This is a genomic window from Variovorax sp. YR634 (genome assembly GCF_900106655.1).
Taxonomy (GTDB): Bacteria; Pseudomonadota; Gammaproteobacteria; order Burkholderiales; family Burkholderiaceae_C; genus Variovorax.
Map to the genome: position 1 here is coordinate 1 of NZ_FNOL01000031.1, position 56,581 is coordinate 56,581.

Below are 56,581 nucleotides of genomic sequence, written 5' to 3' on the forward strand. Positions count from 1 at the left end.
ATGATAGTGCGGGTTCCCGTGTGAAAGTAGGTCATCGTCAGGCTCTTACAGCCCAGAAACCCCCAGTCAGAAATGACTGGGGGTTTTTGCTTTGGAGGAGGCTTTTGGAACTTGCAAATATCCAAATGCACAGCAACAAAAAAGCCCGATGAGTCCATCGGGCTTTTTTTATTAACGCAGCCAGTGTGATTAGGCGGCCAGGCGCTGCTCAATAGCAGCCTTGGTTTCCGGCAATTCCGTCGGCAGATGGTGCTCCAGCTGCTTGAACAGTTCCGCGTGCAGCTTCAACTCCGCTTGCCAGGCTGCCTTGTCAATACTGGTCACCGTGGCGAATTGCTCGGCGCTGAAGTTCAGGCCCGTCCAGTTCAGATCCTCATAGCGCGGGCTCACACCGGTGATGTGCTCCACGCCCTCCGTCTTGTTACCTTCGACGCGATCGATCATCCACTTCAGCACGCGCATGTTCTCGCCGTAGCCTGGCCAGACAAACTTGCCGTCGGCACCCTTGCGGAACCAGTTGGTCGTGTAGATCTTCGGCAGCTTGGCGCCCGAGGCTTCCAGCTTCTTGCCGAGATTGAGCCAGTGCTGGAAATAGTCGCTCATGTTGTAGCCCATGAACGGCAGCATCGCGAACGGATCGCGGCGCACCACGCCTTGCTGGCCGGCGGCGGCGGCAGTGGTCTCTGAACCCATGGTCGCAGCCATATAGACGCCTTCAACCCAATTGCGGGCTTCGGTCACCAGCGGCACGGTGGTCGAGCGCCGACCGCCGAAGATGAAGGCGTCGATTGCCACGCCCTTCGGGTCGTCCCAAGCGTCGTCGAGCGCGGGGTTGTTCGTGGCCGCCACGGTAAAACGCGAGTTCGGGTGGGCTGCCTTGGCGCCAGTCTCCTTGGCGATCTGCGGCGTCCAGTCATTGCCTTGCCAGTCGATCAAATGCTCGGGTAGCGTCTTGGTGTCCTGCTCCATCCCTTCCCACCAGACGTCGCCGTCATCGGTCAGTGCCACGTTCGTGAAGATCACGTCGTGGTGCAGGCTGTCCATGCAGTTCGGATTGGTCAGCATGTTGGTGCCCGGCGCCACGCCGAAGTAACCCGCTTCAGGATTGATGGCGTACAGGCGGCCGTCCTTGCCGGGCTTGATCCAGGCGATGTCGTCGCCGATGGTCGTGACCTTCCAGCCTTCGAAGCCGGCAGGCGGCACCAGCATCGAGAAGTTGGTCTTGCCGCAAGCGCTGGGGAACGCAGCCGCCACGTGGTACTTCTTGCCTTCGGGACTCGTCACGCCCAGGATGAGCATGTGCTCGGCCAGCCAGCCTTCGTCGCGGCCCATGTTGGAAGCGATGCGAAGCGCGAAGCACTTCTTGCCCAGCAGTGCGTTGCCGCCGTAGCCGGAGCCATAACTCCAGATCTCGCGCGTCTCGGGGTAGTGAACGATGTACTTGGTCTTGTTGCAGGGCCAGACCACGTCTTTCTGGCCGGCTTCGAGCGGCGCGCCCACGGTGTGCACGCAAGGCACGAAGTCGCCGTCAGCGCCCAGCACCTCGTACACGGCCTTGCCCATGCGAGTCATGATGCGCATGTTGACGGCCACATAAGGCGAGTCGGACAGTTCGATGCCAATGTGGGCAATCGGCGAGCCCAGCGGGCCCATGCTGAACGGCACGACGTACATCGTGCGGCCCTTCATGCAGCCGTCGAACAGGGGCTGCAGCGTCGCCCGCATTTCAGCCGGTGCCATCCAGTTGTTGGTGGGGCCGGCGTTTTCCTTTTCTGCGGAGCAGATGAAGGTACGGTCTTCGACGCGCGCCACGTCGCTCGGGTCGGACACCGCGAGGAACGAATTGGGGCGCTTGGCGGGGTTGAGCTTCTTGAAGGTGCCGGCGTCGACCAGTTGCTGGCAGAGGCGGTCGTATTCTTCCTTGCTCCCGTCGCACCAGTGGATGGCTTCGGGTTTGCACAGCGCGGCCATGTCGGCCACCCAGGCAATCAGTTTCGCGTTCTTGACGTATGAGGGCGCCTGAATGTTGAGGCCCTGCATCGTGGGTGCGTTCATCGGAAAATCTCCTAAGTTGAAAAATCGTCTTTCCGAACGGGGCGCTGTGCCTGCTCAGGCACGGAGGTCCGTTTGAGAAAACGTTTCGCTTCGGGAGATTGCGTCAGTGCGGGCCGCACCGCCCGCAGACAAAGGCGACAGTGCCTGTCAGCGTCAGGCCAAGAAGACCGCGATCGATGCCAGAAGCAGCATCAGCACGCCGCCGGCCAGCGGAAGCACCAATGGCATCAGGTGAACGACCGATTCGACGGCGTCTTTTTCGGCAGCGGCAGCGTGGCTCGGCTCTACGGGAGTAGGGTTGGACATCGGGAAATTCCTCGAAGGCTCAATTGACAAACTGATGGCATTTTACCGGCGGGTAGCCCAGGGCCGGTCTAGGGGGATGCGAGCCCCTGAATCAGGCTTGCCGGGGTTGATCTTGCGGCTCAATGCTGCTCTTCAGCTTCGAAGCCCGCGTCCTTCAACGCGGCCAGCACGCTGGCCAGATGGGCCCGCCCGCGCGTCTGCAGCACCAGCTCGACGTCGACGTTCTGCGCCGCCAGCATCGTGAAGGCACGTTGATGGTGAACTTCATCGACGTTAGCGCCCGCTTCGGCCACAGTGGCCGTAATCTGGGCCAGCGAGCCCGGCACATCGCGCGCGCTGACACGCACTCGGGCCAGCCGCCCAGCCCGCACCATGCCCCGCTCGATGATGGCCGCTAGCAGCAGTGGATCGATGTTGCCGCCCGACAGAACCAGCCCCACGCGCTTGCCCTTGAAGCGTTCGGGGTGCCGGATCAGCGCCGCCAGCCCCGCCGCGCCCGCGCCTTCGACCAGCGTCTTTTCGATTTCGAGCAGCATCAGCACGCCTTGCTCGATGTCGCCTTCGTCCACCAGCAGCAGGTCGTCGACCTTGCTCGCGATGATTTCCTGCGTCAGCACGCCGGGCGTGCCGACCGCAATGCCTTCGGCGATCGTGCTCTTGCCCTGCACGTGGTGCGTGCCCTTGATGGCGTTGACCATCGCCGGAAAGCGCGTGGTCTGCACACCGACGATCTCGATGCCCGGCTTGCGCTCGCGCGCGGCGACCGCCATGCCCGCGATCAGCCCGCCGCCGCCCACCGCTACCACCAGCGTGTCCAGGTCGGGTACGGCGTCGAGCATCTCGAGCGCCACCGTGCCCTGGCCCGCGATGATTGCCTCGTCGTCGTAGGGATGCACGAAGGTCAGCCCTTCGCGCTGTGCAAGCTCAAAAGCGTGGGTCCGCGCCGCCTCCAGCGTGTCGCCGTGCAGCACCACCTCGGCGCCGAAGCCGCGCGTGCGTTCGATCTTCACACCAGGGGTGAAGCGCGGCATCACGATCAGGGCGCGCAATCCGAGGCGCTGCGCGTGATAGGCCACACCCTGCGCATGGTTGCCGGCAGACATGGCGATCACTCCGCGTGTACCGTTCTGAGAAAGATCGACCAGCTTGTTGCACGCCCCCCGCTCCTTGAACGAGGATGTGAACTGCAGGTTCTCGAATTTCAGGAACACCTGAGCGCCGACGATTTCCGACAGGGTGCGTGACTCGACACACGGCGTGTTGAGCACCTGGCCTTGCAGGCGCGCCGCGGCGCGCTCGATTTCCTGGATTCCGATCATGGCGCGCATTGTGGCTGGAATCGCACCATCAGGGTTTTTCCCGTTTACTGGCCTTCCCGAAGCTAAAAGTCTGCGTTATGGTCGCTCCGAGATTGAGATTGTCCTCGTTGGAGGTTGCCTGATGGCCAAGCGTGCGGGTGTCGATGTAGTGGCTGCTGCAGTACGCGGGCAGGCATTGCCGTCGCCCGGCCTCAAGGAGGCGCCGGTGCTCGAGCTCATGTGCTCGCACTTCGTGCTCACGCTCGCGGCCAAGCAGGGGCCGCGCTTCAATGTGCGGCGCGATATCAACGGTCTCCTGTCGCTCACGGGGCGGCACCTGGTGTGGCCCGCGGCGGTACTGCAGCGGCTGCGCGAATTCCTCGGACGCCGCTGCGCGGGCAACGAAGCATGGAAGGGCGTCGAAGACTTCGACGGCCGCACGCTGCTGGAGCGCCACGGCGTGTGGCGCGGCCCGTATGAAGAGGGCACGCTCTTCTTCTACCTCGACGAATACGCCAAGGACCAGCCGAAGGACCTGCTCTCGGTGCTGGCCGTCACGCGCGACTGGCTCACGCATGCGCTGCGCAAGCAGTCGACGCTGGTCGAGAAGAACATCGATGCGCTCGCAGGCCTGCTGCAGCTCAACAAGGCCGAGCGCGCGCTGCTGCTCTACGGCACGCTTGCGCGCTACCAGCGTGACCTGCGCTCGCTGCTGGTCGAGTTCAAGGTCAACAACGCACCCGAGGCCTATGCCGCCATCGCCGACATCGCGGGCGTGAATGCAAGCGAAGTGGGCGAGGCGCTGCGCGCGGGCTCGCGGCTCGAACGCATCGGGCTCGTCGAGAACCTCATCTCCGAGCACAACATCACCGACCTTGCAGACCTCATGAAGGTCAGCGAGAAGCTGCCACCGGTGCTCATGCGCGAGTACCGCGACCACAACGAGTTGATGGCCGTGTTCACGCGGCCTTCAGCCAAGAGCGCGCTCACGCCGCACGATTTTTCCTTCGTGCAGGAAGACGCGCAGATGCTCGTCACGCTGCTGCGCGCGGCGGTCGCGCGCAAGGAGCCCGGCGTCAACGTGCTGCTCTACGGCCCGCCCGGCACCGGCAAGACCGAACTCGCGAAAGTCGTTGCGCAGGCCGCCGGACTCGAGCTCTTCGAAGTCGAATACGCAGACCGCGATGGCAACTCGCTGAGCGGCCGCGACCGCTACCGCTCGCTGCAGATCGCGCAGGTGTTCCTCAAGGGCAGCGCGCAGGCCGCGCTGCTGTTCGACGAAGTCGAAGACGTCTTCCCGCCCATCAGCACAGAAGCCGCGCAATTCATGGCGCGCGCCGAGCAGATTCCGGCGCCCACCAGTGGCAGCGTCAGCGGCAAGGCCTGGGTCAACCAGATCCTCGAGGCCAACCCCGTGCCCACGCTGTGGGTCACCAACCGCATCGAGCAGATCGACCCGGCCTTCCGCCGCCGCTTCGCCTATCACCTCGAGCTCAAGTCGCCGCCGCCCGGCGCGCGAGAGCAGCTCGTGAAGAAGACGCTCGAAGGCGTGGTCGTGTCCGAGGCCTTCACTGCCAAGCTGGCCGAGCGCAAGGGTCTCACGCCCGCGCAGATCCGCACGGCAGTGCGTTTCGCAGGGCTCGCGCGAACCGACGACGCATCGATGGAAGCGCTCATAGAGCGCCAGCTGCGCAACGCCGACCTGGCACTGGGTACGCTCGACAGCGGCCGCGGCGAGCGCCGTAGCGTCACCACCTACGACCTCGACATGCTCAACGTCGAGACCCGCTTCGAGATCCCGCGCATCGTCGAGGCACTGAAGGCACGCGGCCACGGCACGCTGTGCTTCTACGGCGCACCAGGCACCGGCAAGACCGCGCTGGCCGAACACATCGCCAAGGCCGTGGGCCGCCCGCTCATCGTCAAGCAGGCCAGCGACCTGATGAGCAAGTACGTCGGCGAAACCGAGCAGAACATGGCCGCCATGTTCCGCGAGGCCGAGAATGAAAAGGCCGTGCTGCTGCTCGACGAGGCCGACAGCTTCCTGCAGGACCGGCGCGGCGCGCAGCGCACCTACGAGGTCACCGAGGTCAACGAGATGCTGCAGGGCATGGAGCGCTTCAACGGCGTCTTCATCTGCACCACCAACCTGCTCGACCGGCTCGACCAGGCTGCGCTGCGGCGCTTCACCTTCAAGATCAAGTTCATGCCGCTCACCGCCACGCAGCGGGAGCGCATGTTCATCACCGAGGCGCTCGCCGGCGACGCCGCACTCATGACGAGCGCCATGCGCTCGCGGCTGGCACCGCTGACGCAGCTGTGCCCGGGGGATTTCGCGGCGGTGAAACGACAGGTCGATATCCTCGCGGCGGAGTTTTCCGCGACCGAGTTTCTCGACCAGCTCGAAGCCGAGCACCGCATCAAGCCTGAAGTGCGCGAATCGCGCGGCATGGGCTTCCTGCAGTAGCCGGCTTCAATGGCAGCAGCCGGACGAAGAAGACGGTGCTGTGAGGAAGAACAAGGAGGAACACATGGGCTCTCGCAAGGTCGATGACGCGCGGCAACTGCCGCCTCCTGGCACATGGGCTGCAGCAGCAAGCGCTGCGCTCGCCGTGGCCTGCCTGCTGGCGGGCTGTGGAGGCGGCGGTGGTGGAGGCGGGGGCGGTGGTTTGCCGATCGGCCTGGTGCCCGGCACCACCACACCGCCGCCCGCCAGCGGCGGCGACGGCGACGGCGGCAGCGGCATCGTCGCCTCGGCCACGGTCGCCGGCCTGTGCGCCGCGCCGCGCAGCGGCATCAACCCCGACACCGGCACGGCCTACCCCGACCACAGCGGCACGCTCGACAACGAGAAAAGCTGGGTGCGCGGCTGGATCGACGAAACCTACCTCTGGTACGGCGAGGTGCCGACCACCCTCAAGGCGGCCGACTACGCCACGCCGATCACCTGGTTCAACGTGCTCAAGACCACGGCCACCACGAACTCGGGCCGCGCCAAGGACCGCTTTCACTTCACGTACGACACCGAGGTGTACCGCCAGCTGTCGCAGGGCGGCGTGTCGGCCGGCTACGGCATGGAAACGGCGTCGGTGCGCAGCTCGCCGCCGCGCGACATCCGCATCGCCTTCGTCGAGCCGAATTCGCCCGCCACCACGGCGGGCCTGCAGCGCGGCGCGAAGATCCTCACGATCGACGGTATCAACGTCGTCAGCAGCACAGGCACCGCCAACGTCAACGCGATCAACGCGGCCCTGTCGCCCAAGGCCATTGGCGAATCGCACACCTTCACCTTCGAGGTGGGCGGCACGGCGCAGCCTGCCGTGCAGCTGACGGCGGCCAAGATCACCAGCACGCCGGTGCAGAACGTCCAGGTCATCGACACCGGCAGCGGCCGCGTCGGCTACCTGCTGTTCAACGACCACATCACGACCTCCGAGGCGCAGCTCATCTCCGCGGTGAACACCTTTAAGCAGGGCGCCGGCATCCAGGACCTCGTGCTCGACATGCGCTACAACGGCGGCGGCCAGCTGCTCATTGCCAGCCGGCTGGCCTACATGATCTCGTCGCCGTCAGTGACCGCGGGCAAGACCTTCGAGCAACTTGCCTTCAACGACAAGAACCCCTTCCACCTGACAGTCGCGCAGACTCTCACGCCCTTCACCGCCACCAGCCGCAGCGGTCAGGCCCTGCCTACGCTCGGCCTCTCGCGCGTCACCGTGCTGACCGGCCCAGACACCTGCTCGGCGAGCGAGTCTGTCGTCAACAGCCTTCGGGGCGTGGGCGTCACCGTCAACCTTGTCGGCGGCACCACCTGCGGCAAGCCCTACGGCTTCTACCCGCAGGACAACTGCGGCACCACCTACTTCGCGATCCAGTTCAAGGGCGTGAACCAGCAGGGCTACGGCGACTACGGCGACGGCTTCACGCCCAACCCCGGCTGCACCGTGGCCGACGACTTCAGCCATCAGCTTGGCGATAAAGACGAGGCGCGGCTGTCCGCGGCGCTCACGCTGCGCAGCACCGGCGCCTGCCCGGCCGGGTCGGCCAAGTCCGCCGCCTCGGGCCTGGAGAAGACAGAGCAGGCCGACGTGGAGCAACCCTATATGCCGGGCCGCTCGCCGCTGCGCGAGAACCGCTTGATCGACCCCCAGCCCAACCCGGGCTGACCCTTCTCTCCGTTCCCGCGGAAAACCCCTAGGCCATGGTGCTTGCCACACCCGTGGCTCGCCATTTAGAGTCAGCAAACGTTTGCGCAAAGCTTTGCGCAAACGTTTGTATTTCAGTGGTATTCGGTGTCGAAGCCTGAAAACCAAATTCCTAGTTTCAGGAGAAGAAGATGCGCAAATGGATCGGGGCGATGTTCTTCGCCGTCATCACGGTGTTGGCGGGCTGCGGCGGAGGTGGCGATGGAGGCGGCGGCATCGGCCTCGGTCCGGGCTTCGGTGGCGGCGGATCGGGCGGCTCCACCAGCGCGCAGAAGATCATCATCGACAGCGACTACAACACCATGAGCGACGACGGCCAGCTCGGCGTCATGGCCGCGCAGCTGCAGGCCACGGGCCAGGTACAGGTCATGGGCATCAGCGTGGTCTCGGGCAACCAGTGGCTCAAGCAGGGCGTGTCCGACGCGCTGATGTCGGTGGAGCGGCTCGGGGTGGGCGGCAACATCGGCATCTACGTGGGTGCGAACTACGCGCTCAACCACACCTTCGCCGACGTGGAAGCCGAAATGGCCGCCGGCGCTGGCGGCGACGGCTACCTCGGCGCCTGGGGCGGCCCTGAACCCAAGACCGACGCCGACCTCAAGCCCTCGCCCGACGGCTTCGCCCAGCACACCGTGGTGCAGCGCAAGAGCGCGGTCGACTTCATCGTCGACACCGTGAAGGCCAACCCGAACGAGATCACCATCCTGGCCATCGGCCCGCTCACCAACATCGCGCTCGCGGTGAAGCAGAACCCAGAGATCGTCCCGCTCATCAAGAAGATCATCTACATGGGCGGCGCCATCGACGTGCCGGGCAACACCACCAAGGCTGCCGAGTTCAACTGGTGGTTCGACCCCGACGCCGCGCAGTTCGTGGTGCGGCTGCCGATCCCGCAGGTGGTGGTGCCGCTGGACGTGACCGACACCGTGTTCCTCACCAAGCCCATCTACGACCGCATCGCGCACGCCGCCAAGCCCACGGCCGTGACCGACGTGTTCCAGAAGCTCAACGGCTACGGCTTCGACGGCAAGAACGGCTTCGAGACCAACCCGAACTACACGCAGAACATCTGGGACACCCTCACGCTGGCCTACCTGATCGACCCGAGCTACGCCACGCAGACCGTGGACCGCTACGTCGACGTGATCGCCAAGCCCGGTGCCGCCAACAACGGCCAATCCATCGGCTACACCTCGCAGCCGGCGGGGGCGACGCTTCAGAAGATGACGGTGGTGAAGAAGTTCGACAACGCGCGCTTCTTCGAGCTGTACGTCGACCTGCTGACGCGGCCGGTGCCGATCACGCTGCCCCCGACAGCGAACTGAGCGCCATAAGCCGCGCTTATCCAAACGCAACCGGGAGACACGTTCCCAACAGGCATTGCTCTTCGGATACTCGCCCACGTCCGCAACCCCGCGGACACACAACGAATCCGACAGAGACAACGCAGTGCCCTTCTCCGCCATCACCGCTATCGACAGCCACGCCCATGTGTTCGTGCGCGGCCTGCCCCTGGCGGAGATGCGCCGGCATGCGCCCGACTACGACGCCACGCTGGCTGAGTACCTCGCCTTGCTCGATGCGCACGGCGTCTCGCACGGCGTGCTGGTGCAGCCCAGCTTCCTCGGTACCGACAACCGTTTCCTGATTGATGCGCTGCGCGCCAGCCCCGCTCGCCTGCGCGGTGTTGCGGTGGTCGATCCGCGGGTGGACGACGCCACGCTGCAGGCGATGGCCGACGCCGGCGTCGTCGGCATCCGCCTCAACATCGTGGGCATGCCGCTGCCCGACTTCTTGCGGCCGGACTGGCAGCGGCTTTTCGCCCGCGTGCATGCGCTGGGCTGGCATGTGGAGCTGCATCGCGAATCGCGCGACCTGCCGCTGGCCGCACGGGCCGTGCTCGACGCCGGATGCGCGCTGGTCGTGGACCACTTCGGCCGCCCCGCGTCGGCGCCGGCCATCGCTGACGAAGGCTTCGCCTGGCTGCTTGCCGCCGCGGCCTGCGAACGCATCTGGGTCAAGCTGTCGGCCGCCTACCGGAGCTGGCCCGTGGCCACCGCAGCCACGGCCGCGCACGACGCCGCACAGGCACTGCTGAAGTCCTTCGGCCCCGAACGCCTCGTGTGGGGCAGCGACTGGCCGCACACGCAGCACCGCGAGATCGCCGATTTCGCCACCGCACACGCGGCTCTGGCCGACTGGGTGCCCGACGCCGCTGTGCGCCGCCGCATCCTGGTCGACACGCCGGCCCGCTTGTTCAAGTTCAATACAGGAGACATCGACCAATGACCAACGAAATCTCTCGCGCGCGCCTGCTGCGCGCCGTTCCCCTTGCCCTCGTGGGCGCGGCCCTGCTGATGGGCGGCGTCAGCGCGCAGGCCCAGGCGTGGCCGGCCAAGCCCGTGCGGCTGGTCGTGAGCTATCCGCCCGGCGGCACGGTCGACGCCGTGGCGCGCATCGTTGCGCCCAAGCTGTCGGCGAAGCTGGGTCAGCCGGTGGTGATCGACAACCGCGGCGGTGCCGGCGGCGCCATCGGAGGCGACCTGGTCGCCAAGAGTTCGCCCGACGGCTACACCGTGCTGCTCGACGCCTCCAATCACGCGCAGAACCCCGCGCTGCGCAAGATGCCCTTCGACACGCTGCGCGAACTGGCGCCGGTGTCCCTGCTGGTGAAGGTGCCCAACGTGCTGGTGGTGAATCCGTCGGCACCGATGAAGAACGTGGCCGACCTGATCGCGCAGGCCAAGGCGAAGCCGGGCGGCATCAACTACGCCTCGTCGGGCAACGGCTCGGCGCAGCATCTGGCGGGCGAACTGTTCGCCTCGATGGCTGGCGTCCAGATGACGCACGTGGCCTACAAGGGCGGCGGCCCCGCGCTAACCGACGTGATGTCGGGGCACGTGCCTGTGTTCTTTGCCAGCATGGCTTCGAGCCTGCCCTTCATCCAGGGCGGCAAGCTGCGCGCGCTGGCGGTGACCGGCAAGGCGCATGCGCCCGCCTTGCCTCAGTTGCCCACGGTGGCGCAGGCCGGCCTGCCCGGCTACGAGGTCTACGAATGGAATGCGGTGTTCGTGCCGGCCGGCACGCCCGCGCCGGTGGTGGAGCGGCTTTCGAAGGAACTCGCGGCCACGCTCAAGGACCCGGAGGTGCGCGGCCGGCTCGAAGCATTGGGCGCCGAGGTGATCGGCTCCAGCCCCGCCGAGCTCGACGGCTTCCGCCGTGCCGAGATCACCAAGTGGACCAAGCTCGCCAAGGACAACAAGATCCAGATGGATTGATCGGGGCCGTGCCTCAGCCGCGCAGCATGGCGGCGAAGGTGTCCGCGAAGGTCGGCCGCGAGCGCGCCAGCCACAGAGCCGAAAGCTCGAAGGCCGGCAGCCCCGCGCCATCGCGCACTTCGGCATAGCGCACGCCCTCGTGCTGCAGTGCGCGCACCGAGCGCGGCAGCAGCGACCAGCCCAGCCCCGCAGCCACGCAGGCCAGCACCGTCAGCGTGCGGTTGGCGTCCTGCACCACGCGCGTCTCGTGGCCGGCGCGGCGCAGCGCGCCCAGCAGCTGCGCGCGCAGGGCGGGTATCTGCTGCTCCGGAAACCACACCAGCCCGTGCCGCGCGATGTCGGCGAGCGACACGCAGCCGTCGTCGTCCAGTGGCCAGGCGGCGGGCAGCGCGGCGATCATCGGCTCCTCGCCCAGCCGCAGCTCGTGCACCCGGGCCGTGACTGACACCGGCGGATGCAGCAGCGCGATGTCGATGCGCCCGCCTTCCAGCGCCGCCACCTGCTCGGCATTGCTCATCTCGCGCAGCACCACGTCGAGCTGCGGATGCTCGACGCGCAGCCGGCGCAGCGCGTTCGGCAGCACCTGGTAGACCGCATGCGTCACGAAGCCGATCGTGAGCCGGCCTGCGCGTCCGGCGCCTATCGCGCGGGCGCGCTCTGCGGCCGTGTCGCCATAGGCAAGGCTGGCGCGCAGGTCGTCGATGACGGCCAGGCCCGCGTCGGTGAGCGTGGCCCCGCGGCGCGAGCGCGTGAAGAGCGGTGTGCCGAGCTCCTTTTCGAGCCGGTTCAGCGTTTGCGTGAGCGCTGGCTGCGCCAGGCCCAGCCGCTCGGCCGCCTTCGTGAGGCTGCCCGCCTCGGCGATCGCGACCACGCAGCGCATCTGGCGGGTGTCCAATGCGGTTCCCCTCGAAGATGCTCTGGCGTCAGAAGGCTTCGCAGACGCGAAGCACCTCGCTGCCGTAGGCCTCGAGCTTCTTGGTGCCGATCCCGCTGATGCCCTGCAGGTCTTCGAGCGTCGCGGGCGCGCGCTCGGCAATGGCTGCCAGCGTGGCGTCGTGGAAGATCACGTAGGCCGGCAGGTTGTGCTCCTTCGCCACCTCGGCACGCCAGGCCTTGAGCGCTTCGAAGCGCTTCTTGCCCATGTCGTCGAGCTTGGCTGCGGCCGGCGATGGCGCGCCCTTGGCGACCTTCTCGCGCCGGGGCTTGCGCTCGGCCGGTGACGAAACCGACTCGCGCAGCGTCACGCTCGCCTCGCCCTTGAGCACCGCGCGCGAGCCTTCCGTGAGCTTCAGCGTGTTGAACGCCTCCGCGTCCACCGCCAGCGCACCGGTGGCAATCAGCTGGCGCAGCACGCCGCGCAGCGCCACCTCGCTGAACTCCGCGCCAATGCCGAAGGTGCTGACGCGCTCATGGCCGAACTGCTTGACCTTCTCGGTCGGCTTGCCGCGCAGGATGTCCATGATGTGCCCCGCGCCGAAGCTGATGCCGCTCAACTGCTGCACGCGGTAGATGGTGCTCAGCAGCTTGCGCGCGGCATCGGTGCCGTCCCACACCTGCGGCGGGTTCAGGCAGTTGTCGCAGTTGCCGCAGGGCGTGCTCTTCTCGCCGAAGTAGCCCAGGAGCCGCACGCGGCGGCAGTCGCTGGCTTCGGCCAGCGAGAGCAGCGCATCGAGCTTGCCGCGCATCACCTGCTTGAACTCTTCGCCTGCGGGGCTCTCGTCGATCATGCGGCGCTGGTTCACCACGTCCTGCAGGCCGTAGGCCATCCAGGCGTCGGCGGGGCCGCCGTCGCGGCCCGCGCGGCCGGTTTCCTGGTAGTAGCCCTCGATGTTCTTCGGCATGTCGAGGTGGCCGACAAAACGCACGTCGGGTTTGTCGATGCCCATGCCGAAGGCGATGGTCGCGACCATCACGATGCCTTCTTCGCGCAGGAAGCGGTCCTGGTGCTTCTGTCGCACCGCCGCATCGAGGCCCGCATGGTACGGCAGCGCGTTGATGCCCGCGTCGCGCAGCGTCACGGCCACGTCTTCCACCCGCTTGCGCGACTGGCAATAGACCACGCCCGCATCGCCTTCGTGTTCGCGCTCGATGAAGCGCAGCAGCTGCGTGGTGGCGTCTTTCTTCTCGACGATGGTGTAGCGGATGTTCGGCCGGTCGAAGCTGGAGACGAACTGGCGCGCGTCCTCCAGCTGCAGTCGCTCGACGATGTCGGCCCGCGTCAGGTCGTCGGCCGTGGCCGTGAGCGCGATGCGCGGCACGCCCGCGTAGCGCTCGTGCAGCACAGTCAGCGCGCGGTACTCGGGGCGGAAGTCGTGGCCCCACTGGCTCACGCAATGCGCCTCGTCGATGGCAAACAGCGAGAGCTTGCCGCGCTCCTTCAGCGAATCGAGCTGCGACAGGAAGCGCGGCGTGTTCACGCGCTCGGGCGCCGCATACAGCAGCGTGATCTCGCCGCGCAGCATGCGGCGCTCCACGTCCTGCGTCTGCTCCCAGTCGAGCGTCGAATTGAGAAAGGCAGCGCTCACCCCGGCCTCGTGCAGCGCGCCCACCTGGTCGTGCATCAGTGCGATCAGCGGCGACACCACGATCGCCACGCCGCGCCCCGCACGCTGCCGCGCGATGGCGGGAATCTGATAGCACAGCGACTTGCCGCCACCCGTGGGCATCAGCACCAGCGCATCGCCGCCGCCCACCACGTGATCGACGATGTCCTGCTGGGCCCCCCGGAACTGCGCATAGCCGAAGACCTCGTGGAGGATGTCGGAAGGGGCGCTGCTGCCGGAGACGTCGATGGGGTGGGGAGCGAGGGAGGACACAGGCGGCGGTGGGAGGTCGGAAAGGAGGCGCAGAGGGCAAAAGGGGGCGGGCCGTCGATTGTCCCCCAGCCCCGTCGATATGACTGTGGCACGAGGTTTGCGATGCTCATCCCCGTCCCGCGGCCTCCCTTGTCTAGACAGCAAAGCGGTGCATTTCCTAAGGAAGTGCACCAAAAATGACCTTTCGGGTTATCCTGTATATACAAGTTGGGGCGCTTGGCAACAATGCGAGGCGTGCGTTACCCGGCCATCGGGCCCGCCGCCGAGCCTTTTCCAAAGAAACAGACCCAGGAGTACCCATGGTCAAGAAGACGGTAGTTGTGAAAGTCGCTTCGCTGCTTGCAGCAGGTGCGTGTGCAGCGGGCATGGCCGGAACGGCCGCCGCCCAGGACATGACGAAGATCGCGCTCGGCATGTCGGGCTGGACCGGCTTCGCGCCGCTCTCGCTGGCCGACAAGGCCGGCATCTTCAAGAAGAACGGGCTCGACGTCGAACTCAAGATGATCCCGCAGAAGGACCGCCACCTGGCCCTCGCTTCCGGCGCCATTCAGTGCGCGGCCACCACGGTCGAGACGCACGTGGCCTGGAACGCCAACGGCGTGCCCATCGTGCAGATCTTCCAGATGGACAAGTCCTACGGCGCCGACGGCCTCGCGGTGCGCGGCGACATCACCAAGTTCTCCGACCTCAAGGGCAAGACCATCGGCGTCGACGCCCCCGGCACCGCGCCTTACTTCGGCCTGGCCTGGATGCTCAATAAGAACGGCATGACGCTGAAGGACGTGAAGACGACCACGCTGTCGCCGCAGGCCTCGGCCCAGGCTTTCGTGGCCGGCCAGAACGACGCCGCCATGACCTATGAGCCATACCTCTCGACCGTGCGCGCGAACCCCGCCGCCGGCAAGATCCTGGCCACCACGCTCGACTACCCGATGGTGATGGACACCGTCGGCTGCGCGCCCACCTGGCTCAAGGCCAACGCCAAGGCCGCCGCCGCGCTCACCAAGTCGTACTTCGAGGCGCTCGACATGATCAAGGCCGAGCCGGAGAAGTCGAACGAGCTCATGGGCTCGGCCGTGAAGCAGAGCGGCGAGCAGTTCGCCAAGTCGTCGGCCTTCCTGCGCTGGCAGGACAAGGCCGCCAACCAGAAGTTCTTCGCGGGCGAACTCACCAGCTTCATGAAGGAAGCCGCGCCCATCCTTCTGGAAGCCGGCGTGATCCGCAAGGCGCCTGAAGATTTCGCCGCGACCTTCGATGCAAGCTTCGTCAAGTAAGACCATGTCGCAAATGCCGTCCGCCGCGGTGGCCGCGGCGCCTGCCCCCAGGCCCGCAGCGGCGCCGGTCGTCGCGCCTGCGCGCCGCCGCGCGTTCGCACCGCTCGAACCCATCGGCACGCGTGCGCGCGTGCTGCTGGGGCTCGCGTTCTTCGTCGTCTTCGTGCTGGTGTGGGCCATTGCCACGCTCGGCGGCTTCGTGCCGCCGACCTTCCTCGCGAGCCCGCCGACCATGGTCAAGGAGGGCTGGCTGCTCTTCACCGAGTACGGCTTCATCGGCGACATCGGCATGACTGTGTGGCGCGTGTTCGGCGGCTTCCTGCTGGCGGCGGTGTTCGCGGTGCCGCTGGGCATTGCCATGGGCACCTGGAAGACCGTCGAAGCCTTCTTCGAGCCCTTTGTCTCGTTTTGCCGCTACCTGCCGGCCTCGGCCTTCATTCCGCTGCTGATCCTGTGGGCGGGCCTGGGCGAAATGCAGAAGCTGCTGGTGATCTTCATCGGCTCGTTCTTCCAGATCGTGCTGATGGTGGCCGTTACCGTCGGCGGCGCGCGGCGCGACCTCGTCGAGGCCGCCTACACGCTGGGCGCCAACAGCCGCGGCATCGTGGCGCGCGTGCTCATTCCGGGCGCCGCGCCGGGCATTGCTGAAACGCTGCGCCTCGTGCTGGGCTGGGCGTGGACGTACGTGATCGTGGCGGAGCTGATCGGCTCTTCGTCGGGCATCGGCCACATGATCACCGACAGCCAGGCGCTATTGAACACCGGCCAGATCATCTTCGGGATCATCGTGATCGGCGTCATCGGGCTCCTTTCCGACTTCGCCTTCAAGGCATTGAACCGCCGTCTGTTTGCATGGGCCGCACTGTGACGAAGAACCAACTTTCCATCCAGGGCGTGTCACGCGTCTTCACCGGCACCAAGGGGCAACGCACGCAAGCGCTGCAGCCCATCGACTTCGAGGTGAAGGAAAACGACTTCGTCACCATCCTCGGCCCCTCGGGCTGCGGCAAGTCGACGCTGCTGCGCATCGTGGCGGGGCTCGACTTTCCGACCACCGGCCAGGTGCTGCTCGACGGCGAGCGCATCGATGGCCCGGGCGCCGACCGCGGCGTGGTGTTCCAGAGCTACACGCTGTTCCCGTGGCTCACGGTGGCGCAGAACATCCGCTTCGGCCTGCGCGAGCGCGGCATGAGCGAGGCCGACCAGAAGGAGCGCAGCGAGTTCTTCATCGCCAAGGTAGGCCTGCGCGGTTTCGAGAACCACTTTCCGAAGCAGCTCTCGGGCGGCATGCAGCAGCGCACGGCCATTGCGCGCGCGCTGGCCAACGACCCCAAGATGCTGCTGCTCGACGAGCCCTTCGGCGCGCTCGACAACCAGACCCGCGTGCTGATGCAGGAGCTGCTGCTCGGCATCTGGGAGTCGGCGCAGAAGACGGTGCTGTTCGTCACGCACGACATCGACGAGGCGATCTTCATGGCCAACCGCGTGGCGGTGTTCAGCGCGCGGCCGGGGCGCATCAAGACCGAGATCGCGGTCGACTTTCCGCATCCGCGCAGCTACACCATCAAGACCTCGCCGGAATTCATGGACATCAAGGCGCGCCTGACGGAAGAAATTCGCGCCGAGTCGATGGCGGCGGCGGAGCATTGACCGAAACGATGAAACGCGACCTGCCGACCCTCGCGCTCTACGCGCAAGTCAAGGATCACATCTCCCGCAAGATCCAGGACGGCACGTGGCCGCCCGGCCACCGCCTGCCTTCGGAGCACGAGCTGGTGGCGCAGTTCGGCATGGCCCGCATGACGGTGAACCGCGCGCTGCGCGAGCTGGTGGAGCAGGGCCGCATCGTGCGCGTGGCCGGCGTCGGCAGCTTCGTGGCCGAGAACAAGCCGCAGTCCACGCTGCTGCAGATCGCCAACATCGCCAGTGAAATCCGCCAGCGCGGGCACGACTACCGCTGCGAAATGATTGAGGTCGAGCGCATCGCCGCCTCGCCAGACGTGGCTGCGTGGCTCGACCTGCGCGCGGGCGACTCGGTGTTCCACAGCGCCTGCCTGCACCTGGAGAACGAAACGCCGGTGCAGCTCGAAGAGCGCTACGTCAACCCGCAGGTCGTGCCCGACTACCTCGAGCAGGACTTCACCACCATGCCGCCCAGCGAGTACCTGGTGCGCAACGTGCCCTTCGACCAGATCGAACACGTCGTCGATGCCGTGCTGCCCAACCTGGAACAGGCGCAGAGGCTCGCGATGGCGTCCACCGACCCCTGCCTGCTGCTGACGCGCCGCACGTGGATACGCAACACGCCCGTGACATGGGTGCGCTGCCTGCATCCCGCTTCACGCTACAGCCTGGGCAGCCGTTTCAAAGCCGACGGCAACCCGAGCTTCGGCTAGTTTTTTTCGTCCTCAGAGACCTACGTTTTCTCTCGCAACTACTTGTATAGACAGGTTCACATGCCAAGCAATCACACCGCCACTCCAGATGCCACTTTGACCCTCATGCCCGGCAAGGTCGATCTAGCGATGCTGCGACGCATCCAGGCCGGCGGCGTGCAACTTGCGCTCGATCCGTCGGTGCGCGACGGCATGCTTCGCGCCGAAGCCGCCGTGCGCCACATCGTCGAGAACGACCAGGTCGTCTACGGCATCAACACCGGCTTCGGCAAGCTCGCCAGCACGCGCATCGGCAACGACCACCTGGCCGAGCTGCAGCGCAACCTGGTGCTGTCGCACAGCGTGGGCACGGGCGAGCCGCTGGCCGCGCCCGTCGTGCGCATGATCCTCGCGACCAAGGCCGTGAGCCTGGCGCGCGGCCATTCGGGCGTGCGGCCCGCGCTGGTCGATGCGCTGCTGGCCCTGTTCAACGCGGGCGTCACGCCGAGCATTCCGTGCAAGGGCTCGGTCGGCGCTTCCGGCGACCTCGCGCCGCTCGCGCACATGGCCTGCGTGCTGATCGGCGAAGGCCAGGCGACCCTGGCCGATGGCAAGGTCGTCGGCGGCGCCGAGGCGATGCGCAGCATCGGCCTCGAACCCTTCGTGCTCGGCCCCAAGGAAGGCCTCGCGCTGCTCAACGGCACGCAGGTGTCGACCGCGCTCGCGCTCTTCGGCCTGTTCGGCGCGGAAGACGTGTTCGCCTCTTCGCTGATGTCGGGCGCGCTGTCGCTCGAAGCCATCCAGGGTTCGATCAAGCCTTTCGACGCACGCATCCACGCCGCGCGCGGCCAGCTCGGCCAGATTGCCGTGGCGGGCGCGGTGCGCACGCTGCTCGAAGGCAGCGAGATCGTTCCCTCGCACGCCGACTGCGGCCGCGTGCAAGACCCGTACTCGGTGCGCTGCATCCCGCAGGTGATGGGCGCCTGCCTCGACAACCTCGCGCACGCCGCGCGCGTGCTGGTCATCGAGGCCAATGCCGCGTCGGACAACCCACTGGTGTTCGTCGACACCGGCGAGGTGATCTCGGGCGGCAACTTCCACGCCGAACCCGTTGCCTTTGCAGCGGACATCATCGCGCTGGCCATCAGCGAAGTCGGCGCGATTGCCGAACGCCGCATCGCGCTGCTGCTGGACACGGGTCTTTCGGGCCTGCCGCCGTTCCTGGTGCGCGACGGTGGCCTCAACTCGGGCTTCATGATCGCGCAGGTCACCGCGGCCGCGTTGGCGTCGGAAAACAAGTCGCTCGCACATCCCGCCAGCGTCGACAGCCTGCCCACCTCGGCCAACCAGGAAGACCACGTCTCGATGGCCACCTTCGCGGGCCGACGCCTGGCTGACATGGTCAACAACACGGCCGTGGTCGTCGGCATCGAAGCCATGGCCGCCGCCCAAGGCATCGAACTCAAGCGCAAGCTCAAGAGCTCGCCGCTGGTCGAAGCCGAATTCGCCGCCATCCGTCAGAAGGTCGCCTTCCTCGAACGCGATCGTTATCTCGCCCCCGACATCGAAGCCATGCGCCAGTGGGCGCTGAAGGCCGAGCTGCCGGCCGCGCTGCTCGACATCCTGCCCAGTCACTCGTAAAACACACCCCGATTAGGAGAACCACGCCATGAACGCTCCCGAGAAATTCGCCCTGAACAACCCTGACGCTGCCGACCCGCGCCATGACCCGACCCGCGTGATCCGCGCCCCGCGCGGCAGCGAACTCAACTGCAAGAGCTGGCTCACCGAAGCCCCGTTCCGCATGCTGCAGAACAACCTCGACGCCGAGGTGGCCGAGCGCCCGCAAGACCTCGTGGTGTACGGCGGCATCGGCCGCGCCGCGCGCAACTGGGCCTGCTACGACCAGATCCTCGCGTCGCTGAAAGAGCTGAACGACGACGAGACGCTGCTCATCCAGTCGGGCAAGCCCGTCGGCGTGTTCAAGACGCACGAGAACGCACCGCGCGTGCTGCTGGCCAACTCGAACCTCGTGCCCAAGTGGGCCAACTGGGAGCACTTCAACGAGCTCGACCGCCAGGGCCTCTTCATGTACGGCCAGATGACGGCCGGCAGCTGGATCTACATCGGCAGCCAGGGCATCGTGCAGGGCACCTTCGAGACCTTCGTCGAAGCCGGCCGCCAGCACTACAACAACAGCCTCGCGGGCAAGTGGATCCTCACGGCCGGCCTGGGCGGCATGGGCGGCGCGCAGCCTCTCGCGGCCACGCTGGCCGGCGCCGTGTCGCTCAACATCGAATGCCAGCAGTCGAGCATCGACTTCCGCCTGCGCACGCGCTACGTCGACAAGCAGGCGCGCGACATCGACCATGCCTTCGAGCTCATCAAGCAGCATTGCGACGCAAAGGAAGCTGTGTCGATCGCGCTGCTCGGCAACGCGGCCGACATCCTGCCCGAGCTGGTGAAGCGCGCGAAGGCGGGCGGCCTGAAGCCTGACCTCGTGACCGACCAGACCTCCGCGCACGACCTCATCAACGGCTACCTGCCTTCGGGCTGGAGCGTGCCCCAATGGCAGGCCGCGATGAAGGACCTGTCGCAGCACGACGCGCTCAAGAAGGCCGCCGCCAAGTCTTGCGCCGTGCACGTGCAGGCCATGCTCGACTTCCAGGCCATGGGCATCCCCACGGTCGACTACGGCAACAACATCCGCCAGGTCGCGTTCGACGAAGGCGTGAAGAATGCATTCGACTTCCCGGGCTTCGTGCCGGCCTACATTCGCCCGCTGTTCTGCGAAGGCAAGGGCCCGTTCCGCTGGGTGGCGCTTTCGGGCGACCCTGAAGACATCTACAAGACCGATGCCAAGATCAAGGAGCTGTTCCCCGAGAACAAGCACACGCATCGCTGGCTCGACATGGCGCGCGAGCGCATCGCCTTCCAGGGCCTGCCGGCGCGCATCTGCTGGCTGGGCCTGGGCGAACGCCACATCGCGGGCCTGGCCTTCAACGAGATGGTGAAGAACGGCGAGCTGAAGGCGCCCATCGTCATCGGCCGCGACCACCTCGACACCGGCTCGGTCGCCAGCCCCAATCGTGAGACCGAAGCCATGAAGGACGGCACCGATGCCGTGTCCGATTGGCCGCTGCTGAACGCGCTGCTCAACACGGCGGGCGGCGCCACCTGGGTGAGCCTGCATCACGGCGGCGGCGTGGGCATGGGTTACTCGCAGCATTCGGGCGTGGTGATCGTGTGCGACGGCACCGATGCCGCGGCCAAGCGCATCGAGCGCGTGCTCTTCAACGACCCGGCCACCGGCGTGATGCGCCATGCCGACGCGGGCTACGACATCGCCGTCGCCACCGCGAAGAAGCAGGGCCTGAAGCTGCCGATGGTGAAGTGATGGCGGGCGCGGTCCTTCCCGACGCCCGGGAGTTGCAGCGCCGCGTGCAGGCGCGCGTGGACGACGCTCTGGTCGCGCAGTTCCAGCGCGACGGCGCGGTCTGCATCCGCCAACTGCTCACGGCCGATGAACTGGCATTGCTGCGTGACGGCATCGAAGCCAACCTCGCCGCACCCAGCCCGCGCGCCAAGGTGGCGAGCCGGCCCGACGACCCGGGCCGCTTCTTCGAGGACTTCTGCAACTGGCAGGACATCGACGCCTTCCGACGCTTCATCTTCGAAGCACCGCTCGCGCAACTGGCGCAGCGCCTGATGGGCTCGCAGACCGTGCGGCTGTACCACGACCACCTGCTCGTGAAGGAGCCCGGCACGCGCCAGCGCACACCGTGGCACCAGGACCAGCCCTACTACAACATCGAGGGCGAGCAGAACGTCAGCATGTGGATTCCGGTCGATCCGGTGTCGCGCGCCGCCACGCTCGAGTTCGTGGCCGGCTCCCACAAGGGGCCGTGGCTGATGCCGCGCACCTTCATGGACAACCATGCCAAGTGGTTCCCCGAAGGCAGCCTGCAGGACCTGCCCGACATCGAGGGCGCGCGCGAGCGCTTCCCCATCGTCGGCTGGAACATCGAGCCCGGCGATTTCGTCTGCTTCCACATGCTCACGCTGCATGCGGCCGCCGGGGTCGAGGGGCCCAACCGGCGCCGCGTGTTCTCGGTGCGCTTCCTGGGCGACGACATCCGCCATGCGCCGCGCAGCTGGAAGACCTCGCCCGACTTCCCCGGGCTGGCTGACACGCTGCCGGCGGGCGCGCCCATGGACGACGCGCGCTTTCCGCTGCTGGTGGGTTAAGACGAAGGTAGAAAGAAAAAACGCGCTCATTCCCATCGAGTGGGAATCAAGGCTTGGAAGTGAGAACGGCGAGCAAGATACTGCACGCCGCATCCACTTTCGACCTCCAGCGATTGCCTCCGATGACGCCCCCGATTGAAGCTCCCGCCCACAACGACCGCGCGCTGTTCGTGCTGTCGGTGCTGGCGCAAAGCAAGGCGGCGATGACGGCGGCCGAGTTGGTGCAGGCCACCGGCCTGTCGCAGAGCACGCTGTACCGGCAGATCGCCACGCTGCGCCGCTGGGGCTTCGTGATGGAGTCCGAGGGCCGCTACTCACCGGGCCCGGTGAGCGTGCAGCTGGCCACCGGCTTCGACGGCAACTCCGACCTCGTGATGGCGGCGCGCGCCGACATGCGCGTGCTGGCCCAACAGACGCACGAGAGCGTGGCGCTGGTCACGGCCGTGAACGAGCGCGTCGTGTGCCTGGAGATGATCGACAGCGAGCAGTCGCTGCGTTGCTCCTTCGATCGCGGCCGCAGCGTGCCGGCACGCGACGGCGCCAGCGCCAAGTGCCTGCTGGCCCACTTGCCGCTCGACCAGCGCGATGCCCTGCTCGACGGGCTGGCCGAAAGCCCCGAACGCCGCGCCGAGCGCGCCGCCGAACTCGATGCCATCCGCGAAGCCGGCCATGCCGTGACCCACGGCGAGGTCGATGCCGGCGTGTGGGGCGCGAGCGCGCCGGTGCTCGCCTCGGGGCGGCGCCTGCGCGGCGCGATCACGCTCATGGCGCCGCTCACGCGCGTCGAGGGCATGGAAGCTGCATTGCTCCACATGACCGTCGTCACGGCGGCCCGCATCTCTCGCGCCCTGCAGTAGTCGCGCGCTGCTTTTTTTCTTCTTTACTCCCACGGAAGCCTTTCACCATGAACACCCGTCGCTCCCTCATCTGCGTTGCCGCCGCCGCACTCTCCGGCCTCGCTCTCTTCGGTTTCGCCGGCGCTGCCCAGGCGCAGGGTGAGCCGCTGCGCGTGGCCACCGACGCCACCTTCCCGCCGATGGAGTTCGTGGAGAACGGCAAGCGCACCGGCTTCGACGTGGAGCTGGTCGAGGCCATCGGCAAGACGCTGGGCCGCAAGATCGAGTGGATCGACATCGACTTCAAGGGCCTCGTGCCGGGCCTGATCTCCAAGCGCTTCGACATGGCCGTCTCGGGCATCTACATCACCGACGAGCGCAAGAAGGTCGTCGACTTCACCGTGCCGTACTACGCGGGCGGCTTGGTCGTGATGGTGAAGGACGGCAACACGGCCATCAAGACGCCGGCCGACATCAACGGCAAGAAGGTCAGCGTGCAGGTGGGCACCAAGTCGGTGTCGTACACCAAGGAGAAATTCCCGCAGGTGCAGCTGATGGAAGTCGAGAAGAACCAGGAAATGTTCAACCTCGTCGACATCGGCCGTGCCGACGCCGCCGTGACCGGCAAGCCCGCCGCCTACCAGTACGTGCGCACGCGCGGCGGCCTGAAGGTGCTGCCCGAGCAGATCACCACCGAGGAATACGGCATGGCCATCCGCAAGGACACGCCGGAACTCACCAAGGCGGTGAACGGCGCCATCGAGAAGCTCAAGGCCGACGGCACCTACGACCAGATCGTGAAGAAGTGGTTCAGCGCCAACGCCAAGTAAGCGAGCCATGGATTTCGATTTCTCGCCCGTCTGGGAGGGCTGGCCCGACCTGCTGCGCGGCGCGCTGGTCACGGTGGAGATCACCTCCTGCGCGCTGGCGCTGGGCTGCGTGCTGGGCCTCTTGGTCGGCATCGGCCGGCTGAACCCGAAGCGGCGCTGGCTCTACGGCGTGTGCACCGCGTATGTGGCGGCCATTCGCGGCACGCCGCTGCTGGTGCAGCTGTTCATCCTGTTCTTCGGGCTGCCGCACTTCGGCATCCTGCTGCCGGCCTTCCTGTGCGGCGTGCTGGGGCTCGGCGTGTACTCGGGCGCATACGTGTCGGAGATCGTGCGCGGCGCGATCCAGTCGATCGACAAGGGCCAGACGATGGCGGCGCAGTCGCTGGGCATGACGCCCGGCGTGGCAATGCGCCAGATCGTGCTGCCGCAGGCGGTGGTGCGCATGATTCCGCCGCTGGGCAACGAGTTCATCGCGCTCATCAAGAACTCGGCACTGGTGTCGTTGCTGACCATCCACGACGTGATGCATGAAGGGCAGAAGATCATCAGCGTGTCTTACCGCTCGCTGGAGGTGTACCTGGCCATCGCGGTCGTGTACTTCGTGCTGACCGGCACCATGACGCTGGTGCTGCGGCACTTCGAGCAGCGGCTGCGCCAGGGCGGGTTGATGCGATGAGCGTTGTGCTTCGTTTCTCGCGCGCCGCGCTGCCCGTCACGCCGTGGAAGAACGGCGGCGGCACCACGCAGGAAATCGCCAGCTGGCCGCAGGGCGCGGGGCTCGACAGCTTCGGCTGGCGCGTGAGCATCGCGACCATCGCGGCGGCGGGGCCGTTCTCGGTGTTCGCCGGTGTCGACCGCAGCATCACGCTGCTGGAGGGCGACGGCGTGCGCCTCTTCACGCACGACGGGCGCATCGACCATCGGCTCGACGTGCCGCACCGGCCCTTCGCCTTCAGCGGCGACGAGGCCATCGACTGCACGCTGCTCGGCGGTGCGTCGAACGACTTCAACGTGATGACACGGCGCGGCCAGTGGCGCGCCGAGGTGCTGGTGCTCGATGGCGTTTCAGCCATCGACGCCGCGCCGCATGGCGTGTTGCTGGCGCTGCGCGGCGCGTGGCGGTTGAACGACGAAGCGTGCCGCGAAGGCGAGGGCCTGCAGTGGGCTGACGCAGCGCAGGCTTGGCAGGCGGTACCCGAGGGCTCCGATGCACGGTTGCTCGCTGTGCGCATCACGCCGGCGTAACCTGCAACAGCAAAGACAGGAAAGACGATGAAACCCGCCAACGAATTCCCTTCGGCCGACGGCCTCTGGACCGGTCTACGCCTCGCTACCGATGCCGGGGCGGAAGCTGCCATCGTGGTGGAGCAGGGCGCGATCCGCTGGGTCGGCGCGCGCAGCGCACTGCCGGCAGGGTTCGCGGGCCTTGCGCTGCACGACGGCGGCGGCGCGCTCGTCACGCCGGGCCTGGTCGATTGCCACACCCACCTCGTCTACGGCGGCCAGCGCGCCAACGAATTCGCAATGCGGCTTGCGGGCGCCACGTACGAAGAAGTGGCGAAGGCTGGTGGCGGCATCGTCTCTTCGGTGCGCGCCACGCGCGAGGCCGATGAAGACACGCTCTTCGCGCAGGCCGCGTCGCGGCTCGAACAGTTGCTGGCCGACGGCGTGTGCGCCATCGAGATCAAGTCGGGCTACGGCCTTTCGCTGGAACACGAGCGCAAGCAACTGCGCGTGGCGCGGCGCCTGGGCGACGCCTATGGCGTGACGGTGCGCACCACCTTCCTCGGCGCGCACGCGCTGCCGCCCGAATACGCAGACCGCAGCGGCGACTACATCGACCTCGTCTGCAACGAGATGCTGCCCGCGCTGGCGGCCGAAGGGCTGGTCGATGCGGTCGACGTGTTCTGCGAACGCATCGCCTTCTCGCTCGAGGAAACCGAGCAGGTCTTCAAGGCCGCACAGGCGCTGGGCCTGCCGTTGAAGCTGCATGCCGAGCAGTTGTCGGACATGGGCGGCGCGGCACTGGCCGCGCGCTATGGGGCGCTCTCGTGCGACCACATCGAACACCTGTCGGCCGAGGGCATCGAGGCGATGCGCAAGTCGGGCACCGTGGCCGTGCTGCTGCCCGGCGCGTACTACACGCTGCGCGACACGCACCTGCCGCCCATCGCCGCGCTGCGCGCTGCGGCCGTGCCGATGGCGGTGTCCACCGACCACAACCCCGGCACCTCGCCGGCACTGAGCCTGCTGCTGATGGTGAACATGGCCTGCACGCTGTTCCGCCTCACCGTGCCCGAGGCGCTCGACGGCGTCACGGTGCATGCCGCGCGCGCGCTGGGCCTGCAGGACACACACGGCGCCATCGCGCCAGGCATGCCCGCCAACTTCGTGCTGTGGAACGTGCGCGAAGCGGCCGAACTCGCCTACTGGTTTGGCCAGCAGCCCGTGCGCGCGGTGGTGCGGCAGGGCCGCATCGCCATCGGAGCCAAGGAATGACACAAACGCTTTTTGCAGCCGATGCGCTGCTGCCCGAAGGCTGGGCCAGAAACGTCCTGCTGACGTGGAACGATGCGGGCCAGCTCACGCAGGTTCAGTCCGGTGCGCAACGGCCTGCCGACACGCAAGCCGCCAGCGGCCCCGTGATCCCCGGCATGCCCAACCTGCATTCGCACGCCTTCCAGCGCGCCTTTGCCGGCCTTACCGAACACCGTGCCGAGCAGCAGGACAGCTTCTGGAGCTGGCGCACGCTGATGTACCGCTTTGCCGCGCGCCTCGGCCCGCAGCACATGGAAGCCATCGCCACCTGGCTCTATGCCGAGATGCTCGAAGCGGGCTACACCAGCGTGTGCGAGTTCCAGTACGTGCATCACGATGTGGACGGCCGTCCGTATGCCGACGACGCGACGCTGAGCCTCGCCCTGCTGCGCGCGGCGAAGAAGGCCGGCATCGGCTTCACGCTGCTGCCGGTGCTCTACCAGACCGGGGGCTTCGGCGATCTGCCGCCCACCGAGGGGCAGCGCCGCTTCATCCGCTCGACCGATTCGATGCTGCGTTTGCTCGAAGCGCTCAAGCCGGTTTGCGATGCGCAGGGCGCACGCCTCGGCCTCGCACCACATTCGCTGCGCGCAGTGCCGCCCGAAGGCTTGCGCGATGCGATCGCGGGGCTCGAAGCCATCGATCGCACCGCGCCCATCCACATCCACATCGCCGAGCAGACGAAGGAAGTGGACGACTGCGTGGCCTGGAGTGGACTGCGCCCGGTCGAGTGGCTGCTCGATCACGCGCCGGTCGATGCACGCTGGTGCCTCGTGCACGCCACGCACATGAACGACGCCGAGTACGAATACGCGGCCCAGAGCGGCGCGGTCGCGGGCCTGTGCCCGACGACCGAAGCCAACCTCGGCGACGGCATCTTCGACTTCGCCAAATGGCGCAGCCACGGCGGCGCATGGGGCGTGGGCTCGGACAGCCACGCGAGCGTGAACGCCGCCGAAGAGCTGCTGATGCTCGAATACAGCCAGCGTCTGGCCAGGCGCCAGCGCAACGTCGGCGCCAGCGCGGCGCAGCCGCATGTGGCGACCGCGCTCACGCTCGAAGCGGTGCAGGGCGGTGCGCAGGCATCGGCCCGCGCCGTCGGTGGGCTTGCAGCGGGGCAGCAGGCCGACTTCGCCGTGCTCGACGCCTCGCACCTCGCGCTGCAGGGCCTGCTTGCGCCCGATATGCTCTCGGCTCACGTCTTCGCGAGCCATCGCACCTCGGCCATCGACACCGTCTGGGTGGCGGGCCGCGCGCGCGTATCGGCCGGCCGCCATGCGCTGCACGACGAAGCCGCGGCCGCCTTCGTGGCCGCGCGCACCCAACTACTCAAGGATTGACCCCACCATGGCCTTCACCACCGCCGAACCGCCATTCCGCTTCCGCCAGGGCACGCGCCCGCTGCTCATTTCGATGCCGCATGTCGGCACGCATGTGCCGCCCGCACTGGCTGCCCGCTTCACGGAAGAAGCGCGCCATGTGCCCGACACCGACTGGCACCTCGAACGCCTGTACGACTTTGCCGATGAGCTCGGCGCGTCGGTGCTCGTGGCCACGCATTCGCGCTACGTGATCGACCTGAACCGTCCGCCGGACGGCGCGAGCCTTTACCCGGGCCAGAGCGTCACCGGCCTGTGCCCGGTCGACACCTTCGACGACACGCCGGTGTATGCCAACCCTGGCGACCTGCCGGGCGATGCGGAAACCGCCGAGCGCCGCGATGCCATCTGGCAGCCCTACCACGCGAAGCTGGCCGAAGAGCTCGCGCGTATCCGCGGCCAGCACGGCGTGGCTGCGCTGTGGGACGCGCATTCGATCCGCTCGGTGCTGCCGCGTTTCTTCGAAGGCAAGCTGCCCGACCTGAACCTGGGCACCGGCAAGGGCATCAGCTGCGACCCGGCGCTGGCGCAGACGCTGCTGGGCATCGCCGAAGGCGCCACCGGCTACACGGGAGTGCTCAATGGCCGCTTCACCGGTGGCTACATCACGCGCAACTACGGCAACCCTGCGCAGAACGTGCACGCGGTGCAGCTGGAGATGACGCAGAGCAGCTACATGCAGGAGGCCTTGCCCTTCGACTATCTGCCCGAGGTGGCGGCGGGCGTGCAGCCGCATGTGCGGCGCATGATCGAGGCGGTGCTGGCGTTCGCCGAATCGCGCGCGGCGCGCTGAGCGGCCGCAGGCTCAACTGCTTTCCAGGCTCGCGAAAGTCCTGGAGAAATCGCCGAGTGCCAGGTCCTTCATGTGGATGCTGAAGCTCAGCGTGCCCGCATCCCAGAAGCAGAAGCCGGGCCGGTTGTCCGACTCGAGCATCAGCAGGTTGATCCATTCGCCAGGCAGGCCGCCGCGCTCGGTCGATGCCTGCTCCTCGGGCGATTCGTGCTGCGTGAACACGTGCGCGTTGACGAGGTGGCAGTCCTCGCTCTTGCCCGAAAGCTCTTCCTGCAGCGCCCAGTAGGCCTTCTGCAGCTTGTCGTCGTCCTCGATGTTCAGCAGCACCGCGTCGCGGCCGGTCAGGCGGTCGCGTGCGTTGTAGAGGCTCGGCACCGACACGGTGGCAGTGGCGACGGCCTTGAAGCCGGGAAACGCGTCGCCGTTCTCGAACGTGGCGTCGTCCGGGTAGACGTAGGTCTGCAGCGACGAGGCGGCGGCGGTCGAGTGGATCACCCGGTGCTTGTGCAGCTCCTCCTGGTCCTCGCCGAAAAAGTAGAGCATGCCGTCGCGCGGCAGCCAGGGCTGAAACCCGGCCACGTCGGCCAGGCGCAGTTGCGCATAGAAGCGCCAGTGCGTGCCGTCTTCCGCGCGGGGAAATTCGATGTCCGGCGGAAGGTCGGGTGCGCCGCCGAAGCGCGTGTTGCCCTTCTGCGCATAGTCTTCCGGCTCGGTGGTGCGGTAGCGCACGGTGTTGCGGGCCAGGCGCAGCAGCGCGGGCAGATAGCGCTTGAGCTTGTGCCGGGCGCAGGCGGCTTCCAGGATCGCGGCGTGTTCCGCGCTGCCGCGCGCCAGGAAGCTTTCGGGCGCCACCGCCACGTCGATCTCCGGGCGATAGCGGATGTCGAGATACAGCGCCTTGAGCTTGTTCTCGAGCGTGACCTTCTTGATTTTCTTCAGCGACGCCGGCAGCGACACGAAGGGGTTCTTCTCGACGTTCAGCAGGTTCAGCGCCGGCAGGTGGCCGACACATTCGGGCAGCGTGGCGAGTGCGTTGCCGGGCAGCACCAGCCGTTGCAGCCGCGAGAGGCGGCCGATGCTGTCGGGCAGGTCGCGCAGCTTGCCGTACTGCAGGAACAGCGCTTCCAGCTGCTCGAGCGCACCGAAGTTCTCGGGCAGGTGCTCGGTGGCCGAGCCGCGCACGAACAGCTCCTTCAACGACGAGAGCGAACAGAATTCGTCCGGCAAGGCTGTGAAGGGCGCGTGCGCCGGCGACATGAACTGCAGCGACAGGAACTCGAGGTTCCTGAAGCGCAGGATCTCGGGCGGGAAGGCCTCGATCTTCGGTGTGTCGCCTTGCCACGGCTGCCGGACAAGCAGCCGCCGCACCCGTTCGGGCGGCACCTCGGCAGCCTCCTCGAGGCTCGTGTAGGTGTGCGGCTGCAGCGTCACTTCGCCGGGTTCGAAAGCCTTGCGGATGTGGATGGGAACGCTCTTGCTGTCGTCGTAGCGCGAACGCATCGTGCCGCACAGCTCGACCGACGAAGGCGTCAGCGTCACAGTGCCGTGGAAGCTGTCGAGCGCGAAGCCGCGCTCGTACAGGTGAAAGTCGAAGGTGGCCGGCTGGTTTTGCGGCATCTGCACGATGCGCAGCGGCTCGCCGGTCTTGTCGTGGAAGAAGAATGCGCCGTAGGTGCCGAACTGCGGCGCGATCAAGCCCTGCGAGGGGTTGTCCACGTCGTCGGGCTGGAAGGCGGGTGCATGCAGCGCCGCATCGAACGCGACCGGTGCCGTGTGCAGCTGGAACTGCATGCCCCCGTCGACGAAGCTGGCCGAGGATTGCGCGGTGAACGCGAAGTGCGCGTCGCCGACCTGGAAGATGTCTTCTTGCATGGAGATGAAAGCGTCGGGTGCCTGCGTCCAACCTTGCCAGACCGGCAAGGCATGGACAAGGCCAAGCCCCGGGGCAGAGCGGGGCGATGGGCTGGTTTCTACAATCGGAGCTTATGAAGCCCCTTGTCTACACCCGCGGCCAGGCCCTGGCCGGCATCCTCGCCAAGCGCATCGCCATCCTCGACGGCGCCATGGGCACGATGATCCAGCGCTTCAAGCTCACCGAGGAGCAGTACCGCGGCGAGCGCTTCAAGGACTTCGATCGCGATATCAAGGGCAACAACGAGCTGCTGTCGCTCACGCGGCCCGACGTGATCCGCGACATCCACGAGAGCTACCTCGCGGCCGGCGCCGACCTGATCGAGACCAACACCTTCGGCGCGACCACCATCGCGCAGGAGGACTACAAGATGGCTCACCTGGCGCGCGAGATGAATCTCGAGTCTGCCAAGCTGGCGCGCGCGGCCTGCGACAAGTTCAGCACACCCGACAAACCGCGCTTCGTGGCCGGCGCGCTTGGCCCGACGCCCAAGACGGCGAGCATCAGCCCCGACGTGAACGACCCGGGGGCGCGCAACGTCAACTTCGAGGAACTGCGCGCGGCCTACTACGAGCAGACCGAAGCGCTGGTCGAAGGTGGCGCCGACGTGATCCTGGTCGAGACCATCTTCGACACGCTCAACGCCAAGGCCGCGCTGTTCGCGGTCGACGAATATTTCGACAACAGCGGGCAGCGCCTGCCGCTCATCATCAGCGGCACGGTGACCGACGCCTCGGGCCGCATCCTCAGCGGCCAGACCGTCACCGCCTTCTGGCACAGCGTGCGCCATGCGCAGCCGCTGGCCATCGGCCTGAACTGCGCGCTGGGCGCGGCGCTGATGCGCCCGTACATCCAGGAGCTGGCGCGTGTGGCCGGCGACACCTTCATCAGCTGCTACCCGAACGCGGGCCTGCCCAATCCGATGAGCGACACGGGCTTCGACGAGACGCCCGACGTGACCTCGCGGCTGCTGCACGAGTTCGCGGCCGAGGGGCTGGTGAACATCGTGGGTGGCTGCTGCGGCACTACGCCGGACCACATCGCGGCCATCGGCAAGGCCGTGGCGCCAGTGGCAGGCCGCGTGCTCGGCAGCAACAACGCCGGCTTCTACAAGGAAGCCGCGTAAGCACCACTCCGGTCGCGCCCGCGGCCGATTGACAGGCTCTCGGCCCCCGGCCTACGCTGGGGCGCAAGGAGCCTACCCATGAACACACTCGTCCCGCGCTGGATCGGCATTGGCGCACTGGCACTGCTGCTTCCGCTCGCGGCCGCGGCGCAACAGGCCTTCACGCGCGGCGCGGTCAACATGCGTGCCGGGCCTTCGGGCGACTATCCGCTGGTGGCGCGCCTCGGACCGGGCCAGCCGCTCGACGTGGTCGGCTGCACCAGCGGCTATGGCTGGTGCGACGTGGTGCTGCCCGACGGCGGGCGCGGCTGGGTCTGGTCGCGCAACCTCGACTACGCATATCAGGAGCAGCGCGTGCCGCTGGCCACCTACGGCGCGGTGATCGGCGTGCCGATCATCGGCTTCGCGATCGGCAGCTACTGGGCCGACTACTACCGCGACCGGCCGTGGTACGGCGACCGGCGCTGGTGGGGCGGCCGGCCGCCTCCGCCACCCATGGCGGGCTGGCGTCCACCGCCGCCGGTGAGGCCGGGATGGCAGCCGCACCCGTGGCGGCCAGGGCCGGGTTTCCGGCCGCCGGGGCCTGGCTTTCGCCCACCACCCGGACCTGGATTCCGCCCGCCGCACGATCCCGGCATCAGGCCGCCGCGGCCGCAGCCGGGCTTTCGTCCCGGGACTCCGCCCGGCGTGGCACATCCACACCCCGGCGGCCGGCCGAGGCCCGGTGGGGGCGGCGGCGAACGCCCGCATGGCGGTGGCGGACACGGTGGCGGACACGGCGGCGGACATGGTGGCGGCCATGGAGGTGGCCACCGGCCCTGAAGGCGCGTGCGTCAGCCCTCGGCGACGTGCACCACGCGCTTGCCGAAGTTGCGCCCCTCCAGCAGGCCGATGAGCGCAGCCGGCGCGTTATCCAGCCCGTCGACCCGGTCCTCGCGCAGCGTCACGAGGCCGGCATCGACCCATTCGCTCATCTCGCGCCGGAAGGCGTCGAAGCGGTCGCCGTAGTGGTCGAGGATGACGAAGCCCTGCATGCGGATGCGCTTCTGCAGCAGCGCCGCCATCAGCAGCGGCAGCCGGTTCGGGCCGGACGGCAGCGTCTCGTTGTTGTAGTCCGCGATGTGCCCGCACACCGGCACGCGCGCGCCGATGTTGAGCAGCGGCAGCACCGCGTCGAACACTGCGCCGCCGACGTTCTCGAAGTACACGTCGATGCCCTTGGGGCACGCGGCCGCGAGGCGCGATGCGAACCCCGGGTCGTGGCGATCGAGGCAGGCGTCGAAGCCCAGTGTTTCGACCGCGTAGCGGCACTTGTTCGCGCCGCCCGCGATGCCGACCACGCGCGCGCCCTTGAGCTTGGCGATCTGCCCGACCACCGAGCCGACCGCGCCGGTCGCCGCGGCCACGACAACGGTGTCGCCCGGTTTCGGCTGGCCGATGTCGAGCAGGCCGACGTAGGCGGTGAAGGCAGGCATGCCGAGCCCGCCCAGCGCCAGCGAAGGCTGCGCCATCTCGCCGAGCGGGAGCAGGTCCTGGCCGTCGGACAGCGCGTAGTCCTGCCAGCCGGCGTTGCCGAGCACGAGATCGCCGGGGCGGAACTGCGGGTGCTTGGAGGCGGCGACGCGGTTCACCGTGCCGCCCGGCATAGGCTCGCCCAGCGGCACCGAGGCCGCGTAGACCGGCGCGATCTCATCCATCAACTGGCGCATGTACGGGTCGAGCGACAGGTGCAGGGTGCGCAGCAGCACCTGTCCTTCGCCGGGCGTGGGGACGGCGGTTTCTTCGAGGCGGAAGTCGCCCGGTGTCGGCAGGCCGCGCGGGCGTGCGGCGAGGACGATGCGGCGGTTGAGGGTGTCGCTTTGAGGCATGGGCTGGTGGCTCCTGTAGTGGTTGGGGATGCGGATCTGCGGAGGCGAATAGACCAGTCGTCTAGTGCACGGCCGAAAAAAAGCGGGAGCGCGTATGCCTCCCGCTCCAGGCTTTTTCAGATGTCCGGAGACAGGCCCAGCAGCTGCCGGGTGTCGCGCATGGCCATGTCCAGCGAGGCGCGGTCTCGGGTGATCTTGGCCAGCAGGCTGGCGCCGAGCCATCGCTGGTAGAGCGCGACGGCGATTCCCTGCGCGTCCTGTTCCTTTGCTTGCGGCGGGGGCTGCAGCGAGCCGTCGGCCCGGCCGGCTTCGATGCAGCGCGCCAGCCGGTCGGTGATGCCACTGGTGCCGCGCGCCAGCGCCGCGCGCATGCTCTCGGACAGGTCGCAGACCTCCGCGCCGAGCTTGACCACGAGGCAGCGGCTCTGCGCATCGTCGCCGGTCTGCGAATCGAGCCAGTCGTCGAAGTAGCCGATCAGCCGTTGCGCGGCCGTGCCCGGTGCCTCGGTCAATAACGCGTCGGTACGTCCCAGGTATTCGGTGAAATAGGCTTCCAGCACGGCCTCGCCGAAGGCCTCCTTGGAGCCGAAGTAGTGATAGAACGAGCCCTTCGGCACCTTCGCCGCCGCCAGCACCTCGGCCAGGCCGACCCCGGTGAAGCCCCTTTGCAGCAGCAGCGGATGGGCCACTTCGAGGATGTGCTGGCGGACGTCGGGAGTGGGGGCGATCGCGTTCATGGCCCGCACTCTAGCGGCTATTAGACCAGTCGTCTAGTCGCCTTGATCGCCGCCGGTCTTGGGGCTGCACTCACCGGCGGCTGCCCGGTCCTTCGCTATCAACTTCACGAAACGCTGGGCTCCCAGGCCGAGTGGGCGCTCACGTGACCACACCACGTCCACCCACAGGTCCAGCCCGTTGCTGAGGTTCTCGAACGGAATCTCGATCAGGGCGCCCGCCGCCACATGCGGCTTTGCGAAGTTGCGCTGCAGCCAGCCCCAGCCCAGCCCGGCGGTGATCAGGCTCAGCGCGGCCAGTGCGTTGTCGGTGCGCCAGACATGGCGCGCGAACACGAAGCGCGGGTCGCTGGTGGTCAGGTCGCGCCCGGCCACGACGATCTGCCGGGTGTTCGTCAGATGGTCCTCGCGCAGCCGGCCACCGTTGGCCGCGAGCACCGGGTGGTCCGGCGCGATGACCGCCACCATCAGGTCGCTGCCGACCTCCTGGAAGCCTTCGCGCCCGTCGAGGCTCGGGCGCTCGAACACCAACGCCAGCTGCGCGCGCCCGCTGTGGAGCAGCGCCAGTGCGTCGGCCTGCGGGGCCGCCAGCACCTCGACCTGCAGCAGCGGATGCTCCCGCGCCAGCTCGGCCAGCGGACCGCTCCAGCGCGCGGCCAGCAGTTCGGGCGCAATGGCCAGCGTGAGCCGGTCTTCCAGCCCCTGGGTCAGCGCCAGCGCCTGCACCTGCAGCTGCCTGAGCTGGGCCGCCAGCAGCCGCGCCTGCGGCTCAAGCGAGCGCGCGGCGGCGGTGGGCTGGGGCTCGCGGCCGCTGCGGTCGAACAACGGCAGGTCGAGCTCGGCCTCGAGGTTGGCGATGGCCATGCTCACGGCCGACGGCACCCTGTGCAACGCCCGGGCGGCGGCCGAGAAGGAGCCGTGGTCGATCACGGCCAGGAAGACTTCGACGTTGTCGCTGGAAAAAGCCATGGCACCCGACCTATCAATAAAACTGAAACAAGTTAACTTTTTATATCAGCGGATGACACATAAAGTCCAGTCATCGCAGTAACGAAACCAAGAGAAGAGTCATGCAAGGCATTCAACGTCGCATCGTCTACATCAGCCTTTATGAGGGCATCGCCATCGTCGCCGCCAGCGCCGGGCTGGCATTGATGACGGACGCCGGCCTCGGCCATTCGGGCGTGCTGGCGGTGGCCGCCTCGGTCGTCGCGGTGATCTGGAACCTGGTCTTCAATTCGCTGTTCGAGCGCTGGGAGTCGCGCCAGGTCGTGCGCGGTCGCAGCCTGCGCCGCCGCATCGCCCACGCCATCGGCTTCGAGGGCGGGCTGGTTGTCTTCCTGGTGCCGATGTTCGCCTGGGGCCTGGGCGTGTCGCTCTGGCAGGCACTGGTGATGGACCTGGGGCTGGTGATCTTCTTCCTGGTCTACACCTTCGTCTTCAACTGGGCCTTCGACCGGGTGTTCGGCCTGCCGGCTTCTGCGGCGGCGAACAGCACGGTGGTCACGGCGTAGAGGGCGCCTTCTTCTTGTCGTTGGCGGCGCGGACTTCCAGTGCGGCCTGAAGCCGCAGCGCCTCCTGCGGCGTGAAGAGCTGGGCCTGCAGCTGCGCCCGCGTGGGCTCGTCGGCTGCGGCATAGCGCGAGAGGCGGCTTTGCCAGTCTTGCTCCTGCTGGTCGAGCGTGGCCAGCCGCTGCGCTGCCTCGTAGCCGTACTGCTGGGAGCGCTCGGCAAAGCGCTCCTGGGGGCTCGCACCGCGTGCTTCCAGCGCCGCGGTCTGCTCGGCGACGCCGAGTTGCGCCGTGGTGGCAGCCCGGTCGGCTAGCTGCTCGGGCGTAAGCCAGTTCTTCTCGGTCTGCGCCAGCGCTTCGCGCTTCTGCTCGGGCGTCAGATCCTTGTTGCGCTCGATTTCCAGCTTCTCGACGCTGAAGCGGTCGAACTTCTCCTCGGCGCCGAACAGGCCCTCGACCTCTTCCGGCGCGAAGTAGCGTGCCCGGATGCCCGCGCGCGCATCGAGGATCCTGCGCAGCCCGGCAGGGTCGCCGATGCTGGCCGCCGGCAGCGCCTCTAGCGCGTTGCGATAGTCGATGTAGCGCTCCAGCAGGCCCAGCCCGCGCACGCGCCATTCCGGCGGCAGGTACTTGTCGATCTTGGCGCGCATCTCGGCCATCAGGCCTTCCTTGTCCCTGGCCTGGCTGTCGTTCAGCATCTGCTCGAAGATGCGCAGCAGGTCGGGTGTCAGCAGTGGGTCGGGGGCGTGGCTGTTGTTGCGCAACGCGACGGCGGATGCTTTCGCCGCCGCGGGGTTGGTGGCCGGCGGCGCCGAAGAAGCGGCGACCGCTGGCGCTTCAGGCTCGCTGAGCTGCCACCACGCCACGCCCGCGGCCACCACCACCGCGATCGCCGCCAGCGGACTCAGGAGCTTCGGGGACATTGACTCCTCAGAGGCCGAGCTGCTTCAGCTTCGCCGCCTGGTTGACGTACAGCGTCACCGGGCTCACCGAGAACAGGTCGCGCAACCCGAGCAGCTGATTCACCTCGTCCAGATGGTTCTGCCGGTAGCTGCCAAGGTAGGTGCCCAGATGCGAACTGCAGGCCGATGCCAGCCCGTCGTTGGCTTCGCCGTGGACCGCGCTCAGCAGCGACAGCGGGTAGTCGGAGGCGTCGAACACGTTGGTCAGCGGCTGGGTGCCCGACCAGGAGAAATACCGCACGCCGTTGACCAGCTCGGCCCCGTTGCCGCAGGCCGTGGTGGGCACGCCGTCGGGGAACTTGGCGTTGAACTTCGCCGAGCCCACGGTGTTCAGCGAATCGAGCGCGCCCAGCCCGTTCTGGGGCGAGTTGTTGCCCGAGAGAATGCCGAGCAGGCTGGAGAACGCGTTGACGGCGCTGACCACCACGGTCCGGCTGAGGCTGCCGGCCGGCAGCGTGTCGCCGAGCACGTCGGCCACCTTGCTGCCCTTGTGGGGGCTGCCTACCGTCGTGACGGAGGCCACCAGCTCCGGCGCCACGCCCGAGACGTAGCGCGCCGTGGGGCCGCCGTGCGAATGACCGATCAGGTTGACCTTGCTCGCGCCGGTGAGCGCCAGCACGTCCTTGACCTGCTTGAGCAGCTGTTCGCCGCGCACTTCGCTGCTGTTGGTGGCCGCCACTTCGGCGACGAAGACCTTGGCGCCCTGGGCGCGAAGCTCGCCGGGAATGCCGTACCAGTAGTCGATGCCCGCGATCGTGTCGAAGCCCAGCATGCCGTGCACCAGCACGATCGGGTACGCCGTCTGCGCGGTCTTGCTGCTGGCGGCCTGGGCCGTCTGCATCAGGGGCGCCAAGGCCAGCACGCCGCACATCAGCAGCGCGCCGGCAGAGCGCCGCGCCGTACCGCTTTTCCTGCCCGTCGAAGCCAGAATCGTCTTCAGTCGAATCATCGGAACTCCCTGCAATTGGGTTGGATCGGTTTTGGGGATGCACGCAAAAAAGAACGAGCGTGCTCTTTTCATTCTGCGAAATCAGGGATTCGCTATCGATTCGGACTTACCCTTTCATGATTCAGACTTACTCCTTGCACGCTATCTGCTTGGGGGAGGGCGATAGACTCCCCCAACCCGCGCACGAATAACCGCTTTTGCCCCCGAGTCAAACCATGTCTTCCCCAATGCCCCCTCCCATGAAGCTGTCCGGCCTCGAACCGGTTGCCATCGGCGAGGGCACGCTGTTCGTCAACATCGGCGAGCGCACCAACGTCACGGGCTCGAAGGCCTTCGCGCGGATGATCCTGAACGGCCAGTTCGAAGAAGCCCTGGCCGTGGCGCGCCAGCAGGTCGAGAACGGCGCGCAGGTGATCGACATCAACATGGACGAGGCCATGCTCGACAGCAAGGCCGCGATGGTCCGCTTTCTGAACCTCATCGCCAGCGAACCCGACATCGCGCGCGTGCCGGTGATGGTCGACAGCTCGAAGTGGGAAGTCATCGAGGCCGGCCTGCGCTGCATCCAGGGCAAGGGCATCGTCAACTCCATCTCCATGAAGGAGGGGGTCGACAAGTTCAAGCACGAGGCCAAGCTGGTGAAGCGCTACGGCGCCGCCGCAGTGGTGATGGCCTTCGATGAAAAAGGCCAGGCCGACACCTACGCACGCAAGATCGAGATCTGCGAGCGCGCCTACCGCATCCTGGTCGACGAGGTGGGCTTCCCGCCCGAAGACATCATCTTCGACCCGAACATCTTCGCCATTGCCACGGGCATCGAGGAGCACGACAACTACGCGGTCGACTTCATCAACGCCGTGCGCTGGATCAAGGAGAACCTGCCGGGCGCCAAGGTGTCGGGCGGCGTTTCGAACGTGAGCTTCAGCTTCCGCGGCAACGACCCGGTGCGCGAAGCGATTCACACCGTGTTCCTGTACCACGCGATCAAGGCGGGCATGGACATGGGCATCGTCAACGCCGGCATGGTCGGCGTGTACGACGACCTCGAACCCGAGCTGCGCGAGCGCGTCGAAGACGTGGTGCTCAACCGCCGCGCCGACGCCGGCGAGCGCCTCGTCGAAGTGGCCGAAACCGCCAAGAGCGGCGCCAAGGACGACAGCAAGAAGCTCGAATGGCGCGGCACGCCCGAGAACCCGGTGCACGTCAACCAGCGCCTGTCGCACGCGATGGTGCATGGCATCACCGACTTCATCGTGGAAGACACCGAAGAGGCCTACCAGCAGATCCTCGCCAAGGGCGGCCGCCCGCTGCACGTGATCGAAGGCCCGCTGATGGACGGCATGAACATCGTGGGCGACCTGTTCGGCCAGGGCAAGATGTTCCTGCCGCAGGTGGTGAAGTCGGCGCGCGTGATGAAGTCGGCCGTGGCCCACCTCATTCCCTACATCGAGGAAGAAAAGCGCCAGGACGAGGCCGCGGGCCGCGACGTGCGCACCAAGGGCAAGATCATCATCGCCACCGTGAAGGGCGACGTGCACGACATCGGCAAGAACATCGTCACCGTCGTGCTCCAGTGCAACAACTTCGAAGTGGTGAACATGGGCGTCATGGTCCCGTGCCACGAGATCCTGGCCAAGGCGAAGGTCGAGGGAGCGGACATCGTGGGCCTGTCGGGCCTCATCACGCCGAGCCTCGAAGAAATGCAGTACGTGGCCGGCGAGATGCAGAAGGACGACCACTTCCGCATCAAGAAGATTCCGCTGCTCATCGGCGGCGCCACCACCAGCCGCGTGCACACGGCCGTGAAGATCGCGCCGCACTACGAAGGCCCCGTGGTCTACGTGCCCGACGCCTCGCGCAGCGTGAGCGTGGCGCAGAGCCTGCTCTCCGACCAGGCCACCGCGTACATCGACGAGATCAACGCCGACTACGTCAAGGTGCGCCAGCAGCACGCCAACAAGAAGCAGGTGCCGATGTGGCCGCTGGCCAAGGCGCGCGCCAACAAGACGCCCATCGACTTCGCGAACTACCTGCCGCCGGTGCCCAAGTTCATTGGCCGGCGCGTGTTCAAGAACTTCGACCTGACCGATCTGGCCAAGTACATCGACTGGGGCCCGTTCTTCCAGACCTGGGACCTGGCCGGTCCGTTCCCCGCCATCCTGAAGGACGAGATCGTCGGCACCGAGGCCGTGCGCGTGTACGCCGACGGCCAGCGCATGCTCAAGCGCCTCATCGAAGGCCGCTGGCTCAGCGCGAGCGGCATCGTCGGCTTCTGGCCCGCCAACACGGTGAACGACGACGACATCGAGCTGTACACCGACGAGTCGCGCAGCGAGGTCGCGCTCACCTGGTACGGCATGCGCCAGCAGACCGAGAAGCAGATGATCGACGGCGTGATGCGCCCCAGCCGCTGCCTGTCCGACTTCGTCGCGCCCAAGGACAGCGGCGTGAAAGACTACGTCGGCATGTTCGCCGTCACCGCCGGCCTGGGCGTCGAGAAAAAAGAGAAGTACTTCATCGACGACCTCGACGACTACTCGGCCATCATGCTCAAGGCCCTGGCCGACCGGCTGGCCGAGGCCTTCGCCGAGTCGCTGCACCACCGCGTGCGCACCGATCTCTGGGGCTACGCGAGCGACGAAAGCCTGAGCAACGACGACATGATCGCGGAGAAGTACCGCGGCATCCGCCCCGCGCCCGGCTACCCGGCCTGCCCCGACCACAGCGTGAAGCGGCCGATGTTCGACCTTCTGGCCTGCGCGGACATTGGCATGACCCTGACGGAAAGCCTCGCTATGATGCCCGCCGCCAGCGTGAGCGGTTTCTACCTGAGCCACCCCGATTCGACGTACTTCAACGTCGGCAAGATCGGACACGATCAGTTGCAGGACCAGGCCGCGCGGCGCAAGGAGAGCGAGTCCGATCTCGAGCGTCTGCTGGCGCCCAATCTTTGAACCTGCCGGCCGGCGCGGCCGCCCGGCGCCGGGAGTTGTTATTCAGAAGCTGATGTTTGCAGCCGCGCACTACGCGGCACTGGCGGTTTTCGTGTTCAGCTGCTGGGGTTACGGCCGCGCATTGCTGGGCCGCATGGCCCCGCCGCCGCGCCGCGACGCTGGGCTCGAAGCCGCCATGGCCGTGGCGCTGGGCGTTGGCCTCTTCATCTGCGCGTTCCAGGCGCTGGCCATCTTCGGGGCCTTCAAGATGGGCGCGACCGTGGCGCTTGTCGTGGCGGGCTTCGTTGCGGCGGCGATCCAGCTGCCGTCGTGGCTGCGCGAGCGGCGTGCCCTGCGCGCGAACGAACCCGCCGCGCCGTGGACCTACTTCGAACGCGTCGCGATGATCGCGCTGGCTCTGGTCGCATTGCCCGCGCTGGTAGCGCCGCTCGCGCCGCCGATCGCCTTCGACGAGCTGATGTACCACTTGCCGTATGCGCGCCAGGTCGCGCAGCAGGGCTCGCTGGGCATCCACGACTGGCTGCGCTACCCCTGGTTCCCGTACAACTACAACCTGCTCTACGCCGCCGCACTGCAGGTCGGCGACGACGTGCTGCCGCACTTCCTCAATGCACTGGCGGGCGCCCTGTCGGTGGTGATGATCTTCCGCCTCGGCATCCTGCACGCCAACCGGCTCACCGCCTGCATCGGCGCGGCCATCTGGCTGGGGCTTGGCGATTATTCGAACGCACTGATCGACATGGGCGTGGCGCTGTTCGTGCTGTCGGCCTGCGTGGCGCTGTGGTGGTGGCGCGAATCGGAACCCGGAAAGCCCGCGCACGGCGGCATGCGCTGGCTCGGCGTGGCTGCGTTCTGCCTCGGCGTGGCCGCGGGCTCGAAGTACCAGGCGCTGATCTTCCTGCCGCTGGTGGCGCTGTTCGTCATTCGCCACGAGCGCCGGCCCCAGGCATGGGCGCTGGTGTTCGTCTGCTTCCTGATCCCGTGCGTGTACTGGTACGCGCGCAACGCCGTCATGACGGGCGACCCGTTCAACCCTATCGGTGCGCGCGTGTTCGGCTTCACCGAATGGACGCCGGCCGACTACGTGCAGCAGGTGGCGGATGTGCGCGTGCATGCCGAACTGCCCAATGCGCTGATCTGGTCCGTGTTCTTCGCACCGTTCAGCGTGCTGTGGAAGCGCTCCGCGGCCGTGCGTGCGGCAGGCTGGTTCTGCCTTTACTCGGTGGTGGTCTGGGTCGTGACCTCGCGCTATCCGCGCTACCTGACGGCCTCGTTCCCGCTGCTGGCCGCCATCGCGGCCATCGGCTGGCAGGTGCTGTTCGGCTGGGCCGCATCGGGCGTGCGCCGCATGTTCGGTGCGAAGGAGAAGACGCAGGATGCCGGCACCGTCGCAACGGGCTCGATGAGCCGCGACACCGCGCGTTCCGGCGCCCGCGCGGGCGACTGGGTGCTCGTGCTGCTGCTGGCCGTGCTGGCCGCCGTGTCGGTGCGCCAGACCGCGGTGAAGGTGTCGATGGTCTCGATCACCCCGGAAGCCCGCGATGCCGTGCTGCGCAAGCACGTGCCGGGCTACGCCGTCATGGACTACCTGCGCCGCACTGCCACCGGCCGCGTCTACCAGATCGCGCTGAACGAGGCGATCTACTACGGCCCCAACCCCATCTGGGGCGACACGCTCGGGCCGTGGCGCTACACCGACTTCGGGCGCCTGTCGGGCGGCGATCTCGCGCGCAAGCTCGGTGGCCTGGGCTTTGTTGCGGTCGTCCTGCCGGACAGCGTGGTGCCCGTATTCAGCGCGCGCGTCGACTTCGACAAGTACTTCGCCGTCGAATACGAGAAGGACGGCAGCCGGGTCTACCGTATCCTTCCCGCCGCACCATGACCGACGCCAATTTCCCCACCACCCACGGCAGCAGCGGCCTGCGCATTGCCGCGGTGATCCCCTGCTACAACGAGGCGCTAGCCATCGCCCAGGTGGTGGCGGGCTTTCGCGCTGCGCTGCCAGAGGCCGAGATCCACGTCTTCGACAACAACTCCAGCGACGACACGGCCGCCGTGGCGCGCGCGGCCGGCGCCATCGTCACGCACGTGACCCTGCGCGGCAAGGGCAACGTGGTGCGGCGCATGTTCGCCGACGTCGATGCCGACGTGTACGTGATGGTCGACGGCGACGCCACCTACGACACCGGCGCCGCGCACCGGCTCATCGACCGGCTGGTGAGCGACAACCTCGACATGGTGGTCGGCAGCCGCGTGGACGACGGCCTGGACGCGCATACCTACCGCACCGGCCACCGCCTGGGCAACCGCATGCTCACGGGCGCCGTGGCGCAGCTGTTCGGCGGAGGCCTCAGCGACATGCTCTCGGGCTACCGCGTGTTCTCGCGGCGCTATGCCAAGTCGTTCCCGGCGCTGTCGCGGGGCTTCGAGACCGAAACCGAACTCACCGTGCACGCGCTCGAACTGCGCATGCCCTATGCCGAGGAAAGCACCGCCTACAGCACGCGCCCCGAAGGCTCGGTCAGCAAGCTCTCGACCTACCGCGACGGCTGGCGCATCCTCAAGACCATCTGCAAGCTGTTCGTGAGCGAGCGGCCGCTGCAGTTCTTCTCGATCATCGGGGGGCTGCTGGTGCTGATGTCGGTCGCGCTGGTCCTGCCGCTCGTCATGACCTACATGCACACCGGCCTGGTGCCCCGGCTCCCCACGGCGGTGCTGGCCACGGGTGCGATGCTGGCTGCCATGCTGTCCTTCGTGTGCGGCGTTGTCATGCAGGCCATCACGCTGGGGCGACGGGAGGCCAAGCGGCTTAGCTACCTCGCGATTCCTAGCGTGCGCGAGCAGGCGGCCCGCGGCACACGCACTTCACGATGAAGATCGGACGCGAGTTCCTCTCCTTCGCCCTCGTCGGCGTGATCGGGCTCGTGGTCGACGTGGTCGTGCTGTATCTGCTGGCGCCGCTGCTGGGTTGGTACGGCGCGCGGGTGGTGTCGTTTCTTGCAGCGGCGACCACCACCTGGGCCTTCAACCGCCGCTACACCTTCGCGGCCAGCGCATCGGCCGGCCGCTCTCTCTGGCGCGAGTACCTGGGCTATCTGGCGACCATGGCCGCCGGCGCGGTGCTCAACTACGGCGCCTATGTGCTGACGCTGCACTGCGTCGAAGGGCACTGGGCCGCTGCCCTGGGCGTGGCGCTGGGCAGCCTTGCCGGCATGAGCGCCAATTTCCTGTCGGCGCGCTACCTGGTCTTTCGCTCGCACCGCGGCGGCTGAGGCCGCCGGGTGTCGTGGCGCGTGTCAGTGCGCGCCGGAAACCACCACCGGGATTTCAGTCGCGGGCGGCGTATTGCGGCTGCGGCCGCAGCGCACGATGCCGTCGATCATCACCATGCCCACGCCCGGAATGTCGCCGAGCTGCACGCTTTCGAGCAGGCCCGGCGCGGGCGAATGCTGCGCGCGGTCCATGAACACGAAGTCGGCGTCGCGGCCCACCTCGATCAGGCCGCAGTTGAGCTTGCGGATCTTCGCCGTGTTGCCGGTCGCGAAGCAGAACACCAGCTCGGCCGGAATGTTCGCGATGGACGACAGCATTGCCACCATGCGCAGGATGCCCAGCGGCTGCACGCCCGAGCCCGCGGGCCCGTCGGTGCCGAGAATCACGCGGTGCGGGCACTTGAGCTCCAGCGCCGCCTTGGCCGCCGCGATGGCCACCTTCTCGTTGCCGTTGTGCACGATCTCGATGGCGCGCGAGCTCTTCTCGCAGAGCTCACACACGTGCGCCTCGGGCAGTGAGGTGTGGCCGCCGTTGATGTGGCCGATGATGTCGGCGTCGGCCTCGAGCACAACATCTTTGTCGATCAGGCCCGAGCCCGGGATCGACGGGCCGCCCGTGTGGATGGTGCTCTGGATGCCGTACTTGCGCGCCCAGGCCACCATCTCCTTCGCCTCATAGCCAGCCTTGACAGAGCCCAGGCCCACTTCGCCAAGCAGGCCCACGCCGGCTTCGGCGAGTTCCTTGAAGTCGCTCTCGACCATGCCCTTCTCGATGACGGGCGCGCCCGCCAGCACCTTCACTCCGCCGGGGCGGAAGTTGTCGAAGGCGCGCTGCGCGGTGATGGCCAGGGCCTTCAGGCCCACGATGTCCTTGGGACGGCCGGGCAGGTGCACCTCGCCGGCGGAAATCATGGTGGTCACGCCGCCGTGCATGGTGGAGTCGATCCAGCCGATCTGGCCCTGGCGCGGCGTCCAGTCGCCGAACACCGGATGCACGTGGCTATCGATCAGGCCGGGCGCCACGCAGGTCTTCTTCGCGTCGATGACGGTCTGCGCGCCTTCGAGATCGCAGTCTTTCTCTTTGCCGACCGCGACGATCAGGCCGTCGTTCACCACGATGGTGTCGGCGTCGAGGATGGGCTTGTCGATGTCGCCCGAGAGCAGCAGCCCGATGTTCTTTATGACGACCTTGCCCGACTTGCCGCCGGCTGCGATTTCTGCCATTTCGATGTGTCCTCGTGGGGTGGTGTGTTGTCTTGCGGCTCGTCCGCTTCTGTATCCGCGTCCGCGCGCACCGTGCGCAGCAGCGTCTCGATCACGAAGTCTTCCCAGTGCGTGATCGCCTCCGGTGACTCCAGCGGTTCACCGAGGAAGGCGGTGAGCGTGTGGCGGTTGGAGGTGTAGAAATAACCCGTGGACGCGATCAGCAGGTAGATGTCGCGCGCCACCAGTTCCTTGCGGAACAGGCCCTGCGCAGCGCCGCTGGCGAGGATTTCCGCAATGATCGCCACCGCGCGCGACGAATACTCGCGCGCCCGCAGCGACTTCGAAATGTGCCGGCCCTTGTGCAGGTTCTCGGTGTTCAAGAGCGTGACGAACTCGGGGTTCTTGCGGTAGTAGCCCAGCACGAAGCGGATGACTTCGGTGAGCGCTTCCACCGGCCGCGAGGCGTCGAGCGCGATGGCGGCCTCGGCGTCGTCCATGCGCTGGTAGATGCCTTCGAGCACCGCAATGAAGAGGCCTTCCTTGCTGCCGAAGTAGTAATAGATCATCCGGTCGTACGACTTCGCGGCCTTGGAGATCTTCTCCACGCTGCCGCCGTCGTAGCCGTACTTGGCGAACACCTTGGTCGCCGATTTCAGGATGCTGTCGCGCGTGGCCTGGGCGGCCGCCTCGCGCACGCCCGTGCGACGCTGGGGCTTGGTCTTGGGTGCGGAGCGGCTGTCGGCCATCGGGCGCGCGAGATGCCGATTACTTCTCTGCGAACGCGCGCTCGACCACGAAGTCGCCCGGCGTGCTCGTGTTGCCTTCCTTGAAGCCGCGCTTCTCCAGGATGTGCTTCAGGTCGACCAGCAGGCCGGGGCTGCCGCACAGCATGACGCGGTCTTCCTCGACGTTGAGCGGCGGCAGGCCGAGGTCGTCGGTGAGCTTGTTGCTCTCGATCAGGTCGGTGATGCGGCCCTGGTTGCGGAACTCCTCGCGCGTGACGGTCGGGTAGTACAGCAACTGCTTGGCGATCATCTCGCCGAGGATCTCGTGCTTGGGCAGGTGGTCGGTCACGAGGTCGTGATAGGCCAGCTCGTCGACCTGGCGCACGCCGTGCACCAGGATGACCTGCTCGAACTTCTCGTACGTGTCCGGGTCGCGGATGATGCTCATGAACGGTGCGAGGCCGGTGCCGGTGCCGAACAGGTACAGGCGCTTGGCCGGCAGCGTGTAGTCGATCAGCAGCGTGCCCGTGGGCTTGCGACCCACGATGATGGTGTCGCCCACCTGGATGTGCTGCAGCTTCGAAGTCAGCGGGCCTTCTTCCACCTTGATGCTCAGGAACTCGAGATGCTCCTCGTAGTTCGGGCTCACGATGCTGTAGGCGCGCAGCAGGGGCTTGTTGTTGACCTTCAGGCCGATCATCGTGAAATGACCGTTCGAGAAGCGCAGCGCCGGGTCGCGCGTGGTGGTGAAGGTGAACAGGCGGTCGGTCCAGTGGTGGACGCTCAGGACGCGTTCTTCGCTGAATGCACTCATACGGAACTCAAGAGTTGGTTGGTAACAGGGGAGGTTGGCTGAGCCGACGTGCACGCCTTTGGGGCGAAAACCGCCGGCCGGCTCCGAACCCTCCATTGTCGTTGGTCGTAAAAACCCCGATGAACATCGCGAGAAAACACCATTGCAAGCATCGGGCCTGTTTGCTACATTGACTGCGAATGTAGTGAACGCAACATGAAAGTGTAGGGAATGCTACACAAACGGAAGTCGGTGCACAAGCGGGCGGACGGCACGTTTGTTGCAAACCCCGACAGCCAGGATTTGCCCACATACGCCCACGAGATTGCCCGATGACAGAACACACCAAGACAGATGGCCTCCCCGGCATGGACATGCCCGTGGTGGCTGAAGCCGGCAGCGGCGCCTTCGGCAAGGCGCCGCCGCGCAACGAGCGCATGAGCACGGCCAAAGTCGAGTGCAACGCCTGCCCGGTGCTGTGCCAGATCTCCGACGGCCGCACCGGCGCCTGCGACCGCTATGCCAACCGCGAAGGCGTGCTGGTGCGCGTCGATCCCGTGGTGCTGTTGCGCCGGACGATCGAAAGCGAAGCGCCTGCGCTGGTGCCCTTCAGTCGCACTGGCGCCGAAACGGCCCCGGCTCCCGCCGAGCCCGACTGGAACGGCGACCTGCTGCACGCCGACGAAGTCTTCGTCACCGGCGTGGGCTCGTCCACCACCTACCCCGACTACAAGCCCGCGCCCTTCATCGTTGCATCGAAGGCCCAGGGCGTCGACATGGTCACCGTCGTCACCGAAGGCATCTTCAGCTACTGCAGCTTCAAGGTGAAGATCGACACCGACCGCTTCCTCGGCTCCGAGCAGGCCAACGTGCGCTATCGCGGCGAAGTCGTGGGCCACGTCACCACGGCCGAGTACGGCTCGCAGATGCTCTCGCTCGGCGGCGTGCACCACCTTACTGGCGGCAGCAAGAAGGAAGGCCGCATGACGGCCGAGCTGATGCAACTGCTGGGCAACAAGAAGGCCGTGGAGTGCACCATCGACGGCGGCTCCACCCTCGTCATCCAGGCCGGCAAGGCGCCCATCGTCAACGGCGTCGAAGAGCAGCGCATGCGCGTGGGCTGCGGCTCCGCGGCGGTCGGCATCTTCGCGCGCCAGTTCGCGGGCGTGGCCGACGAAGTGGTGGTGGTCGACGACCACATCACCGGCGTGCTCACCGAGCACCAGGCTGGTCGCTGCCTCGACATGGCGCCCTCGGGCATCCAGATGCTGGGGCGCAAGTCCACGCCGGGGCGCTACTTCCAGGTGGCGAACCCGGGCAACGGCTGGGGCGGCACCGACATCGCCGATCCGCTCGCGATCATCGAGGGCTGGGAAGAGGGCGTTGCGCGCCCCGGCCTGCGCCTGCTCATGACCTCGACCACCGGCGAGCACGCGCAGTGGTACGTGCTCGACGATGCACTGAAGCCCGTCGAGCAGCCCATGCCTGCGGAGGTGAAGCGCATCGTCGACCGCATCGGCGAGAACTGCGAACCCTCGCTGTGCACCGTGCTGTTCCTCGGCGGCGCGGGCGGCAGCCTGCGCGCGGGCGTCACCGAAAACCCGGTGCTGCTCACGCGTGCCATCAAGCGCGCGCTGGTCAACGTCACATGCGGCGGCGCGCCGGCATACGTGTGGCCCGGCGGCGGCATCACTGTGATGGCGGACGTCATGCGCATGCCCGACAACAGCTTCGGCACCGTGCCCACGCCAGCCATCGTCGCACCCATCGAGTTCAGCATGCGGCGCGACGACTACGAGGCGCTCGGCGGCCACATGGAACACATCTTCCCGCTCGAACAGGCGCTCGCGCGCGGTGCATGGCAGGAAGACGGCGCCCCGCTCGCGCGCCAATGGCTCGCGATGGACGACGCCAATCCGTGGCCGCTCGGCCACGCTCCCATGCTGGGCTGATCATGTCCGCCCAACGCGCAGCGCTCGACAAGAACCGCTGGCATTTCAACCACGGCCCGATCGACATCGTGGCCGAGGCGCATGGCGATCCGTACGCCGTCGCGGCCGCGCACGACGCCGCGTGGGCGCGCTTCGTCCACGTGCTCGACGAACTGGTGCACGAGCTGCCGCTGCTGCGCCTGCCCGTCACCGACAAGATGCGTCCGCGCAATGTGGTGGCGCGCCGCATGTGGGACGCCTGCGCCGCGTTCTCCCCGATGTTCATCACGCCGATGGCGGCGGTGGCCGGCTCGGTCGCGCAGGAGCTGATCGCGTTCTACGAGCGCCCCGGCATCGAGCGCGCATGGATCAACAACGGCGGCGACATCGCGCTGCATTTCGCGCCCGGCCAATCGGCGCGCGTGGGCGTGTTCGCCGACCTTGCGCGCTTCGACTGGCGCAATCATGTCGATGGTGGCAGCGGCATCCTCACCACCGACGGCCAGTTCGAGCTGCACGCCGACCAGCCCGTGCGAGGCGTCGCCACCAGCGGCTGGCGCGGGCGCAGCTTCTCGCTGGGCATCGCCGACAGCGTGACGGTCCTGGCCGCCACTGCAGCGCAGGCCGATGCGGCGGCGACAGTGATCGCCAACGCCGTCGATGTCGACGATGCTGCCATCGCGCGCCGCCCCGCGAACGAATGCAAGGACGACAGCGACCTCGGCGACACCCTCGTCACCGTCGACGTGCCCGCGCTGGCCCCCGAGCAGGTGCGCAGCGCACTCGATACGGGCGTGGTGTGCGCCAAGGTCCTGCAAAAAGGCGGGCTTGTGTGGGCCGCTCTACTCGTTTGTCAGGGGCAGTGGCGACTTGTCGAGCCCTTATGCTCGAAGGCGCTCAAGACCGAGCTGCCGAAAGCAGTTGGTTCAGTATTTGCTTAACGAAAAGCAAGGTTCTTTTTCATGATCGAAATCCGACGCGTCTTCACCCATGTCGAGCACATCCACCACGAGTTCGGACCGCGCGCCGAAACGCCGCTGGTGCGCGGTGCCATCGGCGCGGTGCTGACCAATCCGTTCGCCGGCCGCTACGAGCCCGACATCCTGCCGATGATGGCGCTGCTCGACCCCGTAGGCGTCGACATGGCGCACAAGCTGCACGCCGCCATGGACGTGCCGCTCGAGCAGATCGCCACCTACGGCAAGGGCGCCATCGTCGGCGCCGACGGCGAGCTGGAGCACGGCGCGCTGTGGCACGTGCCCGGCGGCTACGCAATGCGCGAGCTGCTCGGCTGGAAAGGCAGCCGCGTTGCCTACACCGCAGGCACGGCCGAAGAAAAAACCGGCCAGCCCGGCAATGCGCTGTCCATCGTGCCGTCGACCAAGAAGGTCGGCCCGCCCGGCGCCGCGCTCGACGTGCCGCTGACCAACATCAACGCCAGCTACGTGCGCGGCCAGTTCGACGCCATCGAAGTGCGAGTGCCTGGCGCGCCGGCTGCGGACGAGATCGTCTTCATCCTCGCGATGAGCACGGGCTACCGCGTGCATGCCCGTGTCGGCGGCCTGCTCGCAGAGAACATCAGCAAGTGGGATGGCCTGCGCTGACCCGCACAGAGACAAGACAAGGAACACAGAACATGACCGCCAACATCCGCAAGCTCGTCATCCAGGTCGATGAAACCCGCAAGGAAATGGGCAAGGACGTCACGCCGCCCACGCGCCGCGCCGTCGCAATCGCCGTGATCGAGAACCCCTACGCCGGCCGCTACAGCGAGAACCTCGACGAGCTGATCGCCATCGGCGAAGAACTCGGCGCGCTGCTCGGCCAGAAGGCCGTGAAGGCTCTGGGCATCGAGCCCGGCCAGGCGCAGAGCTACGGCAAGGCCGCCATCGTCGGCGAGCGCGGCGAGCTCGAACACGCCGCCGCCATCCTGCATCCCAAGCTGGGCGCGCCGCTGCGCGTTGCGGTCGAGAAGGGCGCGGCGCTCGTGCCTTCGGCCAAGAAGCAGGGCACGCTGGGCACCGCCATCGATGTGCCGCTCGGCCACAAGGACGCAGCCTTCGTGCGCAGCCACTTCGACGCGATCGAAGCCCGCGTGAGCGATGCACCGCGCGCCAACGAGATCGTGGTGGCGGTTGCCGTCACCGACAGCGGCCGTCCGCTGCCGCGCATCGGCGGCCTGCAGGCCCATGAAATCAAGGGCGAAGACGGTCTTCGCTGACGCTGTCTTTCGCCCTCGCCCAATCACGGTGTTTTCTTTCCTCATTCGATCTCAAGGAGCTTTCCCCATGAACCCATTGCGTCACGTCTTCAGCGCCGCGGCCCTCGCTGCGCTGACCACTGCTCTCGTTCCCGCGCATGCGCAGGGCGTGATCAAGATCGGCGAGGTCAACAGCTACAAGGCACAGCCCGCCTTCCTGGAGCCCTACAAGAAGGGCATGGAGCTGGCCGTCGAAGAAATCAACGCCAAGGGCGGCGTGAATGGAAAGAAGATCGAGCTCATCACGCGCGACGACAACGCCAACCCCGGCGACGCCGTGCGCGTAGCTGAAGAACTGGTGGCGCGCGAGAAGATCGACGTGCTCACCGGCACCTTCCTGTCGAACACCGGCCTGGCCGTGGCCGACTTCGCCAAGCAGAAGAAGATCTTCTTCCTGGCCGGCGAGCCGCTGACCGACAAGATGACCTGGCAGGGCGGCAACGAATACACCTACCGCCTGCGTCCCGGCACCTACATGCAGGCAGCGATGCTCGTGCCCGAGGCCGTCAAGCTCAAGAAGAAGCGCTGGGCCGTCGTGTACCCCAACTACGAATACGGCCAGTCGGCCGTGGCTGCCTTCAAGGCGCTGCTGAAGGCCGCGCAGCCCGACGTCGAGTTCGTCGCCGAGCAGGCGCCGCCGCTGGGCAAGGTCGATGCGGGTGCCGTGGTCCAGGCGTTGGCCGATGCCAAGCCCGACGCAATCTTCAACGTGCTGTTCGCTGCCGACCTCTCGAAGTTCGTGCGCGAAGGCAACACCCGCGGCCTGTTCAAGGACCGCACCGTCGTCAGCGTGCTGACCGGCGAGCCTGAGTACCTCGATCCGCTGAAGGACGAAACGCCCAACGGCTGGATCGTGACCGGCTACCCCTGGTACGGCATCCAGACGCCTGAGCACAAGGCCTTCTTCCTCGCGTACCACGCCAAGTACAACGACTATCCGCGCCTCGGCTCGGTGGTCGGCTACAGCATGATCAAGTCGGTCGCGGCCGGCGCCGCCAAGGCCAAGAGCACCGAAACGCCGAAGCTCCTCGAAGCCTTCAAGGGCCTGCAGGTCGATACGCCCTTCGGCAAGATCAGCTACCGCGCCGAAGACCACCAGTCCACCATGGGCGCCTTCGTCGGCAAGACGAAGAACGAAAACGGCAAGGGCGTGATGGTCGACTACACCTACTTCGACGGCGCGAAGTTCCAGCCCTCCGCCGCCGACGTCAAGAAGTCGCGCGCCGCCGACTGACCCTGATCCTTTTTCGGAACGCTTGCACCCATGAGCCTCTCGTCCCTGCTGCTTCAGTTCCTCACCGGGCTGTCGTCGGCTTCGTCGCTGTTCCTCGTGGGGGCCGGCCTTTCGTTGATCTTCGGCGTCACGCGCATCGTCAACTTTGCGCATGGCTCCTTCTTCATGGTCGGCATCTACCTGGCCTACACGCTGGTCGAGAAGCTCGGCGGCGGCGTGGGCTTCTGGCCGGCGGTGGTGATTGCCGCGATCGCGGTCGGCATTCTCGGCGCGCTGATCGAGATGGTGCTGCTGCGCCGCATCTACAAGTCGCCCGAGCTGTTCCAGTTGCTGGCGACCTTCGCACTGGTCCTTGTCATCAAGGATGCGGTGCTCTACATCTGGGGGCCTGACGAACTGCTCGGGCCGCGCGCGCCGGGCCTGTCGGGCTCCGTCGAAATCCTGGGCCGGCAGTTTCCGACCTACGACCTGTTCCTGATCGTCGTCGGCCCGGTCGTGCTCGGCCTGATGTGGCTGCTGCTCACGCGCACCCGCTGGGGCACGCTGGTGCGCGCCGCTACGCAAGACCGAGAGATGGTCAGCGCGCTGGGCGTGAACCAGGCCTGGCTCTTCACCGCGGTGTTCGCGCTCGGCGCGATGCTCGCGGGCCTGGGCGGTGCGCTGCAGCTGCCGCGCGAGCCGGCCACGCTCGCAATGGACCTCAACACCATCGGCGCGGCCTTCGTGGTCGTGGTGGTGGGCGGTATGGGCTCCATTCCGGGCGCCTACGCGGCGGCGCTGCTGATCTCGGAGATCAAGGCCGTGTGCATCTGGCTCGGCGTGGTGGAAATCTTCGGCTACAGCGTGTCCTTCTCGAAGCTCACGCTGGTGGTCGACTTCATCGTCATGGCCATCGTGCTGGTGTGGCGCCCGTGGGGCCTGTTCGGCCGGCCGCAGGCGCCGAGCCGCTACGTGGGCATGGCCGAGGAGCCGCTGCGCCGCGCGAGCAAGGGCTACCTGTGGCTGGTCGCCGCGCTCGGCGTGGTGCTCATGGTGATGCCGCTGCTCACCGCCGATTCGCCCTACACCACGGTGCTGATGATCGACCTGCTGATTGCCGCGCTGTTCGCCGCCAGCCTGCACTTCATCATGGGGCCGGCCGGCATGCACTCGTTCGGCCATGCCGCCTACTTCGGCCTCGGGGCTTACGGCGCCGCGCTGCTGGTGCGCTCCAGCGGCCTGCCGATGGAAGTGGCGCTCATCGTGGCCCCGCTCGTCGCGGCCATCGGCGCCTTCATCTATGGCTGGTTCGCCGTGCGGCTGTCGGGCGTGTACCTGGCCATGCTCACGCTGGCCTTCGCGCAGATCACCTGGGCCATCGTCTACCAGTGGGATTCGTTCACCGGCGGCAGCAACGGCCTCACGGGCGTGTGGCCTTCGGAGTGGCTGTCGGACAAGCGCACCTACTACTGGCTCACGCTGGTGCTCGTGGCCGCCGGCGTCATGATGCTGCGCCGCGTGCTGTTCTCGCCCTTCGGCTATGCGCTGCGCGCGGGCCGCGATTCGGTGCTGCGCGCCGATGCCATCGGCATCGACGTCAAGCGCATGCAATGGACGGCCTTCGTCGTCGCGGGCGCCGCGGCCGGGCTGGCCGGCTCGCTCTACGCCTTCTCCAAGGGCAGCATCTCGCCAGAGAGCCTCAGCGTCGACAAGTCGGTCGACGGACTGGTGATGGTGCTGCTGGGCGGCATCCAGACGCTGGCGGGGCCGGTGGTCGGCGCCGTCACTTTCAGCTGGTTGCACGACACCGTGGCGCGCAACACCGACTACTGGCGCGCGACGCTCGGCGCCATCATCCTGATCCTCGTGCTGCTTTTCCCGCAGGGCATCGCTGGCTTTGCGAAGCAGCTGACCGACAAGCTGCTGCGCCGCGCCAAGCCTGATGCGGCGCCTGTGGCTGCCGAGGCGAAGGAGGCCAAGGCATGACGACCACTTCCAACGCACCCCTGCTCAAGGTCGAGAACCTCGGCAAGTCTTTTGGCGGCGTGAAGGCCGTCGATGGCATCAGCTTCGAGCTGCACGCCGGCGAACTGCTCGCCCTCATCGGCCCCAATGGCGCCGGCAAGTCGACCACCTTCAACATGGTCAATGGCCAGCTCAAGGCCGACCAGGGTTCGATCCTGTTCGACGGGCACGAGCTCGTGGGCCAGAAGCCGCGCGCCATCTGGCGCCAGGGCGTGGGCCGCACCTTCCAGATTGCCGAAACCTTCGCCTCGCTCACCGTGGTCGAGAACGTGCAGATGGCGCTGCTGTCGCACGACGGCAAGCTGTTCTCCATGTGGCGCCGCGCGGCCGACCACAAGCGCGACGAAGCACTGGCGCTGCTCGACCAGGTCGGCATGAAGTCGCAGGCCGACCGGCCCTGCAGCGTGCTGGCGTACGGCGACGTGAAGCGCGTCGAACTCGCCATCGCGATGGCCAACAGCCCCAAGCTGCTGCTGATGGACGAGCCCACCGCCGGCATGGCGCCCAAGGAGCGCAACTCGCTCATGGCGCTGACCAAAGATCTCGTCATCCAGCGCGGCATGGCCGTGCTCTTCACCGAGCACAGCATGGACGTGGTGTTCGCGTATGCCGACCGCATGATCGTGCTGGCGCGCGGCCGCCTCATCGCGCAGGGCAAGCCGCTCGAAATCCGCGACCACCCGAAGGTACAGGAGGTGTACTTCGGCAGCGGCAAGACATTCGAGAAGATTGCAGAGAAAGCCGCAGCCCTTGGAGTCGCAGCATGAGCACACACGAACCCCTCCTGCAGGCCAAGGCCCTGTGCGCCTGGTATGGCGCTGCGCAAATCCTTTATGACGTCGACCTCGAAGTGCGTCGCGGCGAAGTGGTTGCGCTCATGGGCCGCAATGGCGCGGGCAAGTCGACCACGCTGAAGACGCTGATCGGCATGCTGACCAAGCGCCGCGGCGCGGTGCGCTTCCTGGGTCATGACATCTCCAGGAGCGAGCCGCACCACGCAGCGCGCCTGGGCCTGGGCTTCGTGCCCGAAGACCGCCGCGTGTTCACCGACCTCACGGTGATGGAGAACCTCGAAGTCGGCAAGCAGCCCGCGCGCCGCTGGGCCGACGGTACCGATGCACCGCTGTGGACGCCCGAGCGCCTGTTCAAGCTGTTCCCCAACCTCGGCGAAATGCCGAACCGTCCGGGCGGGCGCATGAGCGGCGGCGAGCAGCAGATGCTGACCGTGGCGCGCACGCTCATGGGCAACCCGTACCTCGTGCTGCTCGACGAGCCTTCCGAAGGCGTGGCACCGGTGATCGTCGAGCAGATGGCCAACATGATCCTGGAGCTCAAGGCGCAGGGCGTGAGCATCCTGCTGTCGGAGCAGAACATGCACTTCGCCGAACTGGTGTCCGACCGCGCCTATGTGCTCGAGAAGGGGCAGATCCGCTATCACGCCACCATGGCCGAGCTTGCGGCCAACGACGAAGTTCGCCGCGCCTACCTGAGCGTCTGAGTTTTTCCTTCAACCCATCGGAGTCCACGCCATGCATCGCAGAACCCTCGTGAAATCCGCCGCCGCCCTCGGGCTGGTTGGCGGTTTGGGCAGTGTCGGTTTCAACGCCTTCGCGGCGGGCAAGATCAAGCCCGGCGACAAGGCCGCGCTGATCGTGGTCGACGTGCAGAACTGCTTTCTCGACGGCGGCACGCTGGCGGTGAAGGGCGGCAACGAAGTCATTCCGGTCATCAATGCACTGGCGCCCGCGTTCCAGAACATCGTCGTCACGCAAGACTGGCACACGGCGGGCCATGCGTCCTTCGCGAGCACCTACAGCGGCAAGAAGCCCTTCGAGACCACCAAGCTCAGCTACGGCACGCAGGTGCTTTGGCCCGACCACTGCGTGCAGGGCACTGAAGACGCCGCGCTCGGCAAGGAGCTGAAGGTGCCCACCGCGCAGCTCATCATCCGCAAGGGCTTCCACAAGGAGATGGACAGCTACTCGGCCTTCGAGGAAGCCGATCACAAGACGGCCACAGGCCTGGCCGGCTACCTGAAGGCGCGCGGCATCAAGACCGTGTACGTCACCGGCCTGGCCACCGACTTCTGCGTGGCCTGGACCGCGATGGATGCGCGCAAGGCCGGCTTCGAGGCCTACGTGATCGAGGACGCCACGCGCGGCATCGATCTCAACGGCTCGCTGGCCGCGGCGTGGAAGCAGATGACGGCCAAGGGCGTCAAGCGCATACAGTCCGCCGACATCCAGACCGCCTGAGCCTGCACCGCGAAGAACAACGACGAACAACAAGAAAACACGAGACACACGACGCATGAAGCTTTCGATCTCAAGGCGCGCCATGGTGGCGGGCGGTGCGGCCCTGGCCCTCGGCCCCGGCCTGCTGCGTTCGGCACGCGCGGAAAACGGCGTGACCGACACCACCATCCGCATCGGCCAGTCGGCCGTGTTCAGCGGGCCGGCGAAAGACTTCGGCGTCGACTACCGCGCGGGCATCAAGCTGTACTTCGACCGGGTCAACAAATCGGGCGGCGTCAACGGTCGCAAGATCGAACTCGTCACCTACGACGACGCATACGACCCCGCAAAGACCGCCGTCAACACGGCAAAGCTGATCGACGAGGACAAGGTCTTCGCGCTCACAGGCTACGTGGCTACCGGCAACCTCGCGGCCGCGATGCCGCTGGCCGAGAAGGCGGGCGTGCCGATGTTCGCACCGCTGGTGGGCACCAGCTCGTTCCGCACCAAGGTCAACCGCTACCTGTTCCACGTGCGCGCGGGCTACGACCTGGAGCTGCGCAAGATCATCAGCCACCTCTCGACCATCGGCATCCAGTCGATCGCGGTGGTCTACCAGGACAGCGCCTTCGGCAAGTCGAACCTCGCCACCTGCGAGGAGCTGGCGGCCGACCAC

At 67.1% G+C, this 56,581-nt stretch carries 50 protein-coding genes (1 of these 50 cut by a window edge); 36 read left to right on the forward strand and 14 right to left on the reverse strand.

All coding sequences use genetic code 11. The features are described from left to right. Positions 1–189 precede the first annotated feature (189 nt). The 3 genes from BLV60_RS31125 to BLV60_RS31130 form a co-directional block, all read right to left on the reverse strand. The gene (locus BLV60_RS31125) at positions 190–2,055 is read right to left on the reverse strand and encodes a phosphoenolpyruvate carboxykinase (GTP) (RefSeq protein WP_093059212.1); all 1,866 of its coding nucleotides are present in this window, start codon (positions 2,053–2,055) and stop codon (positions 190–192) included. 153 nt (positions 2,056–2,208) lie between these two features. Next, the gene (locus BLV60_RS34515) at positions 2,209–2,361 is read right to left on the reverse strand and encodes a hypothetical protein (RefSeq protein WP_176929020.1); all 153 of its coding nucleotides are present in this window, start codon (positions 2,359–2,361) and stop codon (positions 2,209–2,211) included. A gap of 119 nt (positions 2,362–2,480) precedes the next feature. Continuing rightward, positions 2,481–3,680 (reverse strand): threonine ammonia-lyase, encoded by a 1,200-nt coding sequence (locus BLV60_RS31130; RefSeq protein ID WP_176929023.1) that lies wholly within the window; start codon positions 3,678–3,680, stop codon positions 2,481–2,483. 121 nt (positions 3,681–3,801) lie between these two features. On the opposite strand from BLV60_RS31130, the gene BLV60_RS31135 reads away from it, so the two are divergent. The 5 genes from BLV60_RS31135 (at position 3,802) to BLV60_RS31155 (ending at position 11,142) form a co-directional block, all read left to right on the forward strand. Next, positions 3,802–6,126 carry an ATP-binding protein gene (locus BLV60_RS31135; RefSeq protein ID WP_093059216.1) on the forward strand — a complete coding sequence of 775 codons (2,325 nt, stop codon included), beginning with the start codon at positions 3,802–3,804 and terminating at the stop codon, positions 6,124–6,126. A gap of 64 nt (positions 6,127–6,190) precedes the next feature. Beyond that, a complete protein-coding gene (locus BLV60_RS31140) occupies positions 6,191–7,825 on the forward strand; it encodes a S41 family peptidase (RefSeq protein ID WP_093059307.1) in 1,635 nt (544 codons plus the stop codon). Positions 7,826–7,995: 170 nt separating this feature from the next. Next, on the forward strand, positions 7,996–9,189 hold the full coding sequence (locus BLV60_RS31145) for a nucleoside hydrolase (RefSeq protein WP_093059218.1): 1,194 nt from the start codon (positions 7,996–7,998) through the stop codon (positions 9,187–9,189). 124 nt (positions 9,190–9,313) lie between these two features. Then, positions 9,314–10,153: an amidohydrolase family protein gene (locus BLV60_RS31150; RefSeq protein ID WP_256329657.1), complete on the forward strand. Its 840-nt coding sequence runs from the start codon at positions 9,314–9,316 to the stop codon at positions 10,151–10,153. Continuing rightward, positions 10,150–11,142, forward strand: coding sequence for a tripartite tricarboxylate transporter substrate binding protein (locus tag BLV60_RS31155; protein WP_093059222.1), 993 nt, complete (start codon positions 10,150–10,152; stop codon positions 11,140–11,142). Before BLV60_RS31150 ends, BLV60_RS31155 begins: the two co-directional genes overlap by 4 nt. Positions 11,143–11,155: 13 nt before the next feature. Here BLV60_RS31155 and BLV60_RS31160 read toward each other — a convergent pair whose 3' ends face one another. Together BLV60_RS31160 and recQ are read right to left on the reverse strand one after the other, a co-directional pair. Beyond that, positions 11,156–12,037, reverse strand: a complete 882-nt coding sequence (locus BLV60_RS31160; protein ID WP_093059224.1) for a LysR family transcriptional regulator — start codon at positions 12,035–12,037, stop codon at positions 11,156–11,158. A gap of 28 nt (positions 12,038–12,065) precedes the next feature. Continuing rightward, a complete protein-coding gene (recQ, locus tag BLV60_RS31165) occupies positions 12,066–13,958 on the reverse strand; it encodes a DNA helicase RecQ (RefSeq protein WP_093059226.1) in 1,893 nt (630 codons plus the stop codon). Between the two features lie 299 nt (positions 13,959–14,257). Here recQ and BLV60_RS31170 point away from each other — a divergent pair, with 299 nt between their 5' ends. From BLV60_RS31170 to hutG, 14 genes are all read left to right on the forward strand, one after another. Continuing rightward, positions 14,258–15,232, forward strand: coding sequence for an ABC transporter substrate-binding protein (locus BLV60_RS31170; protein ID WP_093059227.1), 975 nt, complete (start codon positions 14,258–14,260; stop codon positions 15,230–15,232). A gap of 13 nt (positions 15,233–15,245) precedes the next feature. Further along, positions 15,246–16,100, forward strand: coding sequence for an ABC transporter permease (locus BLV60_RS31175; RefSeq protein WP_093059309.1), 855 nt, complete (start codon positions 15,246–15,248; stop codon positions 16,098–16,100). Beyond that, positions 16,085–16,882: an ABC transporter ATP-binding protein gene (locus BLV60_RS31180; protein WP_093059229.1), complete on the forward strand. Its 798-nt coding sequence runs from the start codon at positions 16,085–16,087 to the stop codon at positions 16,880–16,882. Before BLV60_RS31175 ends, BLV60_RS31180 begins: the two co-directional genes overlap by 16 nt. An 8-nt stretch (positions 16,883–16,890) precedes the next feature. Next, on the forward strand, positions 16,891–17,628 hold the full coding sequence (gene hutC / locus BLV60_RS31185) for a histidine utilization repressor (RefSeq protein WP_093059311.1): 738 nt from the start codon (positions 16,891–16,893) through the stop codon (positions 17,626–17,628). Positions 17,629–17,688: 60 nt separating this feature from the next. Continuing rightward, a complete protein-coding gene (gene hutH / locus BLV60_RS31190) occupies positions 17,689–19,248 on the forward strand; it encodes a histidine ammonia-lyase (protein WP_093059231.1) in 1,560 nt (519 codons plus the stop codon). 28 nt (positions 19,249–19,276) lie between these two features. Continuing rightward, entirely contained in the window at positions 19,277–21,004 is a 1,728-nt protein-coding gene (gene hutU / locus BLV60_RS31195; protein ID WP_093059233.1) for a urocanate hydratase, read from the forward strand. Further along, complete coding sequence (locus tag BLV60_RS31200) at positions 21,004–21,855, forward strand: phytanoyl-CoA dioxygenase family protein (protein ID WP_093059235.1); 852 nt, start codon at positions 21,004–21,006, stop codon at positions 21,853–21,855. The genes hutU and BLV60_RS31200 overlap by 1 nt, the downstream gene beginning before the upstream one ends. Before the next feature lie 122 nt (positions 21,856–21,977). Further along, a complete protein-coding gene (locus tag BLV60_RS31205; RefSeq protein WP_093059237.1) occupies positions 21,978–22,712 on the forward strand; it encodes an IclR family transcriptional regulator in 735 nt (244 codons plus the stop codon). 47 nt (positions 22,713–22,759) lie between these two features. Further along, positions 22,760–23,521 (forward strand): transporter substrate-binding domain-containing protein, encoded by a 762-nt coding sequence (locus tag BLV60_RS31210; RefSeq protein ID WP_093059239.1) that lies wholly within the window; start codon positions 22,760–22,762, stop codon positions 23,519–23,521. Positions 23,522–23,528: 7 nt separating this feature from the next. Then, entirely contained in the window at positions 23,529–24,197 is a 669-nt protein-coding gene (locus BLV60_RS31215; RefSeq protein ID WP_093059241.1) for an amino acid ABC transporter permease, read from the forward strand. Next, positions 24,194–24,766, forward strand: a complete 573-nt coding sequence (locus tag BLV60_RS31220) for a HutD/Ves family protein (protein ID WP_093059243.1) — start codon at positions 24,194–24,196, stop codon at positions 24,764–24,766. Before BLV60_RS31215 ends, BLV60_RS31220 begins: the two co-directional genes overlap by 4 nt. Before the next feature lie 27 nt (positions 24,767–24,793). Beyond that, positions 24,794–26,020 carry an imidazolonepropionase gene (gene hutI, locus BLV60_RS31225; RefSeq protein WP_093059245.1) on the forward strand — a complete coding sequence of 409 codons (1,227 nt, stop codon included), beginning with the start codon at positions 24,794–24,796 and terminating at the stop codon, positions 26,018–26,020. Beyond that, the gene (locus tag BLV60_RS31230; protein WP_093059247.1) at positions 26,017–27,399 is read left to right on the forward strand and encodes a formimidoylglutamate deiminase; all 1,383 of its coding nucleotides are present in this window, start codon (positions 26,017–26,019) and stop codon (positions 27,397–27,399) included. Before hutI ends, BLV60_RS31230 begins: the two co-directional genes overlap by 4 nt. Before the next feature lie 7 nt (positions 27,400–27,406). Next, positions 27,407–28,231, forward strand: a complete 825-nt coding sequence (gene hutG / locus BLV60_RS31235) for an N-formylglutamate deformylase (protein WP_093059249.1) — start codon at positions 27,407–27,409, stop codon at positions 28,229–28,231. 12 nt (positions 28,232–28,243) lie between these two features. Here the strand turns inward: hutG and BLV60_RS31240 are convergent, their stop codons facing one another. Then, the gene (locus tag BLV60_RS31240; protein WP_093059250.1) at positions 28,244–30,103 is read right to left on the reverse strand and encodes a DUF1963 domain-containing protein; all 1,860 of its coding nucleotides are present in this window, start codon (positions 30,101–30,103) and stop codon (positions 28,244–28,246) included. Positions 30,104–30,216: 113 nt separating this feature from the next. On the opposite strand from BLV60_RS31240, the gene BLV60_RS31245 reads away from it, so the two are divergent. Next, a complete protein-coding gene (locus BLV60_RS31245; RefSeq protein WP_093059252.1) occupies positions 30,217–31,269 on the forward strand; it encodes a homocysteine S-methyltransferase family protein in 1,053 nt (350 codons plus the stop codon). A 78-nt stretch (positions 31,270–31,347) separates the two neighbouring features. Next, on the forward strand, positions 31,348–32,091 hold the full coding sequence (locus BLV60_RS31250) for an SH3 domain-containing protein (protein ID WP_093059254.1): 744 nt from the start codon (positions 31,348–31,350) through the stop codon (positions 32,089–32,091). Between the two features lie 11 nt (positions 32,092–32,102). Here the strand turns inward: BLV60_RS31250 and BLV60_RS31255 are convergent, their stop codons facing one another. The 3 genes from BLV60_RS31255 to BLV60_RS31265 form a co-directional block, all read right to left on the reverse strand. Then, entirely contained in the window at positions 32,103–33,137 is a 1,035-nt protein-coding gene (locus tag BLV60_RS31255; protein WP_093059255.1) for an NADP-dependent oxidoreductase, read from the reverse strand. A gap of 116 nt (positions 33,138–33,253) precedes the next feature. Beyond that, positions 33,254–33,874, reverse strand: coding sequence for a TetR/AcrR family transcriptional regulator (locus BLV60_RS31260; protein WP_093059257.1), 621 nt, complete (start codon positions 33,872–33,874; stop codon positions 33,254–33,256). 33 nt (positions 33,875–33,907) lie between these two features. After that, positions 33,908–34,840, reverse strand: a complete 933-nt coding sequence (locus tag BLV60_RS31265) for a LysR family transcriptional regulator (RefSeq protein WP_093059259.1) — start codon at positions 34,838–34,840, stop codon at positions 33,908–33,910. 101 nt (positions 34,841–34,941) lie between these two features. Between BLV60_RS31265 and BLV60_RS31270 the strand changes: the two genes are divergently transcribed. After that, positions 34,942–35,385, forward strand: coding sequence for a PACE efflux transporter (locus BLV60_RS31270; RefSeq protein WP_093059261.1), 444 nt, complete (start codon positions 34,942–34,944; stop codon positions 35,383–35,385). On the opposite strand, the gene BLV60_RS31275 is transcribed toward BLV60_RS31270, so the two are convergent. Beyond that, positions 35,375–36,304 (reverse strand): lipase secretion chaperone, encoded by a 930-nt coding sequence (locus tag BLV60_RS31275; RefSeq protein WP_093059263.1) that lies wholly within the window; start codon positions 36,302–36,304, stop codon positions 35,375–35,377. The two genes, BLV60_RS31270 and BLV60_RS31275, sit on opposite strands and share 11 nt — an antisense overlap. Positions 36,305–36,311: 7 nt before the next feature. Continuing rightward, complete coding sequence (locus BLV60_RS31280; RefSeq protein WP_371127419.1) at positions 36,312–37,283, reverse strand: esterase/lipase family protein; 972 nt, start codon at positions 37,281–37,283, stop codon at positions 36,312–36,314. Positions 37,284–37,507: 224 nt separating this feature from the next. On the opposite strand from BLV60_RS31280, the gene metH reads away from it, so the two are divergent. The 4 genes from metH to BLV60_RS31300 are packed head-to-tail and all read left to right on the forward strand — an operon-like array spanning position 37,508 to position 43,518. Further along, positions 37,508–40,246, forward strand: a complete 2,739-nt coding sequence (gene metH / locus BLV60_RS31285; protein ID WP_093059265.1) for a methionine synthase — start codon at positions 37,508–37,510, stop codon at positions 40,244–40,246. 52 nt (positions 40,247–40,298) lie between these two features. After that, entirely contained in the window at positions 40,299–42,128 is a 1,830-nt protein-coding gene (locus BLV60_RS31290; RefSeq protein WP_093059266.1) for an ArnT family glycosyltransferase, read from the forward strand. Beyond that, positions 42,125–43,120: a glycosyltransferase family 2 protein gene (locus BLV60_RS31295; protein ID WP_093059268.1), complete on the forward strand. Its 996-nt coding sequence runs from the start codon at positions 42,125–42,127 to the stop codon at positions 43,118–43,120. The genes BLV60_RS31290 and BLV60_RS31295 overlap by 4 nt, the downstream gene beginning before the upstream one ends. Then, positions 43,117–43,518 carry a GtrA family protein gene (locus BLV60_RS31300; RefSeq protein WP_093059269.1) on the forward strand — a complete coding sequence of 134 codons (402 nt, stop codon included), beginning with the start codon at positions 43,117–43,119 and terminating at the stop codon, positions 43,516–43,518. Before BLV60_RS31295 ends, BLV60_RS31300 begins: the two co-directional genes overlap by 4 nt. Before the next feature lie 24 nt (positions 43,519–43,542). Here the strand turns inward: BLV60_RS31300 and BLV60_RS31305 are convergent, their stop codons facing one another. Genes BLV60_RS31305 through BLV60_RS31315 form a run of 3 tightly spaced genes read right to left on the reverse strand, consistent with a single transcriptional unit; the run spans position 43,543 to position 46,263 of the window. Beyond that, a complete protein-coding gene (locus BLV60_RS31305; RefSeq protein ID WP_093059271.1) occupies positions 43,543–44,742 on the reverse strand; it encodes an amidohydrolase family protein in 1,200 nt (399 codons plus the stop codon). Next, complete coding sequence (locus BLV60_RS31310; protein WP_093059272.1) at positions 44,697–45,470, reverse strand: TetR/AcrR family transcriptional regulator; 774 nt, start codon at positions 45,468–45,470, stop codon at positions 44,697–44,699. The genes BLV60_RS31305 and BLV60_RS31310 overlap by 46 nt, the downstream gene beginning before the upstream one ends. A gap of 19 nt (positions 45,471–45,489) precedes the next feature. After that, on the reverse strand, positions 45,490–46,263 hold the full coding sequence (locus BLV60_RS31315) for a ferredoxin--NADP reductase (protein ID WP_093059274.1): 774 nt from the start codon (positions 46,261–46,263) through the stop codon (positions 45,490–45,492). A 311-nt stretch (positions 46,264–46,574) separates the two neighbouring features. Here BLV60_RS31315 and BLV60_RS31320 point away from each other — a divergent pair, with 311 nt between their 5' ends. From BLV60_RS31320 to BLV60_RS31365, 10 genes are all read left to right on the forward strand, one after another. Then, complete coding sequence (locus BLV60_RS31320) at positions 46,575–48,194, forward strand: 6-hydroxynicotinate reductase (protein WP_093059276.1); 1,620 nt, start codon at positions 46,575–46,577, stop codon at positions 48,192–48,194. A 2-nt stretch (positions 48,195–48,196) separates the two neighbouring features. Continuing rightward, positions 48,197–49,114: a UPF0280 family protein gene (locus tag BLV60_RS31325; protein WP_093059278.1), complete on the forward strand. Its 918-nt coding sequence runs from the start codon at positions 48,197–48,199 to the stop codon at positions 49,112–49,114. Between the two features lie 21 nt (positions 49,115–49,135). After that, the gene (locus BLV60_RS31330) at positions 49,136–49,777 is read left to right on the forward strand and encodes an amino acid synthesis family protein (protein ID WP_093059280.1); all 642 of its coding nucleotides are present in this window, start codon (positions 49,136–49,138) and stop codon (positions 49,775–49,777) included. 32 nt (positions 49,778–49,809) lie between these two features. Further along, positions 49,810–50,394 (forward strand): amino acid synthesis family protein, encoded by a 585-nt coding sequence (locus tag BLV60_RS31335; protein WP_093059282.1) that lies wholly within the window; start codon positions 49,810–49,812, stop codon positions 50,392–50,394. A gap of 67 nt (positions 50,395–50,461) precedes the next feature. Continuing rightward, positions 50,462–51,667, forward strand: a complete 1,206-nt coding sequence (locus BLV60_RS31340) for an ABC transporter substrate-binding protein (protein WP_093059284.1) — start codon at positions 50,462–50,464, stop codon at positions 51,665–51,667. Positions 51,668–51,697: 30 nt separating this feature from the next. Further along, positions 51,698–53,632, forward strand: a complete 1,935-nt coding sequence (locus tag BLV60_RS31345) for an ABC transporter permease (protein WP_093059286.1) — start codon at positions 51,698–51,700, stop codon at positions 53,630–53,632. After that, a complete protein-coding gene (locus BLV60_RS31350) occupies positions 53,629–54,438 on the forward strand; it encodes an ABC transporter ATP-binding protein (RefSeq protein WP_093059288.1) in 810 nt (269 codons plus the stop codon). Before BLV60_RS31345 ends, BLV60_RS31350 begins: the two co-directional genes overlap by 4 nt. After that, positions 54,435–55,169 (forward strand): ABC transporter ATP-binding protein, encoded by a 735-nt coding sequence (locus BLV60_RS31355; RefSeq protein WP_093059290.1) that lies wholly within the window; start codon positions 54,435–54,437, stop codon positions 55,167–55,169. The genes BLV60_RS31350 and BLV60_RS31355 overlap by 4 nt, the downstream gene beginning before the upstream one ends. A gap of 31 nt (positions 55,170–55,200) precedes the next feature. Further along, complete coding sequence (gene pncA, locus BLV60_RS31360; protein ID WP_093059292.1) at positions 55,201–55,926, forward strand: bifunctional nicotinamidase/pyrazinamidase; 726 nt, start codon at positions 55,201–55,203, stop codon at positions 55,924–55,926. Between the two features lie 55 nt (positions 55,927–55,981). Beyond that, on the forward strand, positions 55,982–56,581 hold the 5' portion of the coding sequence (locus tag BLV60_RS31365; protein ID WP_256329659.1) for an ABC transporter substrate-binding protein. 561 nt of this gene lie beyond the right edge of the window; the window shows 600 of its 1,161 coding nt (coding positions 1–600); the start codon lies at positions 55,982–55,984; the stop codon falls past the right edge of the window.

Bases quoted from the DNA above. Each gene is read 5' to 3' on its own strand.
- hutI (WP_093059245.1), top strand. From the start codon at position 24,794: ATGAAACCCGCCAACGAATTCCCTTCGGCCGACGGCCTCTGGACCGGT.
- BLV60_RS31215 (WP_093059241.1), top strand. From the start codon at position 23,529: ATGGATTTCGATTTCTCGCCCGTCTGGGAGGGCTGGCCCGACCTGCTG.
- BLV60_RS31175 (WP_093059309.1), top strand. From the start codon at position 15,246: ATGCCGTCCGCCGCGGTGGCCGCGGCGCCTGCCCCCAGGCCCGCAGCG.
- BLV60_RS31335 (WP_093059282.1), top strand. From the start codon at position 49,810: ATGACCGCCAACATCCGCAAGCTCGTCATCCAGGTCGATGAAACCCGC.
- BLV60_RS31245 (WP_093059252.1), top strand. From the start codon at position 30,217: ATGAAGCCCCTTGTCTACACCCGCGGCCAGGCCCTGGCCGGCATCCTC.
- BLV60_RS31230 (WP_093059247.1), top strand. From the start codon at position 26,017: ATGACACAAACGCTTTTTGCAGCCGATGCGCTGCTGCCCGAAGGCTGG.
- hutC (WP_093059311.1), top strand. From the start codon at position 16,891: ATGAAACGCGACCTGCCGACCCTCGCGCTCTACGCGCAAGTCAAGGAT.
- metH (WP_093059265.1), top strand. From the start codon at position 37,508: ATGTCTTCCCCAATGCCCCCTCCCATGAAGCTGTCCGGCCTCGAACCG.
- BLV60_RS31145 (WP_093059218.1), top strand. From the start codon at position 7,996: ATGCGCAAATGGATCGGGGCGATGTTCTTCGCCGTCATCACGGTGTTG.
- BLV60_RS31325 (WP_093059278.1), top strand. From the start codon at position 48,197: ATGTCCGCCCAACGCGCAGCGCTCGACAAGAACCGCTGGCATTTCAAC.
- BLV60_RS31260 (WP_093059257.1), bottom strand. From the start codon at position 33,874: ATGAACGCGATCGCCCCCACTCCCGACGTCCGCCAGCACATCCTCGAA.
- BLV60_RS31310 (WP_093059272.1), bottom strand. From the start codon at position 45,470: ATGGCCGACAGCCGCTCCGCACCCAAGACCAAGCCCCAGCGTCGCACG.
- hutH (WP_093059231.1), top strand. From the start codon at position 17,689: ATGCCAAGCAATCACACCGCCACTCCAGATGCCACTTTGACCCTCATG.
- BLV60_RS31250 (WP_093059254.1), top strand. From the start codon at position 31,348: ATGAACACACTCGTCCCGCGCTGGATCGGCATTGGCGCACTGGCACTG.
- BLV60_RS31290 (WP_093059266.1), top strand. From the start codon at position 40,299: ATGTTTGCAGCCGCGCACTACGCGGCACTGGCGGTTTTCGTGTTCAGC.
- BLV60_RS31255 (WP_093059255.1), bottom strand. From the start codon at position 33,137: ATGCCTCAAAGCGACACCCTCAACCGCCGCATCGTCCTCGCCGCACGC.
- BLV60_RS31315 (WP_093059274.1), bottom strand. From the start codon at position 46,263: ATGAGTGCATTCAGCGAAGAACGCGTCCTGAGCGTCCACCACTGGACC.
- pncA (WP_093059292.1), top strand. From the start codon at position 55,201: ATGCATCGCAGAACCCTCGTGAAATCCGCCGCCGCCCTCGGGCTGGTT.
- BLV60_RS31130 (WP_176929023.1), bottom strand. From the start codon at position 3,680: ATGATCGGAATCCAGGAAATCGAGCGCGCCGCGGCGCGCCTGCAAGGC.
- BLV60_RS31125 (WP_093059212.1), bottom strand. From the start codon at position 2,055: ATGAACGCACCCACGATGCAGGGCCTCAACATTCAGGCGCCCTCATAC.
- BLV60_RS31155 (WP_093059222.1), top strand. From the start codon at position 10,150: ATGACCAACGAAATCTCTCGCGCGCGCCTGCTGCGCGCCGTTCCCCTT.
- BLV60_RS31270 (WP_093059261.1), top strand. From the start codon at position 34,942: ATGCAAGGCATTCAACGTCGCATCGTCTACATCAGCCTTTATGAGGGC.
- BLV60_RS31350 (WP_093059288.1), top strand. From the start codon at position 53,629: ATGACGACCACTTCCAACGCACCCCTGCTCAAGGTCGAGAACCTCGGC.
- BLV60_RS31295 (WP_093059268.1), top strand. From the start codon at position 42,125: ATGACCGACGCCAATTTCCCCACCACCCACGGCAGCAGCGGCCTGCGC.
- BLV60_RS31265 (WP_093059259.1), bottom strand. From the start codon at position 34,840: ATGGCTTTTTCCAGCGACAACGTCGAAGTCTTCCTGGCCGTGATCGAC.
- BLV60_RS31170 (WP_093059227.1), top strand. From the start codon at position 14,258: ATGGTCAAGAAGACGGTAGTTGTGAAAGTCGCTTCGCTGCTTGCAGCA.
- BLV60_RS31275 (WP_093059263.1), bottom strand. From the start codon at position 36,304: ATGTCCCCGAAGCTCCTGAGTCCGCTGGCGGCGATCGCGGTGGTGGTG.
- BLV60_RS31180 (WP_093059229.1), top strand. From the start codon at position 16,085: ATGGGCCGCACTGTGACGAAGAACCAACTTTCCATCCAGGGCGTGTCA.
- hutU (WP_093059233.1), top strand. From the start codon at position 19,277: ATGAACGCTCCCGAGAAATTCGCCCTGAACAACCCTGACGCTGCCGAC.
- BLV60_RS31355 (WP_093059290.1), top strand. From the start codon at position 54,435: ATGAGCACACACGAACCCCTCCTGCAGGCCAAGGCCCTGTGCGCCTGG.
- BLV60_RS31330 (WP_093059280.1), top strand. From the start codon at position 49,136: ATGATCGAAATCCGACGCGTCTTCACCCATGTCGAGCACATCCACCAC.
- BLV60_RS31140 (WP_093059307.1), top strand. From the start codon at position 6,191: ATGGGCTCTCGCAAGGTCGATGACGCGCGGCAACTGCCGCCTCCTGGC.
- BLV60_RS31135 (WP_093059216.1), top strand. From the start codon at position 3,802: ATGGCCAAGCGTGCGGGTGTCGATGTAGTGGCTGCTGCAGTACGCGGG.
- BLV60_RS31220 (WP_093059243.1), top strand. From the start codon at position 24,194: ATGAGCGTTGTGCTTCGTTTCTCGCGCGCCGCGCTGCCCGTCACGCCG.
- BLV60_RS31200 (WP_093059235.1), top strand. From the start codon at position 21,004: ATGGCGGGCGCGGTCCTTCCCGACGCCCGGGAGTTGCAGCGCCGCGTG.
- BLV60_RS31345 (WP_093059286.1), top strand. From the start codon at position 51,698: ATGAGCCTCTCGTCCCTGCTGCTTCAGTTCCTCACCGGGCTGTCGTCG.
- BLV60_RS31205 (WP_093059237.1), top strand. From the start codon at position 21,978: ATGACGCCCCCGATTGAAGCTCCCGCCCACAACGACCGCGCGCTGTTC.
- BLV60_RS31340 (WP_093059284.1), top strand. From the start codon at position 50,462: ATGAACCCATTGCGTCACGTCTTCAGCGCCGCGGCCCTCGCTGCGCTG.
- hutG (WP_093059249.1), top strand. From the start codon at position 27,407: ATGGCCTTCACCACCGCCGAACCGCCATTCCGCTTCCGCCAGGGCACG.
- BLV60_RS31240 (WP_093059250.1), bottom strand. From the start codon at position 30,103: ATGCAAGAAGACATCTTCCAGGTCGGCGACGCGCACTTCGCGTTCACC.
- BLV60_RS34515 (WP_176929020.1), bottom strand. From the start codon at position 2,361: ATGTCCAACCCTACTCCCGTAGAGCCGAGCCACGCTGCCGCTGCCGAA.
- BLV60_RS31300 (WP_093059269.1), top strand. From the start codon at position 43,117: ATGAAGATCGGACGCGAGTTCCTCTCCTTCGCCCTCGTCGGCGTGATC.
- BLV60_RS31210 (WP_093059239.1), top strand. From the start codon at position 22,760: ATGAACACCCGTCGCTCCCTCATCTGCGTTGCCGCCGCCGCACTCTCC.
- BLV60_RS31320 (WP_093059276.1), top strand. From the start codon at position 46,575: ATGACAGAACACACCAAGACAGATGGCCTCCCCGGCATGGACATGCCC.
- BLV60_RS31305 (WP_093059271.1), bottom strand. From the start codon at position 44,742: ATGGCAGAAATCGCAGCCGGCGGCAAGTCGGGCAAGGTCGTCATAAAG.